53 protein-coding genes, 4 tRNA genes and 1 pseudogene (1 of these 58 only partly in view) are annotated in these 56,925 nt (G+C 65.3%); 37 read left to right on the top strand and 21 right to left on the bottom strand.

The window, feature by feature from the left end; translation table 11 throughout:
- Positions 1-891: hypothetical protein (locus tag QGG57_02300; GenBank protein ID MDP7007009.1), on the top strand; the 891-nt coding region annotated here is incomplete at its 5' end.
- 7 nt (positions 892-898) lie between these two features.
- Here the strand turns inward: QGG57_02300 and QGG57_02305 are convergent.
- The gene (locus QGG57_02305; GenBank protein ID MDP7007010.1) at positions 899-1,192 is read right to left on the bottom strand and encodes a DUF357 domain-containing protein; all 294 of its coding nucleotides are present in this window, start codon (positions 1,190-1,192) and stop codon (positions 899-901) included.
- 53 nt (positions 1,193-1,245) lie between these two features.
- On the opposite strand from QGG57_02305, the gene xseA reads away from it, so the two are divergent.
- The 4 genes from xseA to QGG57_02325 are packed head-to-tail and all read left to right on the top strand — an operon-like array spanning position 1,246 to position 4,752.
- Positions 1,246-2,436: an exodeoxyribonuclease VII large subunit gene (gene xseA, locus QGG57_02310; GenBank protein ID MDP7007011.1), complete on the top strand. Its 1,191-nt coding sequence runs from the start codon at positions 1,246-1,248 to the stop codon at positions 2,434-2,436.
- Positions 2,409-2,624 carry an exodeoxyribonuclease VII small subunit gene (gene xseB / locus QGG57_02315; protein ID MDP7007012.1) on the top strand — a complete coding sequence of 72 codons (216 nt, stop codon included), beginning with the start codon at positions 2,409-2,411 and terminating at the stop codon, positions 2,622-2,624. Before xseA ends, xseB begins: the two co-directional genes overlap by 28 nt.
- 53 nt (positions 2,625-2,677) lie before the next feature.
- Positions 2,678-3,685 (top strand): hypothetical protein, encoded by a 1,008-nt coding sequence (locus QGG57_02320; protein MDP7007013.1) that lies wholly within the window; start codon positions 2,678-2,680, stop codon positions 3,683-3,685.
- Positions 3,686-3,720: 35 nt separating this feature from the next.
- Positions 3,721-4,752 (top strand): hypothetical protein, encoded by a 1,032-nt coding sequence (locus QGG57_02325; GenBank protein MDP7007014.1) that lies wholly within the window; start codon positions 3,721-3,723, stop codon positions 4,750-4,752.
- Between the two features lie 5 nt (positions 4,753-4,757).
- Here QGG57_02325 and QGG57_02330 read toward each other — a convergent pair whose 3' ends face one another.
- Together QGG57_02330 and QGG57_02335 are read right to left on the bottom strand one after the other, a co-directional pair.
- Positions 4,758-5,831, bottom strand: coding sequence for a quinolinate synthase (locus QGG57_02330; GenBank protein ID MDP7007015.1), 1,074 nt, complete (start codon positions 5,829-5,831; stop codon positions 4,758-4,760).
- A gap of 4 nt (positions 5,832-5,835) precedes the next feature.
- A complete protein-coding gene (locus tag QGG57_02335; GenBank protein ID MDP7007016.1) occupies positions 5,836-6,162 on the bottom strand; it encodes an iron-sulfur cluster assembly accessory protein in 327 nt (108 codons plus the stop codon).
- Positions 6,163-6,271: 109 nt separating this feature from the next.
- On the opposite strand from QGG57_02335, the gene QGG57_02340 reads away from it, so the two are divergent.
- The 9 genes from QGG57_02340 to ribA all read left to right on the top strand — a co-directional run bounded on the left by QGG57_02340 (position 6,272) and on the right by ribA (position 13,072).
- Positions 6,272-6,718: an SUF system Fe-S cluster assembly regulator gene (locus QGG57_02340; protein MDP7007017.1), complete on the top strand. Its 447-nt coding sequence runs from the start codon at positions 6,272-6,274 to the stop codon at positions 6,716-6,718.
- Positions 6,715-8,163, top strand: coding sequence for a Fe-S cluster assembly protein SufB (gene sufB, locus QGG57_02345; GenBank protein MDP7007018.1), 1,449 nt, complete (start codon positions 6,715-6,717; stop codon positions 8,161-8,163). Before QGG57_02340 ends, sufB begins: the two co-directional genes overlap by 4 nt.
- A complete protein-coding gene (gene sufC / locus QGG57_02350) occupies positions 8,163-8,912 on the top strand; it encodes a Fe-S cluster assembly ATPase SufC (GenBank protein MDP7007019.1) in 750 nt (249 codons plus the stop codon). Before sufB ends, sufC begins: the two co-directional genes overlap by 1 nt.
- On the top strand, positions 8,913-10,067 hold the full coding sequence (sufD, locus tag QGG57_02355) for a Fe-S cluster assembly protein SufD (GenBank protein MDP7007020.1): 1,155 nt from the start codon (positions 8,913-8,915) through the stop codon (positions 10,065-10,067).
- A 76-nt stretch (positions 10,068-10,143) separates the two neighbouring features.
- Complete coding sequence (locus tag QGG57_02360) at positions 10,144-11,370, top strand: cysteine desulfurase (GenBank protein MDP7007021.1); 1,227 nt, start codon at positions 10,144-10,146, stop codon at positions 11,368-11,370.
- Positions 11,367-11,804, top strand: coding sequence for an SUF system NifU family Fe-S cluster assembly protein (locus tag QGG57_02365; protein MDP7007022.1), 438 nt, complete (start codon positions 11,367-11,369; stop codon positions 11,802-11,804). The genes QGG57_02360 and QGG57_02365 overlap by 4 nt, the downstream gene beginning before the upstream one ends.
- Positions 11,805-11,848: 44 nt before the next feature.
- A complete protein-coding gene (locus QGG57_02370) occupies positions 11,849-12,217 on the top strand; it encodes an iron-sulfur cluster assembly accessory protein (protein ID MDP7007023.1) in 369 nt (122 codons plus the stop codon).
- A gap of 36 nt (positions 12,218-12,253) precedes the next feature.
- Positions 12,254-12,454: a sulfurtransferase TusA family protein gene (locus QGG57_02375; protein ID MDP7007024.1), complete on the top strand. Its 201-nt coding sequence runs from the start codon at positions 12,254-12,256 to the stop codon at positions 12,452-12,454.
- Positions 12,455-12,481: 27 nt separating this feature from the next.
- The gene (gene ribA, locus QGG57_02380) at positions 12,482-13,072 is read left to right on the top strand and encodes a GTP cyclohydrolase II (protein ID MDP7007025.1); all 591 of its coding nucleotides are present in this window, start codon (positions 12,482-12,484) and stop codon (positions 13,070-13,072) included.
- Here ribA and QGG57_02385 read toward each other — a convergent pair.
- From QGG57_02385 to gcvP, 5 genes are all read right to left on the bottom strand, one after another.
- The gene (locus QGG57_02385) at positions 13,069-13,875 is read right to left on the bottom strand and encodes an exosortase/archaeosortase family protein (protein MDP7007026.1); all 807 of its coding nucleotides are present in this window, start codon (positions 13,873-13,875) and stop codon (positions 13,069-13,071) included. The genes ribA and QGG57_02385 overlap by 4 nt on opposite strands.
- Positions 13,876-13,900: 25 nt before the next feature.
- A complete protein-coding gene (locus QGG57_02390) occupies positions 13,901-14,335 on the bottom strand; it encodes an NUDIX domain-containing protein (protein ID MDP7007027.1) in 435 nt (144 codons plus the stop codon).
- 26 nt (positions 14,336-14,361) lie between these two features.
- Positions 14,362-15,240, bottom strand: coding sequence for a choice-of-anchor T family protein (coaT, locus tag QGG57_02395; GenBank protein ID MDP7007028.1), 879 nt, complete (start codon positions 15,238-15,240; stop codon positions 14,362-14,364).
- A 176-nt stretch (positions 15,241-15,416) separates the two neighbouring features.
- On the bottom strand, positions 15,417-15,665 hold the full coding sequence (locus QGG57_02400) for a glutaredoxin domain-containing protein (GenBank protein MDP7007029.1): 249 nt from the start codon (positions 15,663-15,665) through the stop codon (positions 15,417-15,419).
- A gap of 21 nt (positions 15,666-15,686) precedes the next feature.
- A complete protein-coding gene (gene gcvP, locus QGG57_02405) occupies positions 15,687-18,533 on the bottom strand; it encodes an aminomethyl-transferring glycine dehydrogenase (protein ID MDP7007030.1) in 2,847 nt (948 codons plus the stop codon).
- Positions 18,534-18,634: 101 nt separating this feature from the next.
- Here gcvP and QGG57_02410 point away from each other — a divergent pair, with 101 nt between their 5' ends.
- Complete coding sequence (locus QGG57_02410) at positions 18,635-19,057, top strand: DUF2203 domain-containing protein (protein ID MDP7007031.1); 423 nt, start codon at positions 18,635-18,637, stop codon at positions 19,055-19,057.
- Between the two features lie 122 nt (positions 19,058-19,179).
- On the opposite strand, the gene QGG57_02415 is transcribed toward QGG57_02410, so the two are convergent.
- Complete coding sequence (locus QGG57_02415; protein MDP7007032.1) at positions 19,180-19,740, bottom strand: UbiX family flavin prenyltransferase; 561 nt, start codon at positions 19,738-19,740, stop codon at positions 19,180-19,182.
- Positions 19,741-19,795: 55 nt separating this feature from the next.
- Entirely contained in the window at positions 19,796-20,725 is a 930-nt protein-coding gene (locus QGG57_02420; protein MDP7007033.1) for a DUF6159 family protein, read from the bottom strand.
- A gap of 140 nt (positions 20,726-20,865) precedes the next feature.
- On the opposite strand from QGG57_02420, the gene mvk reads away from it, so the two are divergent.
- Genes mvk through QGG57_02445 form a run of 5 tightly spaced genes read left to right on the top strand, consistent with a single transcriptional unit; the run spans position 20,866 to position 27,459 of the window.
- Complete coding sequence (gene mvk / locus QGG57_02425; protein MDP7007034.1) at positions 20,866-21,795, top strand: mevalonate kinase; 930 nt, start codon at positions 20,866-20,868, stop codon at positions 21,793-21,795.
- Positions 21,792-23,066 carry a UbiD family decarboxylase gene (locus QGG57_02430; GenBank protein MDP7007035.1) on the top strand — a complete coding sequence of 425 codons (1,275 nt, stop codon included), beginning with the start codon at positions 21,792-21,794 and terminating at the stop codon, positions 23,064-23,066. The genes mvk and QGG57_02430 overlap by 4 nt, the downstream gene beginning before the upstream one ends.
- 39 nt (positions 23,067-23,105) lie before the next feature.
- Complete coding sequence (locus tag QGG57_02435; GenBank protein ID MDP7007036.1) at positions 23,106-24,815, top strand: aconitase X; 1,710 nt, start codon at positions 23,106-23,108, stop codon at positions 24,813-24,815.
- 23 nt (positions 24,816-24,838) lie between these two features.
- The gene (locus QGG57_02440) at positions 24,839-26,878 is read left to right on the top strand and encodes a DNA topoisomerase VI subunit B (GenBank protein MDP7007037.1); all 2,040 of its coding nucleotides are present in this window, start codon (positions 24,839-24,841) and stop codon (positions 26,876-26,878) included.
- A complete protein-coding gene (locus QGG57_02445; protein MDP7007038.1) occupies positions 26,875-27,459 on the top strand; it encodes a fibrillarin-like rRNA/tRNA 2'-O-methyltransferase in 585 nt (194 codons plus the stop codon). The genes QGG57_02440 and QGG57_02445 overlap by 4 nt, the downstream gene beginning before the upstream one ends.
- Here QGG57_02445 and QGG57_02450 read toward each other — a convergent pair.
- Complete coding sequence (locus tag QGG57_02450; GenBank protein ID MDP7007039.1) at positions 27,456-27,740, bottom strand: hypothetical protein; 285 nt, start codon at positions 27,738-27,740, stop codon at positions 27,456-27,458. The two genes, QGG57_02445 and QGG57_02450, sit on opposite strands and share 4 nt — an antisense overlap.
- An 88-nt stretch (positions 27,741-27,828) precedes the next feature.
- Between QGG57_02450 and QGG57_02455 the strand changes: the two genes are divergently transcribed.
- Positions 27,829-28,215, top strand: a complete 387-nt coding sequence (locus QGG57_02455; GenBank protein MDP7007040.1) for a hypothetical protein — start codon at positions 27,829-27,831, stop codon at positions 28,213-28,215.
- Positions 28,216-28,292: 77 nt separating this feature from the next.
- Here QGG57_02455 and QGG57_02460 read toward each other — a convergent pair.
- Positions 28,293-28,367: transfer RNA gene (locus tag QGG57_02460), tRNA-Thr, on the bottom strand.
- A gap of 97 nt (positions 28,368-28,464) precedes the next feature.
- On the opposite strand from QGG57_02460, the gene QGG57_02465 reads away from it, so the two are divergent.
- Complete coding sequence (locus QGG57_02465; GenBank protein ID MDP7007041.1) at positions 28,465-33,846, top strand: ATP-dependent helicase; 5,382 nt, start codon at positions 28,465-28,467, stop codon at positions 33,844-33,846.
- A 2-nt stretch (positions 33,847-33,848) separates the two neighbouring features.
- On the opposite strand, the gene QGG57_02470 is transcribed toward QGG57_02465, so the two are convergent.
- On the bottom strand, positions 33,849-34,667 hold the full coding sequence (locus QGG57_02470) for a TatD family hydrolase (GenBank protein ID MDP7007042.1): 819 nt from the start codon (positions 34,665-34,667) through the stop codon (positions 33,849-33,851).
- Positions 34,668-34,725: 58 nt separating this feature from the next.
- On the opposite strand from QGG57_02470, the gene QGG57_02475 reads away from it, so the two are divergent.
- Entirely contained in the window at positions 34,726-36,816 is a 2,091-nt protein-coding gene (locus QGG57_02475) for a hypothetical protein (protein MDP7007043.1), read from the top strand.
- Between the two features lies 1 nt (position 36,817).
- A tRNA-Gly gene (locus QGG57_02480) sits at positions 36,818-36,891 on the top strand.
- 8 nt (positions 36,892-36,899) lie between these two features.
- Here the strand turns inward: QGG57_02480 and QGG57_02485 are convergent.
- Positions 36,900-38,207, bottom strand: coding sequence for an acyltransferase family protein (locus QGG57_02485; protein MDP7007044.1), 1,308 nt, complete (start codon positions 38,205-38,207; stop codon positions 36,900-36,902).
- 49 nt (positions 38,208-38,256) lie between these two features.
- A complete protein-coding gene (locus QGG57_02490) occupies positions 38,257-38,403 on the bottom strand; it encodes a hypothetical protein (protein MDP7007045.1) in 147 nt (48 codons plus the stop codon).
- Between the two features lie 118 nt (positions 38,404-38,521).
- On the opposite strand from QGG57_02490, the gene QGG57_02495 reads away from it, so the two are divergent.
- Positions 38,522-39,577 (top strand): PKD domain-containing protein, encoded by a 1,056-nt coding sequence (locus QGG57_02495; GenBank protein MDP7007046.1) that lies wholly within the window; start codon positions 38,522-38,524, stop codon positions 39,575-39,577.
- 121 nt (positions 39,578-39,698) lie between these two features.
- On the opposite strand, the gene QGG57_02500 is transcribed toward QGG57_02495, so the two are convergent.
- Together QGG57_02500 and QGG57_02505 are read right to left on the bottom strand one after the other, a co-directional pair.
- Entirely contained in the window at positions 39,699-41,939 is a 2,241-nt protein-coding gene (locus tag QGG57_02500; GenBank protein ID MDP7007047.1) for a PKD domain-containing protein, read from the bottom strand.
- A gap of 48 nt (positions 41,940-41,987) precedes the next feature.
- Positions 41,988-44,903, bottom strand: coding sequence for a PEP/pyruvate-binding domain-containing protein (locus QGG57_02505; protein MDP7007048.1), 2,916 nt, complete (start codon positions 44,901-44,903; stop codon positions 41,988-41,990).
- Between the two features lie 48 nt (positions 44,904-44,951).
- Between QGG57_02505 and QGG57_02510 the strand changes: the two genes are divergently transcribed.
- From QGG57_02510 to coaBC, 9 genes are read left to right on the top strand one after another with little or no spacing between them, the layout of a single operon-like run.
- Positions 44,952-45,560, top strand: a complete 609-nt coding sequence (locus QGG57_02510; GenBank protein ID MDP7007049.1) for a 7-cyano-7-deazaguanine synthase — start codon at positions 44,952-44,954, stop codon at positions 45,558-45,560.
- Positions 45,557-45,829 (top strand): hypothetical protein, encoded by a 273-nt coding sequence (locus tag QGG57_02515; protein ID MDP7007050.1) that lies wholly within the window; start codon positions 45,557-45,559, stop codon positions 45,827-45,829. Before QGG57_02510 ends, QGG57_02515 begins: the two co-directional genes overlap by 4 nt.
- An 18-nt stretch (positions 45,830-45,847) precedes the next feature.
- Positions 45,848-46,843, top strand: coding sequence for a glycosyltransferase (locus QGG57_02520; protein MDP7007051.1), 996 nt, complete (start codon positions 45,848-45,850; stop codon positions 46,841-46,843).
- Between the two features lie 31 nt (positions 46,844-46,874).
- Positions 46,875-47,291, top strand: coding sequence for a translation initiation factor IF-2 subunit beta (locus QGG57_02525; GenBank protein ID MDP7007052.1), 417 nt, complete (start codon positions 46,875-46,877; stop codon positions 47,289-47,291).
- A gap of 47 nt (positions 47,292-47,338) precedes the next feature.
- Positions 47,339-48,934, top strand: coding sequence for a PKD domain-containing protein (locus tag QGG57_02530; GenBank protein MDP7007053.1), 1,596 nt, complete (start codon positions 47,339-47,341; stop codon positions 48,932-48,934).
- A complete protein-coding gene (locus QGG57_02535; protein MDP7007054.1) occupies positions 48,934-50,148 on the top strand; it encodes an ATP-grasp domain-containing protein in 1,215 nt (404 codons plus the stop codon). Before QGG57_02530 ends, QGG57_02535 begins: the two co-directional genes overlap by 1 nt.
- Before the next feature lie 31 nt (positions 50,149-50,179).
- A complete protein-coding gene (locus QGG57_02540; protein ID MDP7007055.1) occupies positions 50,180-51,805 on the top strand; it encodes a tetratricopeptide repeat protein in 1,626 nt (541 codons plus the stop codon).
- Positions 51,806-52,693 carry a helix-turn-helix domain-containing protein gene (locus tag QGG57_02545; protein ID MDP7007056.1) on the top strand — a complete coding sequence of 296 codons (888 nt, stop codon included), beginning with the start codon at positions 51,806-51,808 and terminating at the stop codon, positions 52,691-52,693.
- Complete coding sequence (coaBC, locus tag QGG57_02550) at positions 52,690-53,853, top strand: bifunctional phosphopantothenoylcysteine decarboxylase/phosphopantothenate--cysteine ligase CoaBC (GenBank protein MDP7007057.1); 1,164 nt, start codon at positions 52,690-52,692, stop codon at positions 53,851-53,853. The genes QGG57_02545 and coaBC overlap by 4 nt, the downstream gene beginning before the upstream one ends.
- Here the strand turns inward: coaBC and QGG57_02555 are convergent.
- The gene (locus QGG57_02555; protein ID MDP7007058.1) at positions 53,850-54,119 is read right to left on the bottom strand and encodes a hypothetical protein; all 270 of its coding nucleotides are present in this window, start codon (positions 54,117-54,119) and stop codon (positions 53,850-53,852) included. The two genes, coaBC and QGG57_02555, sit on opposite strands and share 4 nt — an antisense overlap.
- 107 nt (positions 54,120-54,226) lie before the next feature.
- Here QGG57_02555 and QGG57_02560 point away from each other — a divergent pair.
- Positions 54,227-54,313: transfer RNA gene (locus QGG57_02560), tRNA-Ser, on the top strand.
- A 75-nt stretch (positions 54,314-54,388) separates the two neighbouring features.
- Here the strand turns inward: QGG57_02560 and QGG57_02565 are convergent.
- Both QGG57_02565 and QGG57_02570 read right to left on the bottom strand, forming a co-directional pair.
- Positions 54,389-54,466, bottom strand: a tRNA-Glu gene (locus QGG57_02565).
- Between the two features lie 31 nt (positions 54,467-54,497).
- Positions 54,498-55,313, bottom strand: coding sequence for a peptidylprolyl isomerase (locus QGG57_02570; protein MDP7007059.1), 816 nt, complete (start codon positions 55,311-55,313; stop codon positions 54,498-54,500).
- A gap of 93 nt (positions 55,314-55,406) precedes the next feature.
- On the opposite strand from QGG57_02570, the gene QGG57_02575 reads away from it, so the two are divergent.
- On the top strand, positions 55,407-55,826 hold the full coding sequence (locus QGG57_02575; GenBank protein ID MDP7007060.1) for a VOC family protein: 420 nt from the start codon (positions 55,407-55,409) through the stop codon (positions 55,824-55,826).
- A 6-nt stretch (positions 55,827-55,832) separates the two neighbouring features.
- Here QGG57_02575 and QGG57_02580 read toward each other — a convergent pair.
- Positions 55,833-56,807, bottom strand: a pseudogene (locus tag QGG57_02580) (phenylalanine 4-monooxygenase).
- Positions 56,808-56,873: 66 nt separating this feature from the next.
- On the opposite strand from QGG57_02580, the gene QGG57_02585 reads away from it, so the two are divergent.
- Positions 56,874-56,925, top strand: the 5' portion of a protein-coding gene (locus QGG57_02585; GenBank protein ID MDP7007061.1) for a vitamin K epoxide reductase family protein. It continues 425 nt past the right edge of the window; the window shows 52 of its 477 coding nt (coding positions 1-52); it begins with the start codon at positions 56,874-56,876; the stop codon falls past the right edge of the window.

The raw sequence follows: 56,925 nt of genomic DNA on the forward strand, positions 1-56,925 counted from the left end.
AGTGTCAGAGGAGAAGATGGCCTAACACCAGATGGGGGTGGCTCCGGCGAGCCAGCGATGACCAAGAATTACAATTCATCCAAGAGCAACACTTCGAGTGTCAGAGGAGAAGATGGCCTAACACCAGATGGGGGTGGCTCCGGCGAGCCAGCGATGACCAAGAATTACAACTCATCAAAGAGCAACACTTCGAGTGTCAGAGGAGAAGATGGCCTAACACCAGATGGGGGTGGCTCCGGCGAGCCAGCGATGACCAAGAATTACAACTCGTCAAAGAGCAACACTTCCAGTGTTAGTCATAGTAGTGGAGATTCAGGAGCGGTTGATCATAATTCAGCTAGATCAAATTCTGGATCTATAGTTAGTGGTGGAGGTGGTGGTAGTGGAAGCGGAACTGGCGTAATCGGTTCTACCTTCGGACTCGCTAAGACTATCCTCACGGCTGCGGTCCTGCTGACAGCCGCAGGTGTCGGATTCGACCTGTACGAAACCTACAACGATGCCATCGACCTTAACCTGGAAGACCATGTCACAGACGCTGATTTCGCGCTAAACGGAGACAAAACAGAAATTAACGGTGATATCAGCTTCAATATTCCGGAGATGGGTAGGTTCGAGAAGAAAATCCTGGCCCAAGTCCACGTAACGGTGCTGGAATCAAGTCCCACGACCGACGGTGATTACTCATTCGAGTACACCCTGGGTAGTGGTGAACAGACATACGAATTTTCTCTGACGGACCTTGACCCGGTCACCGTAGGAAAGATTAATGCCGGAGAAGACCTTGAGCTGGAATACACTACCAGCATCACGGTCATCTATCTCGGCGTAGAGCTGGCGCCCGCGACTACCGACATGCCAGCCAGAATTGTCACTGTCGAGACTGCCTGATTCCAGTTCAGTCCGTGGTAAACAGCCGCCAGTCGCCCTTGCCGTCGAGCAGCCCGAGGCGGACGCCGGCATCGAGCCAGCCGTGCGCGTAGTTGACGGCGGCGAACGCGTCGTCGCCACGGCCGGCGGCGAGGAAATGCTGCGCGTCGGAGTGGTAGGCGCGCGCCATCCCGAGCATATCTTCGGCCTGCGCGCGCGCGTCGTCACCGGCCGCGGCGGGAATCTCGACCTTCGCTAGCGCTTCGTCGGTCAGCGCCAAGTAGCGCTCAATGCGCTCGCGGCTGACGCTGAACTCGTCCATGTCCCGCCAGCGGCCGGCTGCTTAACCTTATCACCCTGCGCTGTTCGGGTAGAGTGTTCGCGCCGGTCTGGACGCTGCAGCAGCTGAGCCAGCGGGTCAAGCAGGCGGTCGAGGGCGTCGCCGAGTTCCGTGATATCCGTGTCGAGGGCGAAGTTATCAAGCCCTACAAGGCGGCGTCGGGGCATCTCTACTTCACGCTCAGCGACGGCCAGAGCAGCCTGTCGTGCGTCGCGTGGGCCAACAGCCAGGGGAGCTTCGCGACGCAGCCCGAGGAGGGGCAGCAGGTCATCGCGCGCGGGTCGCTCTCGACCTACGGTGCGCGGTCGCAATACCAGCTCACCGTGCGCGGGCTGCGCCCTTCTGGTGCGGGTGACCGCGCCGCCGCTATCGAGGCACTGAAGCGCAAGCTGCGCAGCGAGGGGCTTTTCGACGACCAGTATAAAAAAGAACTGCCGCGGTTTCCGCTGCACGTCGCGCTGGTCACCGGCGCCGGCTCGGCCGCACTCAACGACGTCCTGAAAGTCGCACGCCAGCGCTGGCCGCTGGCGCGCGTCAGCGTCGTCCCAGCGCTGGTGCAGGGCACCGGCGCGCCCGCGGCGCTGGTCGCGGCGCTGGAGCGCGCCGATGCGCTCGGTGCGGAGCTGCTGATACTGGCGCGCGGCGGCGGCTCGCCGGAAGACCTGGACGGCTTCAACGCCGAGCCGGTCGTGCGCGCGGTCTTCGGCTGCGCGACGCCGGTCGTGAGCGGCGTCGGTCACGAAATAGATACGACGGTCGTCGACTTCGTTGCCGACCTGCGCGCTGCGACGCCGAGCAACGCCGCCGAACTGGCGCTGCCCGACTGGCGCGAGGTGGACGCGCGCTTCGCCAGCGCGCTGCAGCAGCTGGCGGCGCTAGCGGGGCGGCGTGTCGAGCGCGAGGGAGCGGCGCTCGACGCGCTACGGCACCGGCTGGTGCTGGCGCACCCGCGCAAGCGGCTGCGCGAAGGGGTGCAGCGGCTTGACAGCGCGACGGCGCAGTTACAGCGCGGGCTGCGCACGCTGCTCACCGCGCGCGGCGAGCGGCTCGCGAAGGCGGGCGCGATGCTCGCGGGGCTTGACCCGACCGCAGTGCTGGGGCGCGGCTACGCTATCGTGCAGCAAGGCGGAAGTGTGCTGCGGACGCCGGTGCCGGTCGGCAGCGAAATTGATATTACGCTCGGCAAGGGGGGCATGGAATGTCAAGTGACGAAGACGCGGAGCTGAACTTCTCGCAGGCGCTGCAGCGGCTCGAGGCGCTGCTGGCGCAGCTGGAGTCAGGCGAGGTCGAGCTGGAAGAGGCGATGGAGCTGTTCGAGCAGGGCAGCGCGCTCGCCGAGCGCTGCCGCGAAATGCTCGCGAACGCCGAACAGCGGCTCGAGGAACTGGCACCGGCAGAGCCGGAAGGCGAGTGAGCGAATCTCGCCCGTCGTAACCTTAATTAACGCGAGCGGGCAGGTACGGTTCCTTGAGTCGTATCATCGCTTCAGCAGTGGCTTTCATGCTGGCCGTGGGCTTCCTGATGGCACCAGCTGGTGCGGAGGAGGAAGAATCCTTCTCGCCCAACCTTGCGCTGGGTTTCATCTGGAAGGAGGACGGGACTACACTCTCCCCACAGAACAAGCTGCCTGATGAAGCAGAGGCTCACACCAACGGTCGGGCAGATTTTGAACAGTATCCCGGTTTCCGGGCCAACCGCGAGGCGACCAAGGTTGGCGAGTGGACTACCGATGAGGTGGCCTACGACCAGTCCATTTCAGTTGACCAGGCTATTGTCTGGTGGAAAGGGAAGGACCCGGACTACGAGGCGGACTGTGAATGGACTTTCAAGTTCAGGGTGAATGGCGGGGATATTGATGAAAGCGTTGTTACCTGTAGCAGCAACGGCGACAACCTGGAGCGGGAGACCTGGGGCCTGGGCTGGGCTTACGACCTGGTCAAGGGCGATAATTTCGGTTTTGAGGTCTGGTATGAAGGGTGGGAAGATGCAGACATTTACCATGACAATATCTCCTACGATACCGGCTTCCAGGTGACTTCAAAGCCGCTCTCGGTCTTCAGGGCAAGTATCAGCGGCCAGTCTGTTTCGATTGAATTTGCCGAGGCGTGGCCAGTCGACTGGAAGATTAACCTGAAGGGCGACTACGTGATGCTGATGGGTATGGACGGCTACATGGCTGATAACAACAAGGCGTCGGTATCGCAGGGATCTGAGCACGAGATGGCTAACGGCACCATCGCTACCAGCACAGTCATCACCTGGGGGGGTGTCACAGGCAAGGACCTGAGTGTGATGCTGCATTACACCCAGTTTGACCACATGGCCAACGGCACCGGCGATGGACCGATTGTTACGCTTGGCATTGTTGCCGCGGGCGGTGGCCTCGATGGCGACGGAGAGGGATTCCTCGGCCTCCCGGGCTTCCCGCTGCTGTTGGCGATTCCGGCTTTCGCTTTCGCAGCACGTCGCCGATAGTAACCTTATTAATGCTAGAGGGCTGGCGCCGTCCCTTGGCCAGAATCGTCATTCCAGCTATTGCTATGCTCTTCGCCGGAGCGCTGCTGCTGGCGCTTCCCGCTGGCGCGGATGAGGGCGAACCGCTGGAGCCAGAACTAGCTATCAGCTTCAACATGAAGGATGACGACCTGGCCCTGAGCCCCCAGAACAAGCTCCCCGACGAGCCGGAGAAGGTGAAGCGGGTGAATGCCCAGTATGACCAGATTTTCACCATCCGGAGGGATTCACAGCCGGTCAATGTCGGCGAATGGGCTTCAGAACCAATAGTATATTCGCGGGAAATCCTGATTGAGGAAGCAAATATCTGGTGGCAGGAAATTGACGAGGATTACTCCAACAACGGCTGCGAGTGGGTCTTCTACGTCAAGCTGAACGACGAAACCGTGCAGGAGAGCTCCCACGACTGCGGCAGCCGGTCGGACGAGGAGCCCTACCGCTCCAGCTACAGCCTCGGGACCAACCTCTCGTTGCAGGATGGCGACGTCTTCAGCGTCCAGATAACCTACGAGGGATATGAGGACGTCGACATTTTCTACGATAATATCACTTACGACACCGGCTATACGGTGAAATCGAAGCCGCTCTCTTTCTACGGTGGTAGCGGCGGTGGTGGCAGTGTCACCATCGAGTTTACCGAGGCATGGCCGGTCGACTGGAATACCAACCTGAAGGGCGACTACGTGATGCTGATAGGGATGGAGGGCTACATGGGCGACAACACCCAGGCCTCGGTCTCGGAAGGAGCCGAGCACGAGATGAACAACGGCACCATCGCTACCGGCACGGTCATCACCTGGAACGGCGTGGTCGGTAACGAACTGAAGATTATGCTGCACTACACCCAGTTTGACCACACGGGTGGCGGCGGCAACGGTACCAACGGCACCACGAACGACCCGCTAGTGACGCTCACCATCGTCACGACCGCTACTATCAGCGACAACGGTGGCCTGCTCGGACTCCCAGGCTTCCCGCTGTTGTTAGCTGTGCCGGCGCTAGCTTTCGCAGCGCGTCGCCGCCGTTAATCCTCTCAGGATGCGGCGCTCAGTTCCATCATGCGCTGGATGGGTGCCGCGGCGGCCTCGATGACCTCGGGCGGCAGCTCGACCTCCCACTGCCGCAGGTCGCCGCCAGCGTCGATAGCTTCCAAGACGGGCCGGATTTTCTCGAGCGTGATGCGCGCCATATGGCTACAGCGCACCGAGCAGGCGGTCCAGAACTGCACCGTCGGGAACTCCTCCATCAGGTTCGACGTCAGCTCGCACTCGGAAGCGATGAACGCGCGCTCCAGCGTGCCGGCGGCGACGCGCTGCGCGATATCGTTGCGTATCTGGGTCGTGCTGCCGTAGAAGTCCGCCTCGCGTAATACTTCGGGCCGGCACTCCCAGTGGACGTAGATGCGCCGCGACGGGTGGCCTGGCGGGATTTCGAAGCCCTCCCGCACGGCGCAGATGTCGTCGAGCGCGAACTGCTCGTGCACCTCGCAGATGGCGCCGTGGCCGCCGTTACCCTGTCCCGGATACAGGACGCGCTTGCGCCCCTGCAACTCCGCCTCCAGGTTCTGCGCGAAGAAAAGGTCGGGGACGAAAATCAGCTCGTCGCCCGGCAGCGCCATGGCGATGCGCGCCGCGTTAGCCGACGTGCAGCAGACGTCGCACTCCGCCTTCGCCTCGGCGTAGGAGTTGACGTAAATCATGACCGGCACGCCCGGGTGGGCAGCGCGCATCTGCCGCACCTCGGCCGCACCGAAATTGTCGGCGAGCGAACAGCCCGCTTCCCAGTCGGCAATCAGCACCCGCTTTTCAGGGCTGAGTATCTTGGCGGTCTCGGCCATGAAGTGCACGCCGTTGAAGATGATGAATTCCGCCTCGGTCTCCGCCGCAGAGCGGCTCAGGCCGAGCGAGTCGCCCTGCTCCGCGCCTTCCGACAGGCCGTAGACCAGCGGCTCCATGTAGTTGTGGCCCAGAATAACGACGCCGTGCTTCTGCTTCAGCTCAAGAATGCGGTGCACCGTCGCCGCGTGCAGCTCGATTTCGGCGGGCGTGAGCGTCGGGTTCTCGCGCGCCACGATTGTGGCCTTGACTTCGTCGAGCGTCAGCGTCATAGGTTCAGATAGAGAACGATTCGCCGCAGCCGCAAGTCGCTTCGGCCTGGGGGTTCTGCAGCACCAGCCCTGAACGGGTCAGTCCGCCCGTAAGCGGGTCAATATAGTCGAGCGTCACCTCTTCCAGTAACGGCACCGAGCGGGGGTCGACGCTGACTATCGCGCCGTGCGCCTCAACCACGGCATCGCCCTCAACCGGCTCGGGGGCCAGCTGCAAGTCATACTGCATCCCGGAGCAGCCGCCACCGATGACGCGGACGCGCAGTCGCGGCTCGCCGCCGGCGGCGAGCCGCTGGATATGGGAAGCCGCCTGCTCGGTGATGGTAATCATTATCCCGCTCCAGAACGACCGGATATAAGGGTGCTGCCCCGACTATTACGGGCGCAGATTTTATATAGAACTGATTTAGTGCAAAATGCTCTCGCAGGGAAGCTAACACATGATACGAATCAACAAGCTGACAGACTACGGTATCATCATCGCCGTGCGCATCGCCAGCGACGAGCCGGGGCGGCTCCACAGCGCGCGCGAAATCGCCGCTGCCACCCGCATTCCGCCACCGACGGTGACGCGGCTGCTGAAGCAACTGGCGCGGAGCGGTATCCTGGCTTCGACTCGCGGCGCCAGCGGCGGCTACGCGCTGGCGCAGCCGCCCAAGGCGATTACGGTCGCGCGCCTGGTCGAGGCGCTGGAGGGGCCGATTGCGCTGACCGAGTGTTCCGAAGCGGTCTGCGGCTGCGCGCTCGAAGAGGACTGCGTCGTCGAGGCGCCGTGGCAGACCATCTCGCTCGCCGTGCGGGGGGCGCTGGAATCGGTGACGCTGGCTGACATGGCACGACCGTCACTTGCCCCGCCGCTAGTGTCCTTGGGAGGCGTGAAGGCATGAACTCCGAAACCGAGATGCTGCGCGAATACGCCGAGCGCGATTACGAATATGGCTTCGTCACCGACGTCGAGACCGACTCGGTCCCGCCCGGCCTGAGCGAAGAGGTCATCCGTTACATCTCGGCGCGCAAGCACGAGCCGAAATGGTTGACCGAGTGGCGGCTCGAAGCCTATCGGCTCTGGCAGGAGATGGAGGAGCCGCACTGGGCCAACATCGAGTATGGGCCTATCGACTATCAGGACATCGTCTACTACTCAGCCCCGAAGTCGAGCGCCGACGGGCCGAAGTCGCTGGACGAGGTGGACCCGGAACTGCTCGCGACCTACGAGAAGCTGGGCATCCCGCTCAACGAGCGCGAGAAGCTGGCCGGCGTCGCGGTGGACGCGGTCTTCGACTCGGTCTCGGTCGCGACGACCTTCAAGGACCAGCTCGCCGCACAGGGCATCATCTTCTGCTCGTTCAGCGAGGCGGTGCAGGAGCACCCTGAACTGGTGCGCACCTACTTGGGCTCGGTCGTGCCGCGCTCCGACAATTTCTTCGCGGCGCTGAACAGCGCGGTCTTCACCGACGGCTCGTTCGCCTACATTCCGAAAGGCGTAGAGTGCCCGATGGACCTTTCGACCTACTTCCGCATCAACGCTGCCAAGACGGGGCAGTTCGAGCGCACGCTGCTCATCGCCGACGAAGGCAGCTGCGTCAGCTATCTTGAAGGCTGCACCGCGCCGATGCGCGATGAGAACCAGCTCCACGCCGCTGTCGTCGAGCTGGTCGCACTCGACGACGCGAATATAAAGTATTCAACCGTGCAGAACTGGTATCCCGGCAATGAGGAGGGCGTCGGGGGCATCTTCAATTTCGTCACCAAGCGCGGCGCCTGCCGCGGCGCCAACTCCCGGATATCGTGGACACAGGTCGAGACCGGCTCCGCCATCACCTGGAAGTATCCGTCGTGCATCCTGCAGGGCGATAACTCCGTTGGCGAGTTCTACTCGATTGCGCTCTCCGCCCGGAAGCAGCAAGCCGACACCGGGACCAAGATGATCCATATTGGCCGCAACACCCGCTCGACCATCATCAGCAAGGGCATCTCGGCGCAGCGGGGGCAGAACTCATACCGCGGACAAGTCCGCATCCTGAAGAAGGCAAATGGCGCGCGCAACTACTCGCAATGCGACTCGCTGCTGATTGGCGACCAGTGCGGCGCGCATACATTTCCGAATCTGGACGTGCAGAACAGCTCGGCGCACGTCGAGCACGAAGCTTCGACATCCCGGATTGGCGAGGACCAGCTTTTCTACTGCCAGCAACGCGGGCTCTCGCTGGAGGACAGCATCAACCTGATTGTCAACGGCTTCTGCAAGGAGGTCTTCTGCGAACTCCCGATGGAGTTCGCAGTCGAGGCACAGAAACTGCTCGAAGTTTCACTCGAAGGGAGCGTCGGCTGATGCTCGAAATTCGAGACTTGAAGGCTGGTATCAAGGGCAAAACCATCCTGAAGGGGATTGACCTTGCCGTCAACGCAGGCGAAGTGCACGCCATCATGGGGCCGAACGGCTCCGGCAAGAGCACGCTGGCGCAGGTCATCGCCGGTCGCGAGCAGTTCGAAGTCAGCGCCGGCAGCGTGAGCTACGACGGGCAGGACCTGCTCGGGCTCGCCCCGGAAGAGCGTGCTTGCGCCGGCATCTTCCTGGCTTTCCAGTATCCCATCGAAATCCCCGGCGTCAGCAATAGCTACTTCCTGCGCTCCGCGCTCAATTCACAGCGGCGTGCAAGGGGCGAGCAGGAGCTGGACGCCTTCGAGTTTCTGGCCATCATCCAGGACCGCATGAAGCTGCTCAACCTGCGCGAGGAGCTGCTGAACCGGCCGGTCAACGAAGGCTTCTCGGGCGGCGAGAAGAAGAGGAACGAAATCTTCCAGATGGCGGTGCTCGAGCCGCGACTGGCGGTGCTGGATGAGACCGATTCCGGGCTCGACATCGACGCGCTGCGCGTCGTCGCCAGTGGCGTGAACTCGCTGCGCCGCGACGACAACGCCACCATCGTGGTCACGCATTACCAGCGGCTGCTCAACTACATCATCCCTGACTTCGTGCATGTGCTTGTCGACGGGCGCATCGTGCGCTCGGGCGACCGGCAGCTGGCGCTCGACCTGGAAGAGCAGGGCTACGACCGCATCGTCGCGCAGGCGGCATAGATGGACTGGCAGGCGCTGCTCGCAGCCGCCGATGGCCCGCCGGGGCTGGCCCCGTTGCGCAAGGCAGCCGGCGCGCGCTTCCTTGAACGGGGGCTGCCATCGCCGCGCGACGAGGGGTGGCGCTACACCGACACTCGTTTCTTCGCAAAGCAGGAACTCGAGCTGGCGCGGCCGGCAATCGAAATCGACGCGCCGGCCGGCGTCCGCGTACGCCCGCTCGGCGAAGCGGTTGACGCGGCACAGCCGTTTCTCGCTGACGAGGCGCAGCAGGAACATCCGTTCCGGCTCCTGAACGCGGCGCTGCTGCACGACGGACTGCTGGTCGAGGTCGCCGACGGCGCAACGCCTGACGGGGTGCTGCGACTGACGATTACGACTGCGCAGGGGCTGGCGCTGCCGCGGCTGCTGGTCGCGGTCGGCGAAAACGCACGGCTGACGCTGGTCGAGCGCTACCGCGCCGGCAGCGGCGCCTGCCTGCCGGTGACGCAACTCGCAGTGGGAGCCGGCTCCCGCGTCGAGCACCTGCGGGTCCACCACAGCCGCGAGGATGTGCACATCGGCTGCGTCGAGGTGCGGCAGCAGCGCAACTCGCTCGTCGCGAGCCATATGCTGACTTTCGGCGGAAAGCTGGTGCGCAACGACCTGGCATTCCACCTGCTCGGGCGGGGAGCCGAGGCGCGACTGAACGGACTCTACCTGGCTGACGGCGAACAGCACGTCGATAACCACACGACGGTCGAGCACGCGGTGCCGCACTGCGACAGCCGCGAAACCTACCGCGGCATCCTTGGCGGCAAGGCGAGCGCGGTGTTCAACGGCCGCGTGCATGTCCACCCCGACGCGCAGCGCACCGACGCGCAGCAGTCGAACCAGAACCTGCTGCTGACCGACGACGCGGTCATCCACACCAAGCCGGAGCTGGAAATCTACGCCGACGACGTCAAGTGCACCCACGGCGCGACCGTCGGGCAGCTTGACCGCGAGGCGCTTTTCTATTTGCGGTCGCGCGGTCTCGCCCACGACGAGGCGCGGCGGATGCTCGTCGACTCGTTCGCCGCCGAAATCGTGCGCCGCATCAGCGACGAACCGCTGCGCGACGAACTGGCGGAGGCGGTCGTGGCGCGACTTCCGGGAATGCTGGCGGGGGCGGCGTGAACGCCGCCCCGGGTCAGCCGGACTGGCGGCTTCAAGACGCGAAGCGCGCCCCGAAGTCACCAGCAGCGGAGGCGACATGAGCGCAGCGCCACTCGACTGCATGGCGCTGCGCGCCGACTTCCCGGCGCTACAGCAGGAAGTGCATGGCCGGCCGCTGGTCTATCTCGACAACGCTGCGACGACGCACAAGCCGCGGGCGGTGCTCGACGCGCTCGACAGGTTCCACCGCCGCGACAACTCCAACGTCCACCGCGGCGTCCACACCCTGAGCCAGCGCGCGACCGATTCCTACGAGGGCGCGCGCCAGCAGGTTGCGCAATTCCTGGGCGCCGGGACGGACGAAATCGTTTTCGTGCGTGGCGCGACCGAAGCGATTAATCTCGTCGCGAACGCGTTCCTGCGGCCGCGGCTGCAGCCGGACGACGAGGTGCTGGTTACGGCGATGGAGCATCACGCTAACATCGTCCCGTGGCAACTGGCGTGCGACGCGACCGGAGCGCAGCTCCGCGTCGCGCCGATGTCGCAGGCGGGCGAGCTGCTGCTCAACGAGCTCGAAGCGCTGCTCTCGCCACGCACGAAACTGCTGGCGCTGACGCACGTCTCCAACGCGCTCGGCACGGTGAATCCCGTCGCGCAAATCGCCGAAATGGCGCACGCGCACGGAGTGCCGGTACTGGTCGATGGCGCACAGGCGGTGCAGCACCTGCCGGTCGACGTCGCGCAGCTCGGCGTCGACTTCTACGCGCTCTCGGGCCACAAACTCTACGGCCCTACGGGAATCGGCGTGCTCTGGGCGCGCTCCGAGCACCTGGAAGCGATGCCGCCGTGGCAGGGGGGCGGCGACATGATTCGCTCCGTCACATTCGAGAAAACAGAGTTCGCGCCGCCGCCACTGCGATTCGAGGCGGGGACGCCGCACATCGCCGGCGCCATCGGGCTCGGCGCAGCGGTCGAATACCTATCGGGAATCGGGCTCGAGGTGATTGCCGCACACGAAAGCGAGCTGCTGACGGCCGCGACCGACGCGGTCGCGGCTATCGACGGCGTGCGGCTCATCGGCACCGCCGCGCAGAAGGCAAGCGTGCTTTCGTTCGTGCTCGAGGGAGTGCATCCACATGACATTGGCACGGTGCTGGACCGGAACGGCGTCGCGGTGCGCACCGGCCACCACTGCGCGCAGCCGGTGATGGCGTTTTACGGCGTGCCGGCGACGGTGCGCGTTTCGTTCGGTTTATATAATTATTGTGCAGAAATCGAACCACTCTACGCAGCGCTGTGCGAGGCACAGGAGCTCTTCGCGTGAGCCTTTCAGAGCTTTATCAGGAGCTCATTCTGGACCATAATCGCAGCCCGCGCAACCGCGGCACGCTCGCGGCGCCGACGCACTCCGCGACGGGGCACAACCCGCTCTGCGGCGACCAGCTCACGCTCGAGCTGCGGCTTGCCGACGGGAAGGTCGCCGAGGTCGCCTTCGAAGGGAGCGGCTGCGCCATCTCAACCGCGTCGGCGAGCCTGATGACCGACGCCGTCAAGGGCCTGGACGAGGCGGAGCTGGAAGCGCTCTTCGCGAAGTTCCACGCGCTCGCGACCGGCGACGGGCAGCCGGCCGGGGGGCTGGGCAAGCTGGCTGCCTTCGGCGGGATTCGTGACTACCCGACGCGGGTGAAGTGCGCGACGCTGGCGTGGCACACGCTGCGGGCGGCGTTCCACGGCGAGCAGGGGGCGACGACCGAGTGAGTGACACAAGCTCTAATACTGCCGCGGGGAGTCATGACCCAGACATGACCACCAGCTCTGAAACCGTGCTCGCGTCGGACGGGCAGCCGCTGATTACGGTGACCGAGGCGGCCGCCGCCGAACTGCAGCGCGCGATGGAAGCGCAGGGCAAGTCGGACTTGGCACTGCGTATCGCGGTCTTTCCGGGCGGTTGCGCCGGGATGCAATATGGCCTGAGCCTTGATTCCGAGGAACAGCCGGGCGATGAGGAATTCGAGTCGGGCGGCATCCGGCTGGTCGTCGGGCGGCAGGACCTGCCGCTGATAGCGGGGATGCAAGTTGACTACGTCCAGTCAGTGAACGGCTCGGGCTTCAAGGTCGAGAACCCGAACGCCAGCGAAAGCTGCGGCTGCGGGTCGAGCTTCTCCTGCTGATGGCCTGGCGGGGGCGATAACCTGAAAGAGGTCGACGTGCGGGGATTGCAATGTACGCAGGCGGTGATGGCACTACTGCGCGCGCTGATGCCGCTACCGACCGGCGAAGAATTGCAGGTGCAGTGGGATGAAGATGACGCGAAGCGGGATATCCTGACGGTAATCCGGCGACGCAAGTACACGCTGGTTTCCGACAGCGAGGAAGACGGGCGCAAGCTGCTCGTCGTGAGCAAGTAATAAAACCGGCCGCAGGGTGGCGCGCCAATGGCAGAACCGTGCGAGGACGATGCACTGGCGGCAGCGCGGCTGCCGACCCGCTTCGGTGAGTTCCGCATTCTCACCTTTCCCGGTGAGACGACCAACCGCGAGCATATCGCGCTGGCGCTGGGCGACATGGCGGGCGAAGTGGTGGTGCGCATCCACTCGGAATGCCTGACGGGCGACGTGTTTCACTCCGACCGCTGCGACTGCGGCGAGCAGCTCGACCTGGCGATGGAGCGCATCGCCGAGGCAGGCAGTGGCGTCATCATCTACCTGCGGCAGGAGGGACGCGGCATCGGGCTGGTCAACAAGCTCCACGCCTACAACCTGCAGGACGAGGGGCTCGACACGGTCGAGGCCAACGAGGTGCTGGGGTTCAGTGGCGAGATGCGGCAGTATGGCGACGGCGTCACCATACTCAAATGTCTAGGCGTGAGCTGCGTGGCGCTGCTGACCAACAACCCCGCCAAGGTCGAAGCATTGCGCGAAGCGGGCCTGACGGTGCGGCGCGAGCCGCACACTGTGGCGCCGAAGGCGGAGAACCGTAGCTACCTGCGCACTAAGGCAGGCAAGATGGGGCACCTGCTGGACTAGGTCGGGCGGGTGCGGCTGCGATTCTCGGGGCGGCCGCCAATCGTCATCACCCACAGCATGAAGAGCGCCATGATGAGCGCATACTGGCCAGTCTGCCACCAGAAATAATGCACTTTGTCCCAAGTCGCGAAACCGTATTGCATGATGAGCGGGTAGGCAGTGATTATGCGCAGTGCATTCTCGAAAAAGATGAAGATGGCGGCATACGCAGCCCAGCGCACGCGCACCATTGGCTGCACACCACGGAAGCAGAGGATGAGCAGCCCGAGGAACAGGGTCTCGTGCAGACCGGTGCAGGCGGCCACGATTTCCAGGTCAATCATGTCGTCGTAGAGCAGCAGCGTCCCGTTGCTGCCGCCGATGGCGACCGCAACGCCAAACGCGCTCTCGACCGCCCAGACGAACCAGGTCAGGAAGCGCTGGTAGAGCAGCATCGAGTTCTCGGCGCGCGTCATGTGCTGGAACGCCAGGTCGGCCGGCAGCACCACTGCCATCACCAGCGCGAAGTTGAACGCGACCCCGACAAGGGTGCGGTCGCCTTTCTTCTCGGCACCAATCTGTGCACAGAGCCAGTCTTCGGCACGGTCGAGCTCGTGGCCTGCGGCTCCGCTGACGCGCTCGAGCAGCGCCTGCGGGGTGGTCGCCGTGCGGGGGTTGCCGAACGCCAGCCAGCCGCCGCCCGCTGCGCCGGCCAGTGCGACCAGCGCCACGCTGCCGCCGTAGAAGAGCGCAAAGCCGAGCAGCAGCAGCGTGGTGGTGGCCAGCAGGGCCTGCATCTGCTCGCGGCGGTTCAACGGCTGCATGCGCCCCCTGCGTTCGTCGGGGACATTAAAGCTGCTGTCGCACGAACTTGCGTGCAGCCGCCAGCGCTTCGCGCGTCGTGTCGTGCGTCGCGCGCTCGAGCGCCGCGTCCCACGCGAGCCACGCCGAGGCGGTATGCTCGTCGCTCAGCTGCACGTCGCCTGACGGGGATTCGGCGAGGAAGAAGAGCACGCGCTTCGGAATCTGCTTGCCGTCGCGCGCCTTGAGATAACTGGTTTCGTGGCGGAAGCCATCGATTACCCTCGCCCCCGTCAGGCCAGTCTCTTCCGCCAGCTCGCGGTGCGCCGCCGCGATATTGGTTTCGCCTGGCTCGACGCGCCCCTTGGGCGGCGCCCAATGCCCCTCGAGGTGGCGCAGCAGCAGCGTGCGGTCGCCGCGCAGCAGGATGAAGCCGCAGGCGAACTCGCCAGTTCCAATGTCGCCATCCATTCCGCTACCCATTGCAGCTGGCTGCGCGTCCGGGACGCTTACTCGTCGTCGCGCTTCACCCGTGCCAGCGTTATCGCGACGAAGGCGAGCGCAAGCAGCGAGAAGGCAGACTCGAAGCCGGGGACGAAGACGCCGCGCACCCAGAGGGTCGAGGTTACCGAGCGTGCCTCGGTCTCGCCCGCGAGCGTGGTCGAGGCCTTCATGATGACAGTATGGTATTCGTTGAACCAGCCGATAACTGTGCCACGCGGGGTCTGGAGGGAAATCATGACCACCATTTCGCCCTGACTGTCAATCTCAATCTGCGGTTGCGAAAGTGCGACGATGAAACCGGCTTCCTCCAGGTCTTCCTGGTTGAGCACCTCGAGCAGGATGGTGTCGACGTAGTTACCATAGTTGATGACGGTGAATGATACGGGGAACTGCTTGCCGGGGCCGACCCGCTGGAAGGGCTGGTCGGCACGAATCGAGAGCCGTGCATACTGCTGAATACTGACGGTGAATCCACCATTCTTGTTCACCTGTCCCTGCTGGGTGTTCGACTCACGGCCGCTTGCCAGCGCCGTGACCTGCACAATCTTGTAGTTGGAACGGGTTGCTGCAACGGCACAGACCGGGATTGTGATACTGGCGCCCGCAGAGAGCGTTACAGAAACCGCACCGGGAGAAATCGTGACTCCCCCGCCGCTCATGGCGACGTCAACGTCGATGTTGGCGGTTCCCTCGTTGGAAATCTGGAGCTCGAGGCAGCCGACGCCTGAGGCGCCGGGGCGCACATCGACTTCGATGTTCGCTGCGGAGAAACTGATGGAATATGCTACGACCGCCGTCTGCGCCTCCGCTTGCGGGGCGATGAGGAAGAGCGTGCTTCCCAGCATGATTGCGGCCATGAGCAGTGCGCGGGTAGGTGTCGACATATTTTGTCTCCGTCGGGGCTGTACTATCGAGATATATAGCATTTGCCCGCCGGCGTACGAAGGCTGCGCCATAAAAAGGCTATCGTTTTTATTCACTCGATTTTTAACTTCGCCGCCAACTGCTCATTCGTCGGCTCGACCAGCAGGCGCGCCTCGGCGGCACAGCCGGCGGGGCGCTAGCCTGCGCCCGGTGCAGTCAGCTTCGTTTCGAGCTCCGCATTCGTCGGCTCGACCAACACGCTGCCGTCGTCAAACTCGAGCACCGGCACGCGCTGGTAGCCGTCGTTGAGTGCAACGGCGCGGTCGCGGAGCGCATCGTCGCTCTCGATATCGAGGAACTCGTACGAAATATTCTCGCCATCCAGCCACGCCTTGGCGCGATGGCAGTCGCCGCACCACGCGGTGCCGTACATGCGCAGAGTCATAGTGCGTCAGCCGGGACGCAGCTAAACCTGTTCCGCCCAGTCATCGGGACAACTGCACGAAAGGTTGCGGTCACCCCACGCCTGGTCGATACGACCGACCGGTGGCCAGTACTTGTAATCGTGCAGCCACTTCGCCGGGAATGCCCCCTGTTCGCGCGGATAGGTGCGATTCCATACATCGGCTGTTACGGTAGCGGCTGTGTGCGGCGCATTGCACAGTGAGCTATCGCTAGGGGCGAGACTGCCGTCGGCGACCGCGGCGATTTCGGCGCGAATCGCGAGCATGGCGTCGCAGAAGCGGTCCAGCTCGGCGCGCGACTCGGACTCGGTCGGCTCGACCATCAGCGTCCCCGGCACCGGGAAGCTCATCGTCGGCGCGTGGTAGCCGTAGTCAATCAGCCGCTTGGCGACGTCGTCGACTGTCAGCCCCGCGTCGGCCAGCATCTGCCGCGTGTCGAGGATGCACTCGTGCGCGACGCGGCCGGTGGCGCCGGTATAGAGCACAGGGTAGGCGTCGCCGAGCCGCTGCGCGACGTAGTTGGCGTTGAGGATGGCGACCTGCGTCGCTTCGCGCAGCCCCACCGCGCCCATCATCGCGATGTACGCCCACGTTATCGGCAGGATTAGCGGGCTGCCGAAGTTGGCGGCCGAGACGGCGCCGCCACTGGCGGCGCCGTCGAACGAGTTGCTCGCGAGCGGGTCGTCAGTTAACGGGTCGCCCGGCAGGAACGGCGCGAGGTGGGCGGCGACGCCGATCGGCCCGGCGCCGGGGCCGCCGCCGCCGTGCGGGATGCAGAATGTCTTGTGCAGGTTGAGGTGGCAGACGTCGGCGCCGAACTCGGCCGGCCGGCAGAGGCCGACCATCGCGTTGAGGTTGGCGCCGTCAAGGTAGACCTGCCCGCCCGCGGCGTGGACGACGTCGCACACTTCGCGGATGTGCGCTTCGAATACGCCGTGCGTCGAAGGGTAAGTGACCATCAGCGCCGCCAGCGCGTCGCCGCAATCAGCAGCGCGGGCCTTGAGGTCGGCGAGATCGATGTTGCCGCCAGCGTCGCACGCGACCGGGACGACGCGCATGCCGGCCATCACCGCCGAGGCGGGGTTGGTGCCGTGCGCGCTGGCGGGAATCAGGCAGGCGTCGCGGCCGCCTTCGCCGCGCGATGCGTGGAAGGCGCGAATCGCGAGCATCCCCGCCAGTTCGCCCTGCGAGCCGGCGTTGGGCTGGAGCGAAATGGCAGCGAAGCCGGTCATCTCGCAGAGCCATGTTTCGAGGTCGGTGATGAGGCGGCGGTAGCCGGCCGCCTGCTCCGGCGGCGCGAAGGGGTGGAGGTCGGCGAAGCCGGGCCACGTTATCGGCTCCATCTCGGCCGCCGCGTTGAGCTTCATGGTGCAGGAGCCGAGCGGAATCATGCTGGTGTTCAGCGCGAGGTCCTTCGTTTCGAGCCGGTGCAGGTAGCGCATGAACTCGGTCTCGCTGTGATACTGGTTGAAAACCGGATGCTCGAGGAACGGCGATGCGCGCTCCAGCGCAGCCGGCAGCGCGTCGCCGTGCGGGGTCGCCTGCTCCGCACCGAACAGGTGCAGCAGCTCCGCCAGTTCCCCGTCGCCGACGGTCTCGTCCAGCGCGATGCCGACATCGCCGTCACCGAGGTCGCGCAGGTTGATGCCGCTCGCGGCGGCGCGTTCGAGCGCGCCGGGGGCGGTGACGCGCAGCGTGTCGAAGAAATGGTCGTGCGCGACCGGAACGCCAGCCGCGCGCAGCGAAGCCGCCAGAATCCCCGTAAGGCAATGCACCCGCTCGGCGATGGCGCGCAGCTTGCGGGGGCCGTGGTAGACTGCGTACATCGCCGCGGTGACGGCGAGCAGCACCTGCGCGGTGCAGATATTGCTCGTCGCGCGGTCGCGCCGGATGTGCTGCTCACGCGTCTGTAGCGCCAGCCGCAACGCGGGCGCGCCGTGCGCGTCGCGCGAAACGCCGACGAGGCGTCCCGGCAGCCGCCGCTTGAGCGCGTCACGCGTCGCGAGGAACGCCGCGTGCGGGCCGCCGTAGCCCAGCGGCACGCCGAAGCGCTGCGACGAACCGACGACAATGTCGGCACCCCATTCGCCGGGCGGCTTGAGCAGGCAGAGCGCCAGCAGGTCGGTCGCGACGACCGCCAGCGCGCCGGCGTCGTGCGCCGCGGCGACCACGCCCGCGTAGTCGCAGACCGCACCGTCGGTGGCGGGGTACTGTAGCAGCACGCCGAAGACGTCGTCGTCGAACTCCATCTCCGCCACCGGCGCGACGACGACGCGCAGCCCGAGCGGCGCAGCGCGGGTGCGCACGACGGCGATGCTTTGCGGATGGCAGTCGGCGGCGACCACGAAGGTGGCGCGGTCGCCGCGCGCCGCGTTGCACGCCATTGACATCGCTTCGGCGGCGGCGGTCGCTTCGTCGAGCAGCGAGGCGTTGGCGATTTCCATCGCCGTCAGGTCGCAAACCATGGTCTGGAAATTGAGCAGCGCTTCCAGCCGCCCCTGCGCGATTTCCGGCTGGTAGGGCGTATAGGCAGTATACCAGCCGGGGTTCTCGAGCAGGTTGCGCCGCAGCGCCGGCGGCGTGATGGTGCCGTAGTAGCCCATCCCGAGGTAACTACGCGCCACCACGTTGCGCCCCGCGAGCTCACGCAGCGCCGCCAGCGCCGCCGCTTCCGAGAGCGGTGGTGGCAATTCGAGTGTCCCCGCCAGGCGAATGTCGGCCGGCACGACCGCGTCGGCCAGCTCGTCCAGCGTCGCGCAGCCGAGCTCGGCGAGCATCTCCGGGATGTCGGCTGGCGCCGGCCCGATGTGCCGGCGCACGAAGGTGTCGGGATGCTCGAACTGTGCCATCGTGGCCCCCCATAAAATCCGCTTACTTATGGCTGCGCGTTTTCGGGCGGGCGACTGAAGCCGCCGCGTTCCCTAAATCTCCCCCCGGACTGGGCACTCCCGTGCAGTCAAACACTGTGCGGCTTTTCACCCCGCGCGAGGCGAACGCGATGCTGCCGGTCCTGCGGCCGCTGCTGGTCGCGCTGGCCGACAAGTGCGCCGAGCGCGAGCAGCTCGAGGAGCTGCTGATTGAGGCCGAGCAGGACTTGGGCAAGGCGCCGGCGCGCGACCGCATCGAGCTGGAGGTGCGGCTCGACACCAACCTGGCCGAGCGCAAGCGGCTCTTCGAGGCGCTGGCGCGGCACGGCATCGAGGTGAAGGACCCGGCGCTGGGGCTCATCGACTTCCACGCGCAGCGCGGGGCGGAGCTGGTCTATCTCTGTTACCGGCTGGGCGAGCCTGCCATAACGCACTGGCACCCGCTCGAGGAAGGCTTCAGCGGCCGCCAGCCGCTCGAGAGCGAACCGGAAATGTTGCGCGCTTAACCGCCTTCCCAGCGCGCGAACAGGTCTGCGTCGAGGCCGAGCAGCGACTGCGTCGTGCCGGCCGCAGGCCGGGATGGCGCCAAGTCGCGCCGCGAGGCATCGCCTGACGGGGATGCGTAGCGCTAGCCGCCTTCCCAGCGCGCGAACAGGTCCGCATCGAGGCCGAGCAGGTCGAGCACCCGGCCGGCGATGAAATTGACGTTGTCGTCTATGCTTTCGGGGCGATTGTAGAACGCCGGTGCGGCGGGCGCGATAATCGCGCCCGCCGTCGAAAGCCGCAGCATGTTCTCGATGTGGATGTGGCTGAACGGCGTCTCGCGCGGCACGAGGATTAGCGGCCGCCGCTCCTTGAGCATCACCGCGCCGGCGCGCGTCAGCAGGTTGTCGTTGACTCCCGCGGCGAGCTTGCCGAGCGTGTCCATCGAGCAGGGGACGATGACCATCGCCCGCGCGCGGAACGAGCCGGAGGCAATCGAGGCGGCGACGTTGTCGTTGGGGTGCACCACGTCGGCCAGCGCTTCAACGTCAGCCCAGTCGCCATCGCACTCGTGGCGGTGTACCAGCTGCGCCGAGTCGGTCGCGACGAAGTGGGTCTCAACCGGCTGTTCGCGCAGCGCTTCGAGCAGCCGGACCCCGTAGGCAATGCCGGAGGCGCCACTCATCCCGACCACGATGCGGTCCATTCTGGCGGGAAGACGCTCGCGGGCTTAAGGCTTCAGGCGCTGTTCCGCGGCGCAGCTACGCGGTGCCCTTGCGCCACGCCTGCATCTCGGGCGACTCGTTTTCCCAGCCGAGATGCTGCTGCACCTGCTTGCCAGCACCATCGAGGTCAGGCATCTCGCCGGTGCGGGCGAACTCGTAAAGCGCCGCGACCACCACCACTTCGGCGGTGTTGGTCCAGAGGACGGCGAGCAGCACCAGCACGACGATGGCGATGATGCCGGGCAGCACGAGGCCGACCAGAATCAGCGGAACGCCGACCGCAAACGCGACCAGCACCAGCAGGAAGCCGATGAGGCCGACGCCGAGGCCGCTGGTGATGTTCTCGCCCCACGTCTTCGTGAAGAGCCCCTTGCTGGAGTTGAACGCGTCGCGGACGCCCTTGCCTTCGAGCACAATCATGGGGATGATGAAGAATGTGGTAATCCACCATGCCGTCTCGGCGATGAAGGCGAAGATGGCGCCCGCGATTTGCAGCGCCGGGTTTTTCGAATTGGCGGCTGCGTCGCGGATGAGCCGCATCAGGATTCCGAAGATGCCGGTGATAACGCCCCACGCCACGATGGTCGGCAGGTGCCGCATCGCGGCCGAGATGCCGGTCATGAAGCGCGGGTCGCCGCCGGTGAGCCGCATGTGCGCGCTGAAAGTTATGGCGCAGTTCCAGAAGACGACAATGGTCGCGCCGACGGTGTAGGTGACGAAAATCCAGGCGAGGTATAGCGGCGTCGCCGTCGTCTCGCCCGTCTCCGGGTCGGCGGTCATGGCCCAGTCGAACAGCGGCATTTCCATTTCGTAGCCGATGCCCGGCAGCGCGCCGGCGAGGACGGTCAGCCCGACCATGATGCTCGAGAAGAGCATGTAGACCAGCAGCTCCGGGTCACGCCAGACGACGCCAAAGCTGAGCTTGCTGATGGCCCAGCCGCGGGCGATAGTGTCGAAGAAGCCCATGCGGGCGCCTGCCGCCTGCGGTTCATAAAGCTGGCGGCCCGCCGCCAGCCGTTAATGCAGCCGAAGCGGCGAGTCCGTCTGCCGCCAAGTGGCTGCGCCACTCGCCGCCACCCGTAAATCCCGCAACCGTTGCCACCCCGATGGAGTTCACCGCCCCGGGCAAGGTCATCCTGTTCGGCGAGCACGCCGTGGTTTACGGCCATCCGGCCATCGCGGTGCCGCTCTCCGGGCTGCGCGCGCGGGCGTGGGTCGAGCCGACGCGCGACGGCGCGGGGCTCGTAATCCACGCGCGCGATTTAGGGCAGCGGCTGACGCTGGGCGGCGACCCGGCGCACCAGTTCTCGGTCGCGGCGCAGGCGGTGCTGGCGCGCGCCGGCGCCCCGGAGCCGAACGCGACGGTCAATCTCGAATCGGCCATCCCGTCGGCGGCCGGCATGGGCAGCAGCGCCGCCACTTCGACCGCGGTCTGTCGCGCGCTGGCGGCGCATCTCGGCGCGGAGCTGTCGGCCGGGGAGGTTTCCGGCATCGTCTTCCAGGCCGAGCGGGTGGTGCACGGCACCCCCAGCGGCATCGACAACACGGTGGTGGCGCACGAGGAGCCGGTCTGGTTCACCAGCGGCGAGCCGCCGCGGCCGTTCCGCTCGCCGGCGCGCTGCCATCTCGTGCTGGGGAATACCGGCATCACCGCGTCAACGGGGGAACTGGTCGCCGGCGTTCGCAAACGGCACGACGCGGAGCCACGGAGGTACGACGGCTACTTCGCGGCCATCGGCGCGCTCGTCGGGGACGCGCGCGCCGCGCTCGAAAGCGGAGCGCTGGCGCAGGTGGGCGAGCTGATGGACGCCAACCACGAGCTGCTCAACAGCATCGGCGTCGGCCATCCCGAACTCGATGCGCTGGTGGCGATTGCGCGCGATGCCGGGGCGCTCGGCGCGAAGCTGACCGGCAAGGGCGGCGGCGGCAACATGGTCGCGCTCACCGAAGGGGCGGACGGGCAGGCGGCGGTGGCGCAGGCGCTGACCGAAGCCGGTTATACGGCATACGAGACTGCCTTCGGCGGAGCGACATGAACCTGCGCGAATTCGTTGACCTGCTCGCCGAGTCGGGGCGACTGCGAACTATCTCCCGCCGCGTGGACCCGAAGTACGAAGTCGCGGCGCTGATGGCGCAGGCGGGCGACACCCCGCTGCTATTCACCAACGTCGCCGGCAGCCGGATGGAGGTCGTGACCAACATCTGCGCTTCGCGCGAGCTGGTCGCGCTCGGGCTCGGCTGCGACCCTTCGGAAATCATGGAGCGCATCGCCACCGCAGGCGACTCGCAGGCGGAGGTGCCGCGCGCCGAGGCGACGGGCTACCGCGAGGTCGAGCCGACGCTGGCGGGGCTCCCTGTCCTGACGCACCAGCATTTCGACGGCGGCCCCTACATTGCGTCGGCAATCGCCGCCGCCCACGACGGGGAGCACGGGCTCAACCTGAGCTACCACCGCGGGATGAAGCTGGACGACCGGCGGCTGGTGCTGCGCATCGTGCCGCGCGACCTTGACGCCTACCGCCAGCGCGGCCTGACTGAGTTCGCCTATTGCAACGGCGTCTCTGTTCCCGTACTGCTCGGCGCCGCGACCAGCTTCGGCATCGAGATGGACGAGATGTCCATCGCCAACGCGCTCGGCGCAGCCCCGCTCATCGAGGTCGGCGGGCACACAGTGCCGCAGTCGGAGCTGGTGATGGTGTGCGAATTTACGGGAGAAATGGCCGACGAGGGGCCGTTCCTTGACCTTACGGAAACGCCGGACATCGTCCGCAGCCAGCCGGTGGTGCGGCTGAAGCGGCTCTTCCTGCGCGACGACTCGCTGTTCCACGCGCTCCTGCCGGGCGGCCCCGAGCACAAGGTGCTGATGGGGATGCCGCGCGAGCCGACCATCTTCCACGCCGTCTCGCAGGTGACGGACTGCGTCGACGTCCACATCACCCCCGGCGGCTCGTCGTGGCTGCACGCGGTCGTCGCCATCCGACCCCACACGCCGGGCGACGGCCGCAAGGCAATCGAGGCGGCGTTCGCCGGCCACGCGTCGCTGAAGCACGTTTGGGTGGTCAACGACGACGTCGATGTCCGCGACCGCGACATGGTCGAGTGGGCCTTCGCGACCCGCTTCCAGGGCGACCGCGACACGGTCGCGTTCCAGTCCAAGGGCTCGTCCCTTGACCCGTCGGCGTGCGTCGAGACACACGAGACCTGCAAGCAGGGGTTTGACTGCACCATCCCCGACGACCGCGGCGCGGCGCACTTCGCGCGCACCCCGCCGGCGATGGACGTGAAGCTCGAAGATTACCTTGACTGACGCCCCCAATCCCTTAACCCCGGTCCAGCCTGCGCGAGCGTGAAGCTCACCCCCGACCAGCAGGCGATGCTCGCCGGCGACCGCGGCGCGGCGAAGCAGATGGCGATGCGGCTGCTGGTCGACCTGGGCACCGCCGCCGGGGCTCCGCGGCTGGTACCGGTGGTGGCGGCACACGTCTCGGGCGTCTCGCCGCTTACCGGCGGGCACGGACTGATTACCTTTCTGGAACGGCTCGGTGACGACGCGCGGGTGGCGGTCGAGACGACGCTCAACGCGGCCGGCTGCGACAGCCGCTGCTGGCGCGAGATGGGCGCCACCACCGACTACGTAGAGCGGCAGCAGCGCATCCTTGATGCCTACGCGGCGTTCGGAGTGCGGATGACGCTCTCCTGCACACCCTACGAAGCGACCGCCGCGCCGCTTCCCGACGGGGTCGGCGCGTGGGCCGAGTCGAACGCGGTCTGCTACGCCAACTCGTATACGGGTTTGCGGACCAACCGCGACTCGGGGCTGTCGGCGCTGGCGGCGGCCATCTGCGGCTGCACGCCGGATTACGGGCTGCTGCGCGACGAGCATCGCGCCGCGAACCTGCTGGTCGAGGTCGAGTGCGAACTGGCGGAGCCGGTCGATTTCTCGGTGCTGGGCGACTGGGTCGGCAAGCAACTCTCCCCGGGGCTGACGCTGCCGTGGGGGCCGGTACCGCACTTCCGCGGTGTCGGCGAGGCGAGCCACGAATCACGCAAGGCGCTCTCGGCGGCGGCGGCCAACTACGGCTGCGCGCTGCTCTATCTCGACGAGCCGCCCGCGGCGGAATACCGGGCGACGCTGCGCTTCACCGCCGCCGACCTCGCGACGCGCTACGCGGAACTGGCGCCGCGCCACGCCGTCGACCTCGTGGTTATCGGCTGCCCGCAGGCGTCGCCCGGCGAGGTGCGCGCGACGGCGGAGCTGGTGCGTGGGCGCAGCCTGCCGGCAGGGCGGTTGTGGGTCTTCACCGCCGCGCGCCACTGGGAAGCGCTGCGCGACGAGGTCGCCGCGATTGAGGCAGCGGGAGGCATGGTGCTGCGCGACACCTGCCCCGAGGTAGTGCACTACGACCGCGGCGCGGTCAACCACATCCTGACCAACTCGCTCAAGGCGGAACATTACCTGCAATCGGGCCTCAACAGCATGCCGACCTCGGTCGCGCCGCTCGCCGACTGCATCGCGCACGCCGCCGACCCGGCGCTGGCTGGCGGTGGCCGTGCAGGTGCTTCGGGCGGTGCGCCGCCGCGCGCGGCGGCGCACCGCTCCGCGAAAACGGTGCAGGCGAGCGCGCTTACGCTGGCCGGCCACGGCATCGAGTCGCAGGACGCGTGGGCGGTCGAGGGCGAAGCGCTCGTCACCGACGTGCCGCTCACATTCCTCGGCTTCGTCAATCGCAAGACCGGCGCGGTCGAGGAGCCGGGGCATCCGCTCGACGGCGAAAGCATCGCCGGCCGGGTGCTGGTATTCCCGCGTGGCAGCGGCTCGAGCGTCGCGCCCTATGTGCTGCTCGGCCTGCTCTACCGCGACGCCGGTCCCCTCGCCGTGGTCAACACGGCGCTCGACCAGCAGACGCTTCCCGCCTGCTCGCTGCTCGGCGTACCGTACGCGCACTCGTTCGACGCCGACCCCTGCCTCGCGCTCAACAGCGGCGACCGCGTGCGGCTCGAATTGCGCGACGGGCGCGTCGCGCTGGAAGTGCTCGCGCGCAGGCTCAAGGCTTAATCCCGCCGTGGCTTGGCCGGCGCATGGGGCAGACGACGCTCGACGGGGACGCGGGTGAAGAGAGCGCGACCAAAGCGGCAGTCGCCGACGCGGCGCAGCCGGAACCGCCTGCGGAGCCGGCCCCCAGGGCATCGCCGCCCGCGCCGCGCGGGAAAAAGCGCACCCGCGCGCACGAGCTGGCGGAGGAGCAGCGCGATATCCCCATTTCGGAATTTTTCGAGCAGAACCGCCACATCCTCGGCTTCGACAACCCGACCCACTCGCTAATCACGGCGGTAAAGGAGGCGGTCGACAACGCGCTCGACGCGTGCGAGCAGGCCTCCATCCTGCCCGAAGTGCAAGTCGCGCTCGAATCGCTGGGTCGCGACGAGCTGCGCATCACTGTCGAGGACAACGGCCCCGGCATCCTGAAGGAGCAGATTCCGATGGTCTTCGGCCGGCTGCTCTACGGCTCGCGCTTCGGCAGCGGCAAGCAGTCGCGCGGCCAGCAGGGCATCGGCATTTCGGCCGCCATCATGTACGGCCAGCTGACGACGGGGCGGCCGGCAGAAATCACCTCGCGCATCTCGGTCGAGCATCTCGCCGAGAAGGTGATACTCAAGCTCGACTCGCGCAACAATTGTGGCATCATCGACCGCAGCGAGCAGCTGGTCTGGCGGCTGCCGCCCGACGAGGAGGGACTGCAGGCCGAGAAGGAGCACGGCACCCGCGTCGTCTTCAGCCTGAAAGGCAGGTATCAGGCGGGCCGCCAGTCGGTGCGCGAATACCTGCGCACGACCTCGATTGTCAACCCGCACGCGACCATCAGCTTCAGCGACCCCGCCGGCGAGGTGATGCGCTTCGACCGCGCCTCGGACGAACTGCCGCAGCTGCCGCAGGAGGGCATCAAGCCGCACCCGCACGGCGTCGAGCTGGGGCAGCTGCTGCGGATGGCGCACCACGCCAGTCAGCACCAACTGGGGCTCTTCCTGCAGCAGGAATTTTCGTCGATGGGCAAGCGTACCATCGAGAACGTGCTCGCGCGGGCGGCGCTCGACCCCGTCGTGCGGCCGCAGGATATCACGCGTGCCGAGGCACTAGCGCTGCGCGAGGCGTTTCAGGCGACCAGCATCCGCTCTCCCACCAGCAAGGTGCTGGTGCCAATCGGCCCGCAGCTCATCAAGCTCGGCCTCAAGCAGGTGCTGGAGGAGCTGCGGCCCGACTACTACACCACTCCAGTCAGCCGCGCGCCGGCGGTCTTCGCGGGCACGCCGTTCCTGGTCGAGGTCGGGATGGTCTTCGGCGGTAATCTACCGCGCGACGAACCGGTACAAATCCTGCGCTTTGCGAACCGCGTGCCGCTGCTCTACCAGGCTGGCGGCTGCGCCATCACCAAGGCGGTGCAGGGCATTAACTGGCGCAACTACGGCCTCGACCAACGCGGCGGCAAGGGCACCCCCAACGGCCCCGCGCTAATCCTGGTGCACGTCGCCGCGACCAATATTCCATTTACGTCGGAGGCGAAAGAAGCGGTCGCTGACGTTCCCGAAATCGGCCGCGAAATCAAGCTGGCGCTGCGCGCTAACGCGAAAACGCTGGCGCGGCACCTGAAGAAGCAGAAGAAGCGCGCCAAGCTGGGTGAGAAGTTCGAGCTGGTGCAGAAAGTGCTGCCGGCAATGGCCGAGCGCGCGGCGCGCGTCGTCGGCGAACCGGTGCCGAACCTCGATAAAGTCGTCGCCAGAATCATGGACGTTGTCTGGATTGAGGAGGAAATCGAGTTCGCCGATGGCGGCATCGATATCGCCGTGCGGGTCACCAACTACCGCTTGCGCTCGGCCAGCTTCAAGCTACGGGCGGAAGTCCCCGACCACGAAATCCGCGATGCCGAGCCGCGCCCGGGCCGCCGCGAAGGGCAGCAAGTCATCTGGTCGGTCGGGCTGCCGACGACAGAATCGACCACCTACCGCTTCCGCATCCCCGAAGGCAGCCGCCGCAGCTTCGACGGCCTCGAGCTGTGGGTCGAAGGCATCGACTCGTCGCACATCATCGGCGCCGAGCCGTGGACCGGCGTCGCCGCCGCGTGAGTGACAGGCTACGCACCCGCCGCGGGCGGCTGCAAACGCGCGGCACGGCTGGCTGGCGCGACTGGAATCCGTACCGCAGCAAGCTGGCGGCGTGGCTGCGCGCCAGCGGCCACGAGTGGCCGCTGCCGCCCGACGCGCGCGTGCTCTACCTTGGCGCTGCCGAAGGGACGACCGTTTCGCACCTCGGCGACCTCTGCCCCGACGGGCGCGTCGCCGCGGTCGAAATCTCGCCGACGGCGATGGCGGAACTGCTGCCGGTGGCGGAGCGCTACCACAACCTGCTGCCGGTGCTGGCCGACGCCCACTTCCCCGCGCAATACGCGCCGCAGGCCGACGGCTGCACGTTCCTCTATCAGGACGTTGCGCAGCGCGACCAGCTCGCGATTTTCTGTCGCAACTGGGACGCATACCGCCCACGGCAGGGGCTGCTGATGCTCAAGGCGCCCGGAATCCGTGGCGGCGCCCCGCAGGCAGTGCTCGACGAGGCGGAGGCGGAACTGCACGCCACGTTCGCGACGGTCGAGCGCAGCGACATCGCGAAGTGGGCGAAGGGGCACGCGGCGTTCTGGGTCGAGGACTAGGCGTCAGCCTGCCACGCAGCCGCCAGCACGCCGCTCTGGTAGAGCTGGTTCAACAGCTCGCGGCCGTGCGGCTCGGGGATTTCGCGGCCTTGCGGGGTCGCCGCGAGCAGGCCGGCCTCCGCGAGCACCTTGTAGCGGTGGCGCAGCATCGAGTCGCGCTTCCGCAGCTCGTCGACATCGCCCGGCGCGAAGAGTTCCCGGGCGCCGTCGGTGACGCTCGAGTCGGGGTTGTCGGCGACGAACGCCAGAATGGCGATATCGACGTCGTCCAGCCAGCCCACGTCCCGGTGCAGCGGGTCGATTTATTTAAGCGGGATTCAAAAAAAGTTTTTGAAAGAGACGTAAATAGGCGCCGCCTTTCGAAACCGCATGGAACTGTCGGCGCGGCGCGAGCTGGCGTGGGCTGGTGGAGTGCTGCTGCTATTCCTGGCGCTCTTCGTCGTCATCGGACTGCCGCAACCGGCCGAGCTGGTGCTCTTCGTGGCGGCGTACAGCTCGAGCTGGGTCATCGTCAGCTACGCGGTCAGGACCTTCGGCGCCGGCAGCTTCGATAATGCGAGCCTCGAGAAGGAAATGGGCTGGTTCGGCGGCGTGCTGCTGCTCTTCCTGGCGTTCCTGACGCTGGTCGGCGTCCGCGAGCCGACGGTTTTCGTGATTGCGACCGCCGCCTTTTCAATCAGCTGGTTCGTGCGCAGCATCATCCTCAAGCGGCTGGGGCTCGCCGAAGTGCTGACGGCCGGTCGGTCCGAGCGGTAAGCTGGCGGCGGGCTCGCGACCAGAAGCCTGTTCAATTCCCGAAATCCGGGTCCCACCTTCCTTCGGTCAGTGGGGCATGGAGCCACCGGCGAGAATTGAACTCGCGACCTGCGCATTACCAATGCGCCGCTATACCCCTAAGCCACGGTGGCCCGGCGGCGCGACAGTCCTGCGGTAATTAGGTTTTGGCTTCGCCGGAAGTCTATTACACCCTCCGCTGCTGCCCCGGCGAATAATGTTTCCGGAACCATGGTGAAGTACGTTAAGGATAGGAAAAGCAAGGCCGAAGTGCTGGCCGAATTCGAGCCGCTCATCAGCGAATGGTTCGGCGGCCGCTTCGCCGACCTGACGCCGCCGCAGGCGATGGCGGTGCCGCTGATTCACGCCGGGAAGAACGTGCTGGTCTCCTCGCCCACCGGCTCGGGCAAGACGCTCACCGCCTTCCTCAGCATCCTCAACGACCTGTTCCGCCGCGCTGCCGTCGGCGAGCTGGAGGACGGGGTGCAGGCGCTCTACATCTCGCCGCTCAAGGCGCTGGCGAACGACATCGACCGCAACCTGAAGCAGCCGCTGGCGGAGATGGAGGCGCTGGCTGCCGAGCGGGGCTGGGAGTTCCCGGCGGTGAAGGTGGCGGTGCGCAGCGGCGACACCTCGCTCTCCGACCGCGCCAAGATGGTGCGCAAGCCGCCGCACATCCTGATTACCACTCCTGAATCGCTCGGGCTGCTACTCTCGTCGAAGAAATTCCGCGAGCATTTCCGCTCGGTGCGCTACATCATCCTCGACGAAATCCACGACCTCGCCAACAACAAGCGCGGCACGCACCTCTCGCTCTCGGTCGAGCGGCTGGCGCACCTGCTCGACCGCGACCCGGTGCGCATCGGCCTCTCGGCAACGCAGGCGCCGATTGAGGAAATCGCGCACTACCTCGGTGGCTGGTCGCGCGGCAAGCCGCGGCCGGTCAATATTGTCGACGTCAAGGAGCGCAAGCACCTCGACCTGCGCGTGCTCTGCCCGGTGGATGACCTGACGCAGCACTCGACCGAGGTCATCAATTCGCGCATGTATGACCTGCTGGCCGACCTTGTGGTGGACCACCGCACGACGCTGATTTTCACCAACACTCGCGCCGGCACCGAGTCGGTCGCGCTGCAATTGAAGGAGCGCGGCATCGAGAAGCTGGCGGCGCACCACGGCTCGATGTCCAAGGAAATGCGACTCGATGTCGAGCAGAAACTGAAAGATGGCGAGATGGACGCGGTCGTCAGCTCGACCTCGCTCGAGCTCGGAATTGACATCGGCTACGTCGATTTGGTGGTGCAGATTGGTTCGCCCAAATCCATAGCGAAAGGATTGCAGCGCATCGGCCGCGCCGGCCACGCGCTGCATGAGATTTCGAAGGGGCGGCTCGTCGTCTTCGACCCGGACGACCTCGTCGAGTGCGCGGTGCTGGTGAATTCAGCCTACGCGGGCGAGATTGACCGCGTTGCGATTCCGCAGCATCCGGCCGACGTGCTGGCGCAGTCCATCATCGGCATGAGCCTCGACCAGCGCTGGCGGCCGGAGGAGATGCTCGAAATCATCCGCGGTGCGCACCCCTACCGCGATTTCAGCCGCAGCGAACTCGAGGCGCTGCTCGAGTTCCTCGGCGGCGACGGGCTGAGCGAGCACGGCGTCTACCCCAAGGTGTGGTACGACGGCGAAGAAATGGGTATCAAGCGCGGCTCGCGGCAGATTTACAACATGAATATCGGCACCATTCCGCAGGAAATCAACTACTCGGTAGTGCTGGAAGGGGGCGGTGCGCATATCGGCAACCTCTCCGAGAAGTTCGTCGAGAACCTCAGCCGCAACGACATCTTCGTGCTGGGCGGCCGCACTTACCAGTTCCTCTCAGCCGAAGGGCCACAAGTCATCGTCAAGGACGGCCTCGGACGCAAGCCGACCGTCCCGTCATGGTCGGGCGAGATGCTGCCGCGCTCGTTCGACCTCTCGGAGGCGGTCGGCCGCTTCCGCGCCGCCATTAACGAGCGGCTGGGCGAGCCCGAAAGCGAAACGCTGGCGTGGCTCGGGGATGAATTCCGGCTCGACCCCGGCGCGGCGCGCACCATCCTGTCGCACCTGCGCGAACAGAAGCAGCTCTGCGACTTCGTGCCGTCCGACCGGCAGCTGCTGGTCGAAGGGTATGTCGACAATCGCGGCCGGCGTTCGGCGGTGTTCCACTTCCCGTTCGGCCGGCGCGTCAACGACGCGCTGGCGCGGGCGTTCGCGTACGAGCTTGGCCGCGACCTCGGCGCGTCAGTGCGTATCTCGCTCAACGACGACTCGTTCCTGCTGACGTTTCCCGATTTCGTCGAGCTGGAGGGCATCGGTGAAAGGCTCGACCCGGAGGCGCTCGAGGCGACGTTGCGACGCGCTATCGCCTCGACCGAGATTTTCGCGCAGCGCTTTCGCCATTGCGCCAACCGCTCGTTCATGGTACTGCGCAACTACAAGGGGCACGAGATTTCACTGCCGCGACAGCAGTTGCGCACCTCGCAAGTGCTCGAGGCGATTCACGAGCTGCCGAGCTTCCCGATGCTCGAGGAAGCGTACCGCGAGGTGCTGCACGACGCGTTCGACCTGGAGCATGCGCGCGAGGTGCTGGCTGATATTGCCAGCGGCGAGCGGACGGTGCGCTACCGCCCCTACTCGGCGGTGCCATCGCCGCTGGCGCACGGCGTCATCCTCTCGGGGCTGAGCGACATTGTGCTGATGGAAGACCGCTCGGCGCTGTTGCGCGAGCTGCACACGCAGGTGCTCGGCAAGGTGCTCGAGCAGGATGGCGGTGACAAGCCGCGCTTCGACCGCGAACTGGTCGAGAGCTACTTCAACGAAAAGGCGCCGCTGGTCGACTCGTCCGAGGGGGTGCTGCAGGCGCTGCGCGAGACCGGCGGGCTGGCGCTGCTGGCGGACCGACGGCGGTCGGTCTATCGCCTGTCGGAGCTGCCGGCGGGCGAGCTGCACAAGACCTGCGAAGCGCTCATCGAGGGCGGGCAGGTCGAATCGGTCTGGACCGGTGACGCCGAGCCGCTCTTCACGCTCCCCGAATTCGTGCCGTACTATCACGCCGTGTATGGCCGCAGCGACAAGCTCTCGAAGCCGGCCGAAAAGGCGCTCGCCAGCCTCGAGGCAGGCCGCAAGGTGCGCGCCCGCAAGGCGCTCGAGGAACTGGAAATGCATTACCGAGTGGCGCGGCTCCCCGAAGGGTACCGCGTCCGTGAGCCGGTGGCGGCCGCCACTTACGAGAAAGCGCTCGACTGGGTCGTCAGCACCTACCTTGGCCATTGCGGCCCGCGCTCGGCAGAGCAGCTGGCGGTCGAGCTGCGGCTGCCGGAGCAGGTGGTCGAGCAGACGCTCTACGACCTCGAGGAACGGGGGGCGCTGCAGGGAGGCAACTTCGTGCTGGGACGGCCGACACCGCACTACTTGCTGGGGGAGGACGTCATCTACCTCGAAGCGCACTCGCGCGGCGACCTTTGCGTCGTCTCGGAACGGCAGCTGCGCAAGTACCTCGACGCCAAGCTTTTCCGCCGCTTCGCGGGGCTGCAGGAGCTGTTTGACGCCTTCGGGGATGTCCCGTCGGCGCGCATCGCCTACTACCGGCTGGCGGAGCAGTCGCTCGACGAATGGTGGGAATGGCGCGATTCGGACGCGTTGCTGCAGGGGCGCTTCTCCGGCGGGCGGCTGCGGCATGTCCCGGCGCACCGCATCGGCGCTTTCCAGGCGGTCTATCGCCGGCCGGTCGAGGGACGCCTACAGAAGGATATCCTTGCGCTGCTGAAGCAGAGCAAACCGTTGACGCGGCACGAAATCTCGACACGACTGGAGCGCAACCCCGAGCTGGTTGAACCGGCACTGCGTGGGCTTGAGGACAGCTTGCAGATACATCGCTTCAACCGCCAGCGTAACCCCTGGACAACGCACAACCGCTACCGGCTGCTGAGGGATTTTGACGCACCGGAGGACCCGGAACGAGTGCTCGTGAAACAGGCGCTGCGCGGGCTGGGGCCGCTTGGCTTCGCCCCGCTGCGGCGCGAGACCTGGCTGCCGCTGGCGGTGCTGCGCAACCTGCTCGCCCGGCTGCAGGAGAGCGGCGAGGTGACGCGCGTCGTCGTGGCGGGGCAGACGCGGCTCTTCGTCTACGCGCTTACCGAGGAAGTCGAGGCGCTACAGGTACCGATTGAGGAAGAGACGGTGCGGGTGCTCTCGTGGCGCGACCCGATGCTGGTCCACCTGCGACGCGAGGTCTTCTCGCGCTACGGCGACGCCTGGACGCATCCCGTCACGAAGGGAGGGATGCTGATTGGCTACATCGAGATGTGGGCCATGTCGGGGCTGCTCGATGTGCGAGAGCTGTCGCTGGAGCAGCCCGAGCTGCTCCCGGAAGTTCTGGCGGCGCTCTACGAGCACGGCAGTTACCAGCGCGAGTTCAACAGCAACGTGATTCGCATCAAGCGAGTCGAGGGGCGGCCGGTCAGCGAAATGGACGCCGCGCAGCACGCCCCGTTCCTGGCTGCGGGCTACCACGAGCTGCGCGACTGGCTGGTCCATGGACCGATTGTCACCGAACAGTTCAGCCCGCGCGAGCTGGATGGCTACCTGCTCTGGCGACAGCGCATCCACCCGCAGCGCCGCTTCACCGACGCCCGTCAGGCGTTCCGCGAAATGGGCGGCATTCGCTCTGAGTTCGAGCTTTCGCTGCGCATCCAGGGGCGCTTCTTCCACCCGCGCGACTATGGCGAGGAGTTCGACCTTGTGCTGGGAGTGATGATTCCCGGCTACGCCACCTACTGCACCGTACAGGACGCGATGGTCTACCGCGACGCGCGCGACAGGCCGACCGAGCCGGACGACCGGCGGGTGCTCTCGCTGGCGGTCGACAACCGCGGCATGCCGCGCGAGGAGCTGCTGCGGCGCAGCGGGCTCGACCCGGACACGTTCAAGACAACGTTATCGCGGCTCTACCACTCATTGCATATGGCGCGCACTCCGCGCGGCTACTACCGCACGCTCCCCGTCAGGCACGTGCTCGACCGCGACGAGGCGCGCTTCCGCGTCGTGAAACGACTCGTGAAGCAGTTCGGAATCGTCTCGGCCGAACGGCTGGGTATGCTGGTCAAGAGCGAAATCCCGATGGCCGAACTGCGCGCCATCCTCGGCCGCATGGAGCGCGACGGGACGCTGGTCAAGGGCTTCCTGCAGGAGGGCGACGACACGCTGATGTGGCTCATCAAGGAGGATCTGCCCCACGTCCGCGGCCACGCCTTCCAGGGCAGTTTTGTGTTGCATCAGGCGGACCGGCTGGCGCACTACCTTTCCGAGGAGGTACGGCAGGAGTTCGGCCTCGGCGCCTGCTACATCATCTACTCGGGGACGCATCGCACCGGCGCGTTCAAGATGAGCAAGCGCGGCAAGGATGCCGTAGTCTCGCACTTCATCGGCGGAACCCACGAACGGCACGTCATCGAGGCGTGGGCGCGGCAATGGCGCATGAACCTCGAGTGGGACCTCGAGCAGGATGAAGTGCAGCAACCATTGCAAAGAGATGGTGGAGCAGATAGCAGCGAATCCGCGCCAGCCGAGGCATAGCCTCAGCTGAATTTGCCGTAGACCCGGTCGGGGAGTTCGACGTGGATGCGCTGCGCCAGCGCCTCATCGAGCGTTCCGTCCTCGAGCGCGGCACGCGTGCGGCGCGGGACCGTCTTCGGCCCCATCACCGCGCCCGGTCGCGCCGGGTCGTCGAGGTAATCTGTCTCGAGCATGAACTCCACCCCCGAGGCTGCGGCTGCCCGCAAATTGGTGCGCGACGCGATGACGGAGACTACCATCCCCGCTGGCGCCTCGAGCGCGCCGGGACCGCCATAGTGCTTCACCAGCCTCTCCTTGGGGAAGCGCGCGCGGTCGGCAATCTCACCCAGCTCGGCCATCACCTCGGGCGTCCCGGACTCGGTGTGCAGCACCGCCGCACCGCCCACGTCACGCGTCCGCGCCAGCGCCTCTGCGAGCACGCGATTAGCCTGCACCCACACCTCGTCGATGACCGGGAAATGCGGGCGCCCCAGCTCGCCCAGCCCCGCCAGTTCACCCTCGCTGACGAGGGCGCAGCAGTGGTCAACTGCCTTTAAATATAAATCCTCGGCCGCCGCGCCGCCCAGTTTTTCGGCCATCTGCACCAGCTCGACCGGGTGCGGTGCTGCCACGACCGCGACACGGGCGCCCGCGGCGCGCGCTTCGCCGGCGAGCTTCAGCGTCGTCGCGACCTGTGCCTCGAACTGCGGCAGCTCCCGCCATTCCCCGTACGGCTTATGGACCAGTACCAGCCGGCTGCCACCCGCCCTCAGGAACTCGCGCACGGCATCGCCGCGGCGACCGCGAGGGTCCAGGTGGAAATGGTCATCGGTGACCTCCATTCGAATGGGAAACTTGCGGAACAGTTATATGAATGGGTGTGTGGGAGCCCCTCCGGCCATGAAGCGTATCCTGCTGTTCCTGTCATTGCTTTGCGCAGCCGCCGCCCTCGCGCCGCAAGCGAGCGCGTCCGACTCAGTTTTCCAGCTGAATACCGACGACCCGGACGACGGCTACGCCGAGGTCGATACCGGGCAATTCCAGAACATGACTGTGCGGATTATGAACGAGAACGACGACCCACGCGACTTCGAGCTGGAGGTGCTGAACGCGAGCGACCTGAACAGCGAAGGGCTGAAAGTATACTGGACCTACAACGGGCAGGAAGAGCTGAGCGGGAACCCGACCAAGATTGTGGTCAGCGTCTCCGACAACTCAGAAATAGTCGGCATCCGAATCACGATCGAGGCCAACCCGAACGCGCTCTACGGAAACTGGCCCATCAGCCTGCGCGCGCACGACAAGGACACCACGGTCGACCCCGACCAGCAGAATCACTACCTCAACCTGACGATTCACGTCAACGAGACGCGCGGCGTGACCGTTTCCGTTCCCGACTCGTCCTCGACCAACCTCTCGGTCGATGTCGATAGCGAAGCGAGCTACACGCTACGGGTGCAGAACACCGGCAACCGGCAGGACACCTTCAACCTGGACGTTGGCGGCGGCGACTGGGGCTACACGCTCGACACCGAACAGGTCACCCTTGACTCCGGCGCGAGCGAACTGATCGGGCTGGTCATCGAGACGGACTCCGACGTCGACTATGGCGACAGCGAGTCCATCACGATTGGCGCCACTTCGGTCAACCAGCCGACGACCGGCGAGATGGTTTCAACGGTCTACATCCGCGTCTTCGAAGGCGTGCTGCTCGACCCGGTCACGAGCGAGAAAAGCGGCGAGCCGGGCGCAATGCTAACCTTCGACTTCACCGTGACCAACAAGTGGTCGGAGGAGGTCATTTTCACGCTCGAAAAGAAGGACTGGTACATGGGCACCATCGAGAACAAGCCCAGCAACTGGGACTTCACCGACGCTTCGACCGATAACTCCATCGAGGGCTTCGGGACCGTTACCGCCCGGGTACGGATTACGATTGCGAGCGACGCCAACGCCAACGACGTCGTGACGATTATCGTCAAGGCGTACGTCGGCAGTGGTGAGCCGGCTGAGACCGAAATCGACGTGCGGGTCGAGGGCGATTATGACCTGCGGTTCGAGCCGCTCGGAATCAGCGAATACGACGTCAATATCGGAACCGAGATTTTCCTCTCGGCATTCCTCGAGCTGACCAATACCGCCAAGGTGAGCGACGAGGTGCTGCTGGAGACCGAATGGACCACCGGCGGCGACGACTGGGACCTGAACATTGCAGGCGGCTCGAGCTGGAAATACTTCGCCGCGGGCGAGACCAAGAAGGTCTACGTCTCGGTCAAGGCACCACCCGACTCGGAAGGCGACTTCACGACGCTCAGGATTACCGCCAGCTCTGGCGGTGACGGTCTCGAGAAGGATTACGTCGAGCTGAACTTCCGTGTCGCCGCAGTCGGCGGTGGCGACGGCGGTAGCGGAACCATCAACGTCGGCGAGGAGAAGGAACTGCCGATACCCATCGAGGTGCTGGTCGGGACCGTGCTGCTCATCGGCCTCGGCGCCTCGTCACTCTTCTTCCTGACGCAGCGCTCGAAGAAAACGGGCGATGAAGAGAGGACGCCGGACGGTGCCTACTCCGACGAGTGGGGCGGTGTCGACGCAGGCACAGCCGCTGCTCCGCCGGCGACTGCGCCCGCGGCACCAGCGCCTCCGCCGGCCGCGGCTGCCGGTCCCGTAACAGTGGCATGCCCCGGCTGCCAGACACAGATGAAGATTGCCGACCCGACACGGCCGCTGACCGTCAAGTGTCCCACCTGCGCGACGCCGCTGACGCTACAGGCGACCGCGGGCGCAGCCCCACCGGCTGCGCCCGCGCCAGCACCGCCAGCCGCACCCCCCCCGGCGCCACCTGCGGCAGCGCCACCTGCGGCAGCGCCGCCGGCCGGGCCGGTGACGATTAGCTGCCCCGGCTGCCAGACGCAAATGAAGATAGCCGATACGCGGCGACCGCTGACGGTCGCCTGCCCCGGCTGCCAGACGCAATTGAAGCTCACCTGAAGCAGGCGTGGTCTAGTGGTATGACTGTGGCCTTCCAAGCCACCTACCCGGGTTCGAGTCCCGGCGCCTGCACCAAATTATCGTCAGACGACAGGAGGTTTTTCCGTATCGTCTTGAACTTGCTCACTTTTCTTTGGGCGTTCTTTGATTCCATACATCATTCGTGTGACCCAATTACGTTTCATTGCCTCGAAGAAAATCCAGCATCCTAACACGACCAGAGCCGTGGTCAGAAGGAATACCGTCAGATCAGAATAACCCTCCCTCAACAAGAAGAATAGGCCGATGTAAACCAAAGGCTGGTGGATTATGTAGAATGGATAGACGCCTCGATTCAAGTAAGCAAGATGCGAACTCGGGCGGTTAAGCAAAAAGGCACCCCAGGAAAATATAGCTAGACACCAAAACCAGGCGTGAAAACTGGTCACGAAGCAGGAAATAATTGTCATATTGGTGTGATAGAACTCATTGTTTTCAATCCAGCCGCCACCTATGTACGGGATTCCGGTTTTTACTTCCTCCGCCCTAATCCAGAAGAAAGCTATAGTGAATATTACGGTTGCAATGGTTATTTGTATTCTCGAATTATCTATGAATTCAAAGTATTGATCTTTGGCAATTATGAACATGTAACCGAACAGGAACGTCAATAGATACCAGGGCCATTCATAGCCAAAACCAATAGCTTCTCCCATCAAGGGTTTGAAAAGCAAATCGGAGATCGTGAGAATCAATGGCAAAATCAACAGGGGCCCCATTCTGAATGGCATCTTGAAAACCCCCTTAATTACCCGGGAGATTCGCCCATCCGGATTGTTTCTGACAATCGAGAATATTGGAATTAGAATTATGGAATATTGCAAAAGACTCCATATAAACCACAAATGTCCAAGAGCCAGGAGTCTGCAAAGCAATGGAATTATCATCATGAAAGTCATGACAATTCCAAAACCAAGGAATGCGGCCATACCTTCCAGGATACTGCCTGGGAAGTAGCGTAAGATAATCATCCATGTTATCGGAGTAATGGTCCAAATTCCGGCAATCATAGGTATCAGCAAACGTTTGGTCCTCTCCTTCAAAAATATCTTCCATGTTCTCCGTTTGAAGGCAAACGCAGTGCCCATTCCACTAATCATGAAGAGGGCCGCAATACGCCATTCGTGCATCCATCCCAAGACTCCCGTTCCCAGAGACGTATAGACATTTGCTGCATCCTCTCCAGCTTCCTGATCTAAACTGTCGCGACTTTTGTCCTCATCCTCCTCATAATCCGGTAAAACAAAATCATATGCATCGACATACACCCCAATCGCTACATGGAAGGGCAGGAGTAATCCGAAAAGGATGACGCGCAGCCAGTCGACGTCGTAGCGCCGCTCCCGCTTCACGGGCTGCGCTTCATCATCGGGAGCTGCCACTGTTGCCGGCTCGATAATGTCACCACCCGAAGGCGAAGCGAAGGCTGTAGCGCCCGGAATCTTCCGCGAGGTAGTCGTGCGGGTGCGCAGAATGTCCGTCGCCCGCCTTCCATTTCCTATATTCCTCCTCCTCTGCCTGTGACTTCCCGCCACTTCCGGAATCCATACCTCGCCGGAGGCGGCGGCCTATATAATGCAAATTCAAAAAAAGTTTTTGAAGGCGCGATTACGCCCGCCTCCGCCTGCGCAAAGTAATTATACCGGCACCAGCCCCCTGCGGCGCGATGCGACACTACGCGCTGCTCATCGGGCTGCTGCTGCTGGCGTCAGGCTGCCTCCACCCGGACGATGGTGAGGCGAACCAGCCGCCGAAGGCGAAAGCCGATACCGAAGGCGGCGGCCGCACCTTCGAGCCGGGGGCCGAAATCTGGTTCACCGGCGCCGGCTCGCGCGACCCCGACGGGGCATACCTGGAATACTTCTGGGACTTCGACCGCAACGACCAGAACGACGAGATGATTATCGGCGACGTCAACAATGACGGCCGCGCCTCACACGTTTACCCCGACGAGGGCGGCTACACCGCGACGCTCACCGTGCGCGACATTGACGGCGCCGAGGACACCGCGACGGTCACCGTCACCATCAAGGGCGAATCGACCTCGCTGCGTGCCATCATCACCACCGACGACGAGACCGAGGCGACCTACCGCCCCGGGCAGCCGGTCGAGGTGGACTTCAGCGCTGCCGACTCGACCGCCGAAGGCGGCATCACGAAATACGAATGGGATTTCTCGTACGACTCGAGCGTCGGCTTCGAGGCTGACGAAGAGGGCGACAGCGACGAGGCGACCCGCGAGTTCGAGTCGGGCGTCTTCGTCATCGCGCTGCGCATCACCGACTCACTCGGCGAGACCGACGAGGCGAATGAGCCGGTGCGGCTCTACATCAACTTCAACAACACCGACACGCGCGTCATCGGCTCCGGCACCCACGAGCACGACCTGCCGGTCAACGACCTCGGGCTCTACGCCGGCGGCAACCTGCGCTACATCCAGCTGCGGCTGGAGTACGACGCGGGCGGCTCGCACAGCGCGGACCTCGACCTCTACCTCTACAACCTGACCGGTGAGGAGGTCGCGCGCAACGAAACGCACGATACGTCGCAGGCGGAGCAGGTCAACACAATCCTGCTCGAATACCACAACTCGACCCAGAACCAGTGGTTCGACGAAGAAGGCGAACTCGGCGAGTGGACCGTCGAAGTGGTCCACCAGCGCTCATGGGGTGCGGACCCGGAATACACCCTCTGGATGGATGTTATCTACTGGGAAGAGTAACAGAAATTCTGTTATTTATTTTACCCTGTTACGGGATTTGCGAGATTCTGGCACGGAACCCACGAAAACACCCCTCTCCCTTGGAATTCCTGCAGGCACTGCGACGGACGATATAGTGCCTTCAGCGCCGCCGGCGCAGCGCGATGACGGCCACGGCGGCGGCTGATGCGGCCAGCGACGGCGCGGAGATGCCTCCACCGCCGTCGTCTCCACCGCCATCGCCGTCGTCTCCACCGCCACCACCAGCCTTGCTGACGGTTATCACGCGAGAATCGGTGGCTGTGAAACCGTCATCATCGGTCACGCGTAGCGTCACCGTGTAGGTACCTTCGCCATTGTAAACGTAAGTAGTGTTTCCGCTGTTTGTAGACGACCACCTGTAAATGCCGTCCCCCTCGAAAGCCCACTCATATTTTGCAATCGAGCCGTCATCATCAGTTCCCTGTCCATCAAACTGAAAAGTATCGCCCGGTTCACCTGTAAAGTCATCTCCAGCTATCGCTTCCGGATAAGCAAAGACGAACAGCGATTCTGAATCGGCGTCACTCCAATCCCCGTCATTGTCCTGCACCCGGAAGGTAATGGTATGATTCCCAAATGACAGGTCGTTGCTGTTGAAGTCCTCTTCCGTACTTAATTCACCGTCAATCGAGGATGCCCACAAGTAAGCCACGACGGTGCCATCGCTGTCCGAGCCGGTGCCGTCGAAAAACACGGTCGTTCCTGCTTCAGCCTGTGAAGGTTCGATGGAATCGATTGTATCGAATGGAGGTGCGTTGGGGTAGATATTCAGCTCCGCCGTGTGCCAGGATGACCACGCCCCGTCGCTATCCTGTGCCCGGAAGGATATCTGGTGGGTCCCGGTGGTAAGATTGGTGACGCTGAAGGCCCCGTCCGTACTCAAATTACCATCGATATTTGACACCCAATGATAGGTTACAACGCTACCGTCGCTATCTGTACTGGAGCCACTGAAAGAAACCTCCTCATCAAACCTGGCAGGCGATGGATTAATGGAATCAATCGACGCTGATGGTGGCGCGTTTATAACTACTAAAGAAAACATGTCCCAATTCGACCAGGTACCACTGTTATCTTGTACCCTGAATGAAATTGTGTGATTGCCTGCACTAAGACTGCTGGTATTGAAATTCGAAGAATTGCTGAGCTCGCCATCGACTGATGAAGACCATTGGTAGGCTATGACATTCCCGTCGCTGTCTGTACCAGAGCCACTGAAGTTGACCTGGACCAACTTGTCTGCTGGTGAAGGTAGAATGAATTCTATTGTGGCTGTTGGCGGTATGTTCTTGTCGAAGAAATAAACATTCTCATCACGGGAACCGGCGGCGAGGTACTCACCATCCGCCGAAATAGCGACTGAAAACACATCATTACCGGCAGTGTAACTCCAGAGTGGAGTACTGCTGTTGCTGTCGAATAGATATACCTTTTCATCGATTGAGCCACCGGCAAGGTGTCCACCGTCAGCCGAGATTGCAACCGAGCGCACGCTGTCTCCAATAGAATATCTCCAGAGCGGAGCACTGCTATCCTTGTCAAAGAGACGTATCTTTCCGTCAAAACCACCGGCAACGATGTACTCACCATCCGCCGAAATGGAAACCGAGGAGACATCTTCTCCGGTATCGTAGCTCCAGAGCGGCGTGCTGCTGTTCCTGGCAAATAGGTGGACCTTGTCATCAGCGGAACCGGCAACGATGTACTCACTGTCCGCCGAAATGGCAATTGAATTCACTTCGCTGCCGGTATTGTAGCTCCATATCGGAGTGCTGCTGTCCTTGTCGAATAGATAAACATCACGATGCGAACCGGCAGCGATGTACTCACCATCCGCTGAAATAGAGACTGACCACACCCAATTCCCGGCATAATAGCTCCAGAGCGGAGTGCTGCTGTCCTTGTCAAAGAGGTAAACTCTCTCATCAACGGAGCCAGCAGCGATATACTCACCATCCGCTGAAATGGAGACTGATACGACAGCTCTATCCCCAGCACTGTAAATCTGGAGCGGCAACTCACTGTCTTTGGTGAACAGGTATACCTGAGTGTCGACTGATCCAGCGGCGATGTATTCGCCATCAGAAGATATGGCGACTGAGCGCACATCACCCTCCGTAGAGTAATTCCAGAGGTATGTGTCGCTGCCCCTGTCAAAGAAGTATACGCTGTCATCATCGGAACCTGCGACGATGTATTCCCCATCTCCCGAGACGGCAACGGACCACACCCTATCCCCAGTGGTATAGCTCCACTCAGGGTCATTAGCTTCAGCCGCCCCCGTCGCCATCAGAGTCAGCGCGAAGCCGGCAAGCAGCAGCAGGGACGGCCGTGGGTGCATCGGCGTTACAGCGCCGGGTGGGTTTAGGCCTTGCTGGGAAGAATAGGCTCAATCCCGCCCCGGCAGCACCGCGCCGCGGCCTGCCCTGCCATCGAGCAGCACCTGTAGCGGCTGCTTAAGCTTCAGGTGGCGCACCGCGCCGTCCTTCGCTGCGGGCTTCTGCGCCTCGAGCCACTTCCAGTCGATACCGCCGCGCGGGGCGGTCAGGTACCCGACGCTGAACGAGACGATGTTCTGGAAGAAGTGCGTGCCCTGGCTCGGCTCGACCGGCAGGTCTGCCAGCTGGCACTCGATGATGGTGCGGGCGCCCGAGATTTGCGCCCAGTTGACCGGGATGCCGAGCCACGGGTCGGACGAGCCCCAGCGGCCGGGGCCGATGAGCAGGTAGGGGCGCCCCGCGCGCGCCAGCTTGCGGTTCAGCTTCTCGACGGCTTTCGCAGCGGCGCGAGTCTCGGCACGGTCGAGCCGGTCGGGGTGGATGTAGACTATGTCGCGCAGCTCCTCGATGACGCCGTTGCCGAGCGCCTGCGACGGGGTGCAGAGCGCGCCCTCGACGCTTTCGAGGTCGACCTCGACATCGAGCGGCTCCCACACCAGCGGCCGCGCCTGCAGGAACGCGTAGCGGCGGACGCCGGGGGCGATGATGGCGGCGAACTCGATTTCGACCGGGCCGCCCATTCCCTGCTCGGCCTGCTCGAGGAATAGCTGCGTCAGCCCGGAGAGCGGAAACTGCGCCTGCTTGGTGACGCCGGCGAAGGTCACCAGCCGCACGCCAGCGCGCGCCAGCCCGTCGTAGATGGCGTGGTTCTCGGCCGAATAGACCGACCCGATGGGGTGCAGCTGCCGGTCCATTTCGGCGCGCGACAGGTCCAGCTGCACCAGGCTCGCTTCGGCGGCGCGCGTCGGCCGCTCCTGCTGTTTCGAGAGGTCGAGCGCCCAGAACTGCCGTTGCGACGACCGCAGGTAGTCCTCGGTCGACGCGAACTGGAACTGCTGCCGCGGGTGCGCCGGCGAGAAACGGAACATCTTCTCACCCTCGACCACCGCCTTGCCGAGGCCGAGCGCGACCGCCACGACGCCGTCCTCCGGTGCGGCGTCACCGAGCGGATAGAAGTTGCGCGACCGCGCCACGCCAGCGAAGGTCGGATAGTAGGCGTCGCCGTGCGGTAGTCCCACCACTTCCTGGATGACGACCGCCATCTTCTCCTCCTCGATGCGGTTGGGCGTCGCGGCGATGTACGCCTTGGAGGCGCGGTAGAAGGTGGAGGCGTAGACCAGCTTGATGGCGTCGCAGAGGTGCTGCAGCCGCTGCTTCTGGTCAGGGTGGTTGTTGGAGAGCATGTAGGTCTCGTAGACCCCCGCAAACGGCTGGTGCTGCGAGTCCTCCAGCAGGCTCGACGAGCGCACCGCCAGCGGATATTCCACCTGCCCCACAAAGGTCTTCAGGTCGTCATAGATTGACTCCGGAAAGCGCGCCTCGAGGAACGCCTCTGCCAGGGCATCGTCGTCCAGCTCCGAGGTATCGGAGTACGCCAGCTCGCCCAGCTCGTTCGACTCGAGGAACTCGTCGAAAACCTTCGTGCCGACCACCGCCGTGCGCGGGATGGAGACTTCGATGTCGCCAAACTCCGCCAAGTCGAGTCGTGGCAGCAGCGCGTGGAAATAGGCCAGCGAGCGCCCCTTGCCGCCCAGCGACCCGCCGCCGAGCCGCACGAAGTTGCTGCCCGCCTCCAGCGCCTGCGACGAGTAGTCAGCCACCTCGGCCTGCCTCCGCTGCTTCTCGAACGCCCGCAAGGCGTCGAGCAGGAACTGCCGCAGCTGCTCGTTGTCGGTGAACTCGGTGACGACGTGCGGCCGCAGGCTGGCGGCGAGGTCGAACTCGGTGCGGGCGCGGAACCACTTGGAAAAACCGTGACGCGCGGCGTGGTGGCGCAATGACTCGCCCGGCACATCGGGCAGCAGCTTGCGCATCTCCGTGATGTCCTGCGCGCGCCCCACCTCCTTCCCGTCGGGCAGCCGGAAGACGAAATCGCCGAAGCCGAGGCTCTGGCGCATGAAGCTGCGCAAGCCCTTCAGCAGCGACTGGTCCGCCTTGTCGATGAACTCGACCCCCAGCTTCGCAGCCACCTTGCGGTTCTCCGGCAGCGACGATTGCAGCATCACCGCCGCGTCCGGGCTTTCGCGCTGCACCTGCGCGACGAACTTCTTTCCCGCCTGCGGGTCGTGACTTCCCTCGCTGGGAAAGCCGGCGTCGCTGATGACACCGAGCAGAAACGGCGCGTAACGGCTGTGCAGCTCCTGCGCCTGCTCCATGTCGGTCGCGAGCAAAATCTTGGCGCGGGCGCGCATCCGCAGCAGCTTGTGGTGCAGCGAAAGCCCGCCCGCCATCAGGCTCCCGGTCTGCTTCATCAGCTCGGCATAGAGCTGCGGCAGGAAGAGCGAATAGAAGCGGGGCGAGTCCTCGACCAGAATCAGCACCTGCACCTCGCCGGAGCGGGTATCGTGGTCGACATTACGCAAGTCCTCCACCAGCTTGATAATCGCCAGCAGCACCCGCGCGTCGCCCGACCAGACAAAGATGCGGTCAATCGCGTCGCCCTCGTGGAACAGCGCCAGCTCGCGCGTGTTGTACGCCAGCAGCACGACGGGGATTCCGGGCTGGATTTCCTTAGTGCGGCGGCCGAAAACGTGCACCGCCATCTCACCGACACGTGCCATCGTGATTACGAGGTCGAACGGCCGTTCCTTCAGCAAGTCGAGCGCCCGCTCGCCGGTCGCGGCGTGGGTGATGCGCGGCGCGTACGACAAATTGAGCTGCTGGTAATCGACCAGCAGCAGCTCGTTGAGCCGGCCATCCTCCTCGAGCGTAAAGTAGTCGTACGGGCTCGAGACCAGCAGGATGTCGCGGATGCGGTAGCGCATCAGGTTCTCGAACCGTCGGTGCTGCGAGCCCCACGTTGCCATTACCCGGCAAAAAGGAACCTATTTTAACCACGCATGGTAGCGCGCAACGTGAAGGCCATCATCATGCTCAGCGGGGGCATCGACTCTCCAACGGCGGCGCACATGCTCCAGCAGCAGGGCTGGGAACTGGTGGGCCTGCACATGGATAATCGCCCCTTCACCGACGACCGCGAAATCGAAAAGACAGAGGCGCTGGCGAAGCACCTCGGCATCCCGCTCTGGATAGCGCCGCACGGCGGCAGCCAGGTCAGGATAGCGCGCAACGCCGACCGCCACCTGCAATGCCTGCTCTGCCGGCGCATGATGTACCGCACCGCCGCCGAACTGGCGAAGCAAGTCGGCGCCGACGCGATTATCAACGGCGAGTCGCTCGGGCAGGTCGCGTCGCAAACGCTCCCCAACCTGGCGGTCATCGACGAGGTCTGCGACGTTCCCATCCTGCGACCGCTGATTGGCCACGACAAGGTCGAAATTGAGAGGGGCGCGCGTGAAGCGGGAACGTTCGACATCTCGACTCTCCCCGGACTCTGCTGCACCATCGTCCCCGAGAAGCCGGCCACGGCGGCGTCGCTGCCGCAGGTCGAGCGCTGGGAGACCGAACTGCCGCTAGGAGATATGGTCGGCGACAGCGTCGGCGGGCTGGTGCAGGTGATATGAGCTTCTATCTGCTGCGCCCCTGCGACAACTCGGCGGCGTTCGAGCTGAAGCCCCGCAAGGTGGCGAAGCTGGATTTGCAGCGAGCGCTCGAATGGCTGCGCCAGCGCAAGTTCCGCGAGGTGGTCGACGCCGGCGTGATGGTAATTGTCGAGCGCGAATGCATGGTCAACCTCTATCCCTCCGGCCGCATGCTGCTGCGCACCAGTGACGAAAAACTGGCGGAGAAGCTGGCGGCCGAAGTGGGGCTGCTGCTCAACGGAGCCGCTTAAGTACCGGTCGTCGAAAAAATGGCGGCTGAACCTTTTGTCTCGATTGTCGTGCCGACCACCGGCCGCGTGGGCTATATTCGCGGGATGGTGGAGTCGGTCGCGCAGCTTGAATACCCGCGCGACCGCTTCGAACTCATCCTGCTGGGCGATGCCGAGACGCCACTCCTGCAGCGGGCGCGGGAGCTGGCACAGGCGGGTGGGATTGCACTGCAAGTTATCCACGCGGAGGTCGCCGCGGGCGAAAAGCGCAACCGCGGTGTTGCCGCTGCGCAGGGCGAGTTCATCGCCTTCACCGACGACGACACCATCCTGCGCGAGGACTGGCTGCGTGCTGCCGTGCGGCACCTCGCGCGCAATCCCGACTACGCCGGCGTCGGCGGGCCGAACTTCACCCCGCGCGAGGGGCTGCCGTTCGCGAAGGCGGTCGGCAGGATTTTCGGCTCGAAGTTCCTGTTTCGCTTTCGCTATACGGCCGGCCACGACGAGCCGCGCGAGGTGGACCACAACCCCACCTGCAACTATATCCTGCGGCGCGAGGCGGTCGCGAGCGTCGGCTTCCACCCGACGCTCTGGCCGGGCGAGGACGTCGAGTTCGACATCCGGCTGCAACAAGCGGGCCACCGCATCCTCTACGCGCCCGACGTAGTGGTATGGCACCACCGACGCAGCCGGCCGCTGGCGTTCCTGCGGCAGATGTTCAACTACGGCGTCACCCGCGCGCAGGTGACCCGCATGCACCCCGGCAGCTTCGACCCGCGCCACTACGCCTTCATTGGGGCGTTCGTCGTGCTGATGACGCTCTACGGGCTGGCGTGGCAGCAGCTGGCGGCGGTGCCGTGGCTGCTGCCGGTGGCGCTCAACGCGGCCTACTTCGGCGTGCTGGGGCTGGCGGGGCTGCTGGTTGGCGCGCAGACGCGCTCGTCCAAGCAGGCGCTCTACGCTCCCATGGTGCTGTTCATCCAGCACTTCGGCTACTCGCTGGGACTGCTCGTCGGCCTGCTGCGGCGGCCGTAGTCCTTTTGAGGCGGGCGGCCTGCGCCGGAGCGTGGAGCTGGACTACGACAAGCTGCTGACCCGCGCCCGCGAAGGGCTCGAGGACGTCATGACTGACGACGCGCGCTTCGTCCCGCCCGAGCCGGAAGTGCTCTACGAAGGCAAGCGCACCATCCTGCGCAACTTCAGCGACATGGCCGACGCGCTGCGGCGCGAGCCAGACCATTTCTCGAAATACCTGGTGCAGGAGCTTGGGACGGCGGGCAACACCGAAGGCCGCCGGCTGGTGCTGCAGGGGCGCGTCCCTGAGAAGAAGGTCGCCGACCGCGTCGACGCCTACCTCAGGGCGTTCGTGCTTTGCGAGGAGTGCCACCGCCCCGACACCAACTTCCAGCGACAGGGGCGCACGCCGGTGCTGCAGTGCGAAGGCTGCGGCGCGCACCGCCCCATCCGCGCCGGCTCCGCCTGAGGCGGCCGCAGCGTACCGCATAAATACCGCGCCACTTCGGCGGGCCGATGCGAAGCATTGCGCTGTTGCTGCCCGGTTCACCCCTCGCGGCTCAACCTGTCTGGCCTCGCTCCGCTCGGCTAGCGGTTGTAGCGGCACTGCTGTTGCCGCTGGCTGGCTGCCTCGACCTGCTCGACAGTGGCGACGACGGGCCAAACCAGCCGCCGACCGCCTACATCACCATGCCCCAGCAGGGGGCGGTGGTCGAGGTTGACCAGCCGTTCCAGCTGGTGGGCTACGGCGAGGACCCCGACGACGAGGACTCCCAGCTGGGCTACGTCTGGACGCTGGCGGGACTGGGCGAAGTCATCGAGCTGAGCCGCCTGGCGAGCGACATGGTCACCGTCTCGCAGACTGGCCCCGACCTTGTGCTGACGCTCACCGTGACCGACCCGCATGGCGCCAGCGCCAGCGATGTGAAGCTGATTACAGTCGAGCCGGGCAACCGCCCGCCCACGGCAGTCATCCGGCTCCCGGTCGCCGGCGGCTCCTACTCGGAGGGCGAGCCGGTGCAATTTGACGGTCGCACCAGCAGCGACCCTGACGGCGACAGCCTGCGCTACCTCTGGGAGCTGGGCGAGCAGGGCGGCTCGAAATACACAGCCTCGCAACAGTCCAGCTTCGACCGCGACTTGGAGGAGGGCGAATACGAAGTGCAACTGACGGTCGAAGACCCGGACGGCGAAGTCTCGACCGCCATGGCCAGCTTCAGCATCACCAACCTGCCGCCGGTGGCGGTCGCCAGCGCCGACGCGACGACCGCCTTCGTCGGCGAGGAAATCAGTTTCGACGGCGACGACTCGTACGACCCCGAAGGCGACGTGCTCGACTACAGCTGGAGCTTCAGCGACGGCGAAACCTCGACACTGCGGTCGCCGAAACACGCCTGGGACGCGCCCGGCAGCTACACCGTCAACCTGACCGTCGAGGACGGGCGCGGGCAGCAGGGGAGCGCGTCGCTCGATATCGAAATCGAGACGCTCGGCCCCGACGCGCTCTTCAGCTTCCTGCTCAGCGGCGACGCAGTCAGCGAGGTGCGCGCCGGGACCAACCTGACGCTCGACGCCTCCGCCAGCAGCTCGCCTAACGGGGCTATCACAAACTACAGCTGGGACTTCGGTGACGGCAACAGCGAGGTTGGCGAGAACGACACCGCCACACATAGCTGGAGTGCGGGCGGATGGTTCAACGTCACCCTGACCGTCACCGATGACGTCGGTGAGTCGGCCGAACTGGTGTTGGTGCTGCGAGTTATCCCGGAGGACTTCCAGATCGACTACTCGGGTGGACAGGCCATCATCATCAGCAACAGCGACGACCAGTATGATTTCCCGGTCGAGGTGTTCCTCGACGGCATCTACCTCAACCTGACCGTGAGCTGCAACACCGGCAGCATGAGCTACGAGCTGAAAGTGCTTGACGCCGGCGGAGCTGAGCTCTGGGCCGAGAGTGGCGCCCTTGGCGGAGGCGACAGTGAGAATCACCCGGTCGCGGTATTCGGCAACAGCACCGGTGACTACACCATCATCATCCAGGTCGACAACGGGGGCATCACCCCCACCGGCGCCAGCTGGGACTTCCAGGGCTGGGTCCGCTACAGCTGATGCGGCTTTTACTGCTGGTCCCGAGCACCACTTACCGCGCCGGCCCGTTCACCGACGCGGCGCGCGCGCTGGGCATTGACGTAACCATCGGCTGTGAGGAGCAGCAGACGCTGACGGGGCTGCTGCCCGAGGCGCTGCTGACGCTGTCGTTCGGTGACCCGCGGGCGGCGGCGGCCGCTGCCGGGGAGTTCGCGCGCGAGCATCCGCTCGACGCCGTGCTCGCAGTCGATGACGGCGCGACCGAGGCGGCGGCCGCAATTGCCGCAGCGCTGGGGCTGCGCCACCACCCTCCGGCGGCGGTCGCGGTAGCGCGCGACAAGCTGCGCTGCCGCGAAATGCTCGCCGCAGCAGGGCTGCCGCAGCCGCGCTGCTGGCTGGTCACCGACGGGGAGGTGCCGGAGGAGGTGCCGTTTCCCTGCGTCGTCAAGCCGCGCCAGCTCTCGGCGTCGCAGGGAGTCATGCGCGCCGACGATGCTGGGGGGCTGCGCGACGCGCTGGCACGATTGCGCGCGCTACTGGCGCAGCCGATGGTGGCACAGGCCGCCGGTGAGGGGCTGCTGCTCGAGGAATTCATCCCCGGCCCGGAGGTGGCGGTCGAGGCGCTGGCGCGCGACGGTCGCGTCGAGGTGCTCGAGGTCTTCGCCAAGCCCGGTTTCGGCGAAGGACCCTTCTTCCCCGAGGAAACGTACGTTGCGCCGGCCGGCCTCGATGCGCCGCAGCGCGAGCTGGTCGCCGCGACGACCGCTCGCGCTGCGGCGGCGCTCGGGCTGCGCGAGGGGGCCATCCACGCCGAGCTGCGGCTCCACGACGGGGAGGCGTGGGTGATTGACATCGCCGGCCGCTCGATTGGCGGACTCTGCGCCAGCGCGCTGCGTTTTGGCGGCATTTCGCTCGAGGAGATGTTGCTGCGCCATGCGCTCGGCCACGCGCTGCCGTCGCTCGAGCGCGACGGCAGCGCGGTGGGGGTGCGGATGCTCTACCCGCCGCGCGCCGGTACGCTGCGCACCATCCGGGGGCAGGGCGCAGCGGAGGCGGTCACGGGCGTGACCGGGATTCGCATCACCGCGCACCGCGGGCAGGAATTGCTGCCGCCGCCCGAAGGGGGTGCCTATCTCGGATTCATCTTCGCCGTCGGGGAAACCGCCGCGGAAGTGGTTGCAGCGCTTGCTGCGGCAGCCGCGAAACTCGACATCCGGGTCGACGCGCAGTCTTAATAATTGTAATATATCAGCAGTAAGGCTTTACATGACCGCAAGCGAAAACGAGGCCGCAGCGAAAACGGGGCGCGTCGTGCCGTGGATGCAGGATTTCCTGCGCGGACGCAGCCGCGACACGGTGCTCTCCGCACTGGCGCTGCTGGCGCTGGCGTGGGCTGACCTGGCGGTCTGGCGCGTCACCGGGCTGGCGCAGTTGCAGCTGGCGGGAGTCGCACTGGGCGCGCTGCTGTTCATCTGGGGCGGACTGGGGCTGGTGCTGATGCTCAATCTGCACACCGGCCGGCGCCGGCCGGGCGACACACTCACGGCAGGCATCATCCTGTCGCTGGGCGGCGTCGTGGCAGCCAGCATCAGCATCTGGCTCGCGCTGGCGTGGGCGGTCGCTGTAGCGACCGCCGTGGGCGCTGTCGGCGTCATCCTGCTACTGCGCGGGCTGGGGCTGCTGCCGCAGAGCCAGCTCAGCCTCGGAATCTCGATGGCGCTCGGCGGCGGCGCTATCCTGCCGCTGGCAGTGCTGCGCCCGGAAGCGGTCTGGATGCTGCTGCCGCTGCTGCTGCTAGGCTTGGGAATGGCGGGCCTCCACCACCGGCGCTACCAGCTAGCTGGCTTCGTGCTGGGCTGCTACCTCGCCGGCCTCGGCTGTCTCGGCTGGCTGGCCTCGCCCGAAGTGGCGGCGGGCGGACTGCTCGGCGGCGGCCTGACAATGTCCGGCAGCGGAATGCTCTTCCTGCTGCGCCGCAGCGACCGCGAGGCGCGACGGGCGATGCTGGACGAGGTCGAGAGCGCGCTGGCAGGCGGCCACCCTTCGGCGGCACTCGAGGGCGCCAACCGCGTCATGCGCCGCGCGCAGCAGGACGGAATGCTGCTCGAGGACGAGCGGCTCTGGGCGTCGAAAGCACGGGCGCTACTGGGGCACCGGCAGTATGACCGTGCGATTACCTACTTCTCGATGGCGCTCGAGATTGCGCCGCAAGACGAGCGACTCTGGTTCGAGAAAGGCACACTCTACCAGCGGCTGGGGCAGTGGCCCGGCGCCGCCCGTTGCTTTGCACAGGCGACCGAGCTGGAGTACACCTTTCCCGAGGCGTGGCTGGCGCTCGGCCTCGCCCGCGAGCGGCTGGCCGAGCTGCCGGAGGCGGAGGAAGCGCTGCTGACCAGCCTTGAGCTGGGATGCGAGCCGGCGGCCGCCTATCTCGGGCTGGGGCGTGTGCTGGCCGGGATGGGGAAGGTGCGCGACGCGCTCAAGGCCTTGGAGCAGGCGATTGCCCTCGAACCCGAGAATCCCGACCCCTACATGGCGCGCGGTGACATTTATCTCAGCCTGAAGGATTTCGAACGCGCCTGTGAGAAAGGCTACTCGCGCGCGGTCCAGCACCAGCCCGACCTGAGAGAGGGCTGGTGGAAGCTGGTCGAGGTTTACCGACTCCAGCAATCCCCTGAGCTGGTGCTGATGGCGCTGACGCGCATCCTCGAGGCGGACCCCGACGATGCAAAGGCGCTGTGGGAACGCGCAGACCAGCACTACCAGTCGGGGCAGCTGGCCGACGCGATGGCCGACCTGCACAAGCTACTGGCGCTCGACCCGGGCCACCGGAAGGCGCGCCAGTTCAAGGCGCTCATCCTCGAGAAGCTGGGCGGCGAGGGGTGGAGCTGAGTGTTCCGGTTGCGCTTGCGCAGCCTGGCACCCGCACCCGGCAGCGAGCGTGACGCGCTCGCGAGCCAGTTCCTCGGGGCCATCGGATTCCTCGGCAGCGACAGCCCGCGGTTCGCCGAACGGCAGCGCGCACTCGTGGGTCGGCGGCTCTTCACCCGCTGCCTGCTGCCACACCCCGGGCGAGGCTGGACCACCGGCGAACTGGCGACTACCCTCGAGGTGCCAGTGCAAGCAGTCTACCGCCACCTGCAATGGCTGCGCGAGCTGGGGCTGCTGACCGAAGACTTTCCGGGCAAGGCGGACGACCCGAAGCGGGTGCGGCTCTGGCACCACTCGCTACCGCAGGCGTGGGAAGGCGTCGAACTCCACGCGCGCGCCTGCCTCGCTGGTTATCACGATGCGGCGCAATCGCTCGCCGGTGAATACAGTGCGACGGGCGCGAGCCTCCCGGAGGGGATGCTGGCGCTCGAGAAGGAAGACCACTTCGACATCGAGCTGCGCGAGGTTTCCCCGTCAGGCGATGCGCCGGCGGAGCTGCTGGCGCGGCTGGGCGAAGGGGTCAGCTACTTCTCGGCGCACCACTACCCGATTGCCAACTCGATGCCGTTCCGCATTCTCGACGGCTGCTTCCTGCAGCGCGCCGACCGCGCCTGGACCGCGGAGGAAGTCGCGGCGTGGGCCGAAACCACGCGGCCGACCGCCTACCGCCACATCAACAAGCTGCTCTCGCTCGGCATGCTTGCACGCTGCCGCGCCGCTGACGGCGGGCCCCCCGCGAGCGCCTTCTACCTGCGAGGCGGCTCGCTCGCCACGGCCTGGCAGGCAATCGAGACGCGCGTCGAGCTGGTGCTAGATTCTTATAGGCGCGTCGTGGGGGAACTGGCATGAAGCACCCCGCGCGCAACGTCGCGCAGCGCAGCCCCGCCCTCGCCGGCCGCACCGTCTGGCTCGCCGTCACCGGCTCGGTCGCGGCGGTCGAGAGCGTGGGGCTGGCGCGCGAACTGCTGCGGCACGGCGCCGAGGTGCAAATCGTCGCCTCACCGGCGGCACTCGAAATCATCGGCCGCAAAGCGCTGGAATTCGCGTGCGGCCGCCCGCCGGTTACTGAAATAACTGGCCAGGTCGAGCACGTGACCGCGGACGCCGACCTGCTCGTGCTGGCGCCCTGCACCGCCTCGTCGCTGGCGAAGGTGGTCCACGGCATCGGAGATACCCCGCCCACGCTCTTCGCACTGACGCTGCTTGGTGCGGGCGTCCCGCTACTGATTGCGCCGGCGATGGACGGGAAGATGGCGCAGTCGCCGGTCGTACGCGAGAACCTGCGTTCGGCAAGGAAAATCGCGACCGTGCTCGACCCGCTGCTCGAGGAGGGCAAGGCGAAGCTGCCGTCGCGTGAAATCATCGCGGCGTGGGCCTGCCGCCTGGCGGGGCAGCGCGACCTCGCGGGGCAGCGAGTGCTGGTAATTGGCGGCGGCACCGCCGAGCCGCTCGATGACGTGCGTGTGCTGGGCAACCGCTCCAGCGGCCGTATGGCGGTCGCGCTGGTCGAGGAGGCGTTCGCGCGCGGCGCCGAGGCCGAACTGTGGCTCGGGTCGGCGACCGTTACCCCGGGAAACTGGATTCCGCTCGAGCGCTTCACGACGCTTGCAGAACTGGTCGCGAAAGTGGAGACGCTGGGCGAGTGGGACACGGTCCTGCTCCCGGCCGCGCTGGCCGATTTCCGGCCGCCGCGCACGCCGGGCAAGATTGCCTCCGGGCGGCGGCTGAAGCTCGAACTGGAGCCGGTGCCGAAACTGCTACCGCTGCTGCGCAGCGCGCACGCCGGCAAGCTGGTGGCGTTCAAGCTGGCGTCCGAGACTTCCGACGACGAGTTAATAAAGAAAGCCGGGGCGCCGCTGGAGTATGCCGACCTCGTCGTGGCGAACAGCGCCGAGGCGATGGAGGCTGAGGCGGCGCGGGTCGTGCTGGTTTCGCGTGATGGCACCGAGCAGGCGAGCGGCAGCAAGCAGGCGCTCGCGAACGCCATTCTGGACCGCGTAGCGAGCTAGTTTTCGAGCCGTTTGAGTTGGCGCAGGTTAACTCGCCAGAGGGTGTTGCGCGTCGTGTCCTCAGGCGCTTGCGAAATCAGCTCCATCTCGACCAGTGATTCGATGACCTTCGAGCCAAAATAGGTCGCCTCGCGGGGACGATAGCCGAACTCGCGGATGAGGTGGCGCTCGATGACGCGCTGCGCGGTGGTGTGGTGACCCGGGTAGTAAATTTCCCTCAGCATTTCGATTACCGAGTCCAGTCTTTTCTTTTCGTCAGGTTTCATGAATCAGGCCACGCGCGGTTCTCTCGAATACGCCTCCTGCCGTATAAGTGTGCCGGTCTGCCGGCAGTCCACAAGCCTCTAAAGCGCGAGCGAGGTGGCGCCGCCGCGCCGAGGTCGCATAGCCCGGAATTGCGCGGGCCTGGAAAGCCCGTGGGAATTTTCCCTCGCGAGTTCAAATCTCGCCCTCGGCGCCATTGACGCTCAATTAAGCACGATGTTATGTTTTGGTGGGCCTTTTACGGTCGGTTCTTCCGGCCGATTAAAGGGCCTGGTGCTCCCGCCGGAATTCGAATCCGGGTCCTCGGCTCGAAAGGCCGAGATGATGGGCCTGACTACACCACAGGAGCACAGGCCCACCGTGGCGGGCGGGGCTTAATATTAATCGCCTGCCGGACGGCGCAGCCACCACGCCGCGCCGAGCGCGCCAGCGACCACCAGCGTGCCAGCCAGCAGCTGCATCGCCGGGACTCGCTCCGGGGCCGGGGCTGGCGCGGGCGGTGCCGGGACCCAGCCGCTGAGGGTGACGGAATTGATGTGCACTTCGTATAGCGGGCGGTCGCCAACGCCGGTCCCGACGCGGGGCGTATCCTCGCCACCGGGGTCGTTGGTCGTCGGTACCGCGGCGGCAGCGCGTACCAGCTCAAGGCCCTCGCGCACGACGCCGAATACCGCGTAGCCGGGGTCGCCCGGAACCGAGCGGTTGCCGTGGTCGAGCTGGTGCTGTGGCTCGTCGCAGATGTACCACTGGCTCTCGGCCGAATCGGGGTCGGCGCCGCGCGCCATGCCGATGGCACCGTTGATGTGCGTCAGGTTGGCGTCCCACTCGAAGGGGGTGGTCTCGCCGCTGCCGCCTTCGCCGCAGGTCGGCACGGGGGTGTAGACCACGGTGGCACGGCAGGTGGGGTCGCCGCTCTGGATGACGAAGTCGTCGATGATGCGATGGTAGAAGATGCCGTCGTAGAACGACTGGTTCACCAGCCCGAGGAAGTTTGTGACGGTAATCGGCGCCCAGTTCAGGAACAGTTCAAGCACGATTTCGCCCTCGAAAGCGTCACCGCCACCGGGGCCGGGGTCGTAGGTGATATTGATGGCTACGATGGGATTGCCCGCGAACGACGCTTCCATCGGGCTCGGCTCCGCCGCAGCGACCGGGGCGATGATGAACATGAGCAACAACGGGATTGCGGTTCGCATCGGCGGCGAACGGGGTCGGGCAGTTATTAGGACTATAGCCCGTTGCAGGTGCCGGGCGCGAAACGCTTTAGGCTGCGAGTCGCCTGCCGGGGAATGCAGCCCTACCTGGAGCACGTGAACCTGACGGTCACCGATATTGACGCCACGCTCCGCTTCCTGCAAACGGCGATGCCGGGGCTGCAGGTGCGCGGCGAAGGCGAGGGCGAGCAGTCCCGCCGCTGGGTGCACGTTGGCACCGACCGCACCTACCTGGCGCTGGAGGACCGTGGCGCCCGCGAGCCGGGGCCGCACGTCCCCTACCGGCATCCCGGGATGAACCACATCGGCTTCGTCGTGAAAGATGTCGCGGGTGTCGCCGCGCGACTTGGCGCGGCCGGCTATGGCGAGGGAATGCGCGACATGGAGCACCCGCATCGCAAACGGCTCTACTTCTTCGACGACGACGGCAACGAGTTCGAGTTTGTGGAATACCTTTCGGAGCGACCTGATGAGCGGAACGACTACAGCCTGTGAACCAGCTTACCGGTGCAACTCGCGCCGTGGGTCTGCCTCGGTGCCCCACGCCTTCACGAATTCGCTCGTTTCCTGAAACATCTGCTCGAACGAGTCCCACAGGTAGAGCATCGGCTGGTATTTCGTAACGTCGTAGGGGCGCGTCTCGATTTCCTCGAAGTCGGGAGTGCGGTACTCGATTTCGGGGTCGCATACGCAAGCATCTTCGCGCCCGCAGGCGGCGCCAGCAGTGCAGGCGTGCTCAATCTCCCCAAAGGAGGAGAGCATCCCCGGACCGAACGCCTTGATGTCGCCATTTTCGCGGCAGGCGCCGAACTCCATCACGAACCAGAAGACCGTGCCGAGCCGCGTAATCGCCGCTTCCGACTGCGTGCGCATGTCCGCCTCGCCGAAGAGCCGGTTCAGCTCGGCCCACTCGGGAACGGCGAGCATCGCAGTGTGGCCCACCATCTCGTGCACCACGTCCGGCTCCGGCGTATAGAAGGGGTGCGACGCGTGACGGATGTACTGCGTCGAGAGGAAGACATGGTTGGCGAGCGCGGTGTGGAAGGTTTTGGGGTGGACCAGCCCGCCGACCGGCTCCTGCCGGAAACCGGTCAGCGGCTACAGCCGCTCGGAGACACACTGCAGCTGCGGGATGCGGTCGTCCGGCAGGCCGAGCTGCGCGGCGTATTCGAGGTACTGCCGGCAGGCGTACTTCTGGTGCATCGGCTGCATGCGCTCCATGATGGCGGCCCAGACGCCGTGCTCTTCGTCGCTGTAGGGCGCCTCCGGGATTTTCTGCGTGCGCCGCTCAGCCATCGACATCTCGTTCCATTCGATAGCAATTTTGGCGATTTTATTGCGTCGCTCGCGATACCCTTCGTCCTGGAAGCCGGGATGGTCCGGGTCGAGTTCCACGAAGACGTTGCCGCCGACGATGCGCACCGCCGAATCAGCTTCACTGGTCTCTTCGTTCACGCCTGTTTCGGGGTTATGCATCGTGATTCACCTGCCCACCACAGCAGCGAAGGCAGTAAAACCTGTCGGTTGTATCAACGCAGTACGATGGAAACTGGTGAGGCCGAGGAGCGGGCGCTGCACATCATCATGCTGCTGG

It is taken from the genome of Candidatus Poseidoniia archaeon (assembly GCA_030748895.1).
GTDB lineage: Archaea > Thermoplasmatota > Poseidoniia > MGIII > CG-Epi1 > UBA8886.

Bases quoted from the DNA above. Each gene is read 5' to 3' on its own strand.
- ribA (MDP7007025.1), top strand. From the start codon at position 12,482: ATGGCAGAACCGTGCGAGGACGATGCACTGGCGGCAGCGCGGCTGCCG.
- QGG57_02465 (MDP7007041.1), top strand. From the start codon at position 28,465: ATGGTGAAGTACGTTAAGGATAGGAAAAGCAAGGCCGAAGTGCTGGCC.
- QGG57_02305 (MDP7007010.1), bottom strand. From the start codon at position 1,192: ATGGACGAGTTCAGCGTCAGCCGCGAGCGCATTGAGCGCTACTTGGCG.
- QGG57_02470 (MDP7007042.1), bottom strand. From the start codon at position 34,667: ATGGAGGTCACCGATGACCATTTCCACCTGGACCCTCGCGGTCGCCGC.
- QGG57_02400 (MDP7007029.1), bottom strand. From the start codon at position 15,665: ATGACTCTGCGCATGTACGGCACCGCGTGGTGCGGCGACTGCCATCGC.
- QGG57_02340 (MDP7007017.1), top strand. From the start codon at position 6,272: ATGATACGAATCAACAAGCTGACAGACTACGGTATCATCATCGCCGTG.
- QGG57_02330 (MDP7007015.1), bottom strand. From the start codon at position 5,831: ATGACGCTGACGCTCGACGAAGTCAAGGCCACAATCGTGGCGCGCGAG.
- sufC (MDP7007019.1), top strand. From the start codon at position 8,163: ATGCTCGAAATTCGAGACTTGAAGGCTGGTATCAAGGGCAAAACCATC.
- QGG57_02475 (MDP7007043.1), top strand. From the start codon at position 34,726: ATGAAGCGTATCCTGCTGTTCCTGTCATTGCTTTGCGCAGCCGCCGCC.
- coaBC (MDP7007057.1), top strand. From the start codon at position 52,690: ATGAAGCACCCCGCGCGCAACGTCGCGCAGCGCAGCCCCGCCCTCGCC.
- QGG57_02515 (MDP7007050.1), top strand. From the start codon at position 45,557: ATGAGCTTCTATCTGCTGCGCCCCTGCGACAACTCGGCGGCGTTCGAG.
- QGG57_02570 (MDP7007059.1), bottom strand. From the start codon at position 55,313: ATGCGAACCGCAATCCCGTTGTTGCTCATGTTCATCATCGCCCCGGTC.
- QGG57_02415 (MDP7007032.1), bottom strand. From the start codon at position 19,740: ATGGACCGCATCGTGGTCGGGATGAGTGGCGCCTCCGGCATTGCCTAC.
- QGG57_02390 (MDP7007027.1), bottom strand. From the start codon at position 14,335: ATGGGTAGCGGAATGGATGGCGACATTGGAACTGGCGAGTTCGCCTGC.
- QGG57_02505 (MDP7007048.1), bottom strand. From the start codon at position 44,903: ATGGCAACGTGGGGCTCGCAGCACCGACGGTTCGAGAACCTGATGCGC.
- QGG57_02370 (MDP7007023.1), top strand. From the start codon at position 11,849: ATGACCACCAGCTCTGAAACCGTGCTCGCGTCGGACGGGCAGCCGCTG.
- QGG57_02385 (MDP7007026.1), bottom strand. From the start codon at position 13,875: ATGCAGCCGTTGAACCGCCGCGAGCAGATGCAGGCCCTGCTGGCCACC.
- QGG57_02520 (MDP7007051.1), top strand. From the start codon at position 45,848: ATGGCGGCTGAACCTTTTGTCTCGATTGTCGTGCCGACCACCGGCCGC.
- QGG57_02500 (MDP7007047.1), bottom strand. From the start codon at position 41,939: ATGCACCCACGGCCGTCCCTGCTGCTGCTTGCCGGCTTCGCGCTGACT.
- QGG57_02535 (MDP7007054.1), top strand. From the start codon at position 48,934: ATGCGGCTTTTACTGCTGGTCCCGAGCACCACTTACCGCGCCGGCCCG.
- QGG57_02335 (MDP7007016.1), bottom strand. From the start codon at position 6,162: ATGATTACCATCACCGAGCAGGCGGCTTCCCATATCCAGCGGCTCGCC.
- QGG57_02575 (MDP7007060.1), top strand. From the start codon at position 55,407: ATGCAGCCCTACCTGGAGCACGTGAACCTGACGGTCACCGATATTGAC.
- QGG57_02360 (MDP7007021.1), top strand. From the start codon at position 10,144: ATGAGCGCAGCGCCACTCGACTGCATGGCGCTGCGCGCCGACTTCCCG.
- QGG57_02420 (MDP7007033.1), bottom strand. From the start codon at position 20,725: ATGGGCTTCTTCGACACTATCGCCCGCGGCTGGGCCATCAGCAAGCTC.
- coaT (MDP7007028.1), bottom strand. From the start codon at position 15,240: ATGTCGACACCTACCCGCGCACTGCTCATGGCCGCAATCATGCTGGGA.
- gcvP (MDP7007030.1), bottom strand. From the start codon at position 18,533: ATGGCACAGTTCGAGCATCCCGACACCTTCGTGCGCCGGCACATCGGG.
- QGG57_02540 (MDP7007055.1), top strand. From the start codon at position 50,180: ATGACCGCAAGCGAAAACGAGGCCGCAGCGAAAACGGGGCGCGTCGTG.
- QGG57_02455 (MDP7007040.1), top strand. From the start codon at position 27,829: ATGGAACTGTCGGCGCGGCGCGAGCTGGCGTGGGCTGGTGGAGTGCTG.
- sufB (MDP7007018.1), top strand. From the start codon at position 6,715: ATGAACTCCGAAACCGAGATGCTGCGCGAATACGCCGAGCGCGATTAC.
- sufD (MDP7007020.1), top strand. From the start codon at position 8,913: ATGGACTGGCAGGCGCTGCTCGCAGCCGCCGATGGCCCGCCGGGGCTG.
- mvk (MDP7007034.1), top strand. From the start codon at position 20,866: ATGGAGTTCACCGCCCCGGGCAAGGTCATCCTGTTCGGCGAGCACGCC.
- QGG57_02495 (MDP7007046.1), top strand. From the start codon at position 38,522: ATGCGACACTACGCGCTGCTCATCGGGCTGCTGCTGCTGGCGTCAGGC.
- xseB (MDP7007012.1), top strand. From the start codon at position 2,409: ATGTCAAGTGACGAAGACGCGGAGCTGAACTTCTCGCAGGCGCTGCAG.
- QGG57_02430 (MDP7007035.1), top strand. From the start codon at position 21,792: ATGAACCTGCGCGAATTCGTTGACCTGCTCGCCGAGTCGGGGCGACTG.
- QGG57_02440 (MDP7007037.1), top strand. From the start codon at position 24,839: ATGGGGCAGACGACGCTCGACGGGGACGCGGGTGAAGAGAGCGCGACC.
- QGG57_02555 (MDP7007058.1), bottom strand. From the start codon at position 54,119: ATGAAACCTGACGAAAAGAAAAGACTGGACTCGGTAATCGAAATGCTG.
- QGG57_02530 (MDP7007053.1), top strand. From the start codon at position 47,339: ATGCGAAGCATTGCGCTGTTGCTGCCCGGTTCACCCCTCGCGGCTCAA.
- QGG57_02490 (MDP7007045.1), bottom strand. From the start codon at position 38,403: ATGGATTCCGGAAGTGGCGGGAAGTCACAGGCAGAGGAGGAGGAATAT.